Annotated in this window: 51 protein-coding genes, 1 tRNA gene and 2 pseudogenes; 30 read left to right on the top strand and 24 right to left on the bottom strand. The window is 62.0% G+C overall.

Annotated features, from left to right (window positions below):
• Positions 1–245: 245 nt before the first annotated feature.
• A complete protein-coding gene (locus tag YY7_RS0118130) occupies positions 246–914 on the top strand; it encodes an alpha/beta fold hydrolase (protein ID WP_028164482.1) in 669 nt (222 codons plus the stop codon).
• Positions 915–1,164: 250 nt separating this feature from the next.
• Positions 1,165–1,386 (top strand): hypothetical protein, encoded by a 222-nt coding sequence (locus YY7_RS52010; protein ID WP_035690408.1) that lies wholly within the window; start codon positions 1,165–1,167, stop codon positions 1,384–1,386.
• 375 nt (positions 1,387–1,761) lie between these two features.
• On the opposite strand, the gene YY7_RS0118115 is transcribed toward YY7_RS52010, so the two are convergent.
• The 4 genes from YY7_RS0118115 to YY7_RS0118100 all read right to left on the bottom strand — a co-directional run bounded on the left by YY7_RS0118115 (position 1,762) and on the right by YY7_RS0118100 (position 6,142).
• Entirely contained in the window at positions 1,762–2,394 is a 633-nt protein-coding gene (locus YY7_RS0118115; RefSeq protein ID WP_028164481.1) for a hypothetical protein, read from the bottom strand.
• An 8-nt stretch (positions 2,395–2,402) separates the two neighbouring features.
• On the bottom strand, positions 2,403–4,658 hold the full coding sequence (locus tag YY7_RS0118110) for a xanthine dehydrogenase family protein molybdopterin-binding subunit (protein WP_028164480.1): 2,256 nt from the start codon (positions 4,656–4,658) through the stop codon (positions 2,403–2,405).
• A gap of 1 nt (position 4,659) precedes the next feature.
• Positions 4,660–5,124, bottom strand: a complete 465-nt coding sequence (locus YY7_RS0118105; RefSeq protein ID WP_155255225.1) for a (2Fe-2S)-binding protein — start codon at positions 5,122–5,124, stop codon at positions 4,660–4,662.
• 82 nt (positions 5,125–5,206) lie between these two features.
• Positions 5,207–6,142 carry a helix-turn-helix domain-containing protein gene (locus tag YY7_RS0118100; RefSeq protein ID WP_028164478.1) on the bottom strand — a complete coding sequence of 312 codons (936 nt, stop codon included), beginning with the start codon at positions 6,140–6,142 and terminating at the stop codon, positions 5,207–5,209.
• Between the two features lie 339 nt (positions 6,143–6,481).
• Here YY7_RS0118100 and YY7_RS0118095 point away from each other — a divergent pair, with 339 nt between their 5' ends.
• The 5 genes from YY7_RS0118095 to YY7_RS63215 all read left to right on the top strand — a co-directional run bounded on the left by YY7_RS0118095 (position 6,482) and on the right by YY7_RS63215 (position 10,616).
• On the top strand, positions 6,482–7,237 hold the full coding sequence (locus YY7_RS0118095; RefSeq protein WP_028164477.1) for an alpha/beta fold hydrolase: 756 nt from the start codon (positions 6,482–6,484) through the stop codon (positions 7,235–7,237).
• Between the two features lie 55 nt (positions 7,238–7,292).
• Complete coding sequence (locus YY7_RS0118090; protein ID WP_028164476.1) at positions 7,293–8,306, top strand: aldo/keto reductase; 1,014 nt, start codon at positions 7,293–7,295, stop codon at positions 8,304–8,306.
• 84 nt (positions 8,307–8,390) lie between these two features.
• Entirely contained in the window at positions 8,391–9,239 is an 849-nt protein-coding gene (locus YY7_RS0118085; RefSeq protein ID WP_155255224.1) for a VOC family protein, read from the top strand.
• A gap of 76 nt (positions 9,240–9,315) precedes the next feature.
• Positions 9,316–9,735: a putative quinol monooxygenase gene (locus tag YY7_RS0118080; RefSeq protein WP_028164474.1), complete on the top strand. Its 420-nt coding sequence runs from the start codon at positions 9,316–9,318 to the stop codon at positions 9,733–9,735.
• A 200-nt stretch (positions 9,736–9,935) separates the two neighbouring features.
• Entirely contained in the window at positions 9,936–10,616 is a 681-nt protein-coding gene (locus YY7_RS63215; RefSeq protein WP_080663749.1) for a winged helix-turn-helix domain-containing protein, read from the top strand.
• 132 nt (positions 10,617–10,748) lie between these two features.
• Here the strand turns inward: YY7_RS63215 and YY7_RS0118070 are convergent.
• Positions 10,749–10,925 (bottom strand): annotated as a pseudogene (locus tag YY7_RS0118070) (SOS response-associated peptidase); the annotation flags it as partial.
• Positions 10,926–11,016: 91 nt separating this feature from the next.
• Between YY7_RS0118070 and YY7_RS52005 the strand changes: the two are divergent.
• Positions 11,017–11,508 carry a WYL domain-containing protein gene (locus YY7_RS52005; protein ID WP_196237281.1) on the top strand — a complete coding sequence of 164 codons (492 nt, stop codon included), beginning with the start codon at positions 11,017–11,019 and terminating at the stop codon, positions 11,506–11,508.
• Positions 11,509–11,557: 49 nt separating this feature from the next.
• Here the strand turns inward: YY7_RS52005 and YY7_RS0118060 are convergent, their stop codons facing one another.
• The 4 genes from YY7_RS0118060 to YY7_RS64415 all read right to left on the bottom strand — a co-directional run bounded on the left by YY7_RS0118060 (position 11,558) and on the right by YY7_RS64415 (position 18,995).
• Positions 11,558–11,812, bottom strand: coding sequence for a hypothetical protein (locus YY7_RS0118060; RefSeq protein ID WP_028164471.1), 255 nt, complete (start codon positions 11,810–11,812; stop codon positions 11,558–11,560).
• Between the two features lie 956 nt (positions 11,813–12,768).
• A complete protein-coding gene (locus YY7_RS56605; RefSeq protein ID WP_051396779.1) occupies positions 12,769–14,310 on the bottom strand; it encodes an alpha/beta hydrolase in 1,542 nt (513 codons plus the stop codon).
• Between the two features lie 275 nt (positions 14,311–14,585).
• Entirely contained in the window at positions 14,586–17,216 is a 2,631-nt protein-coding gene (locus YY7_RS51995) for a DUF2235 domain-containing protein (protein ID WP_080663746.1), read from the bottom strand.
• A gap of 90 nt (positions 17,217–17,306) precedes the next feature.
• A complete protein-coding gene (locus YY7_RS64415) occupies positions 17,307–18,995 on the bottom strand; it encodes a glycosyl hydrolase 108 family protein (protein ID WP_051396777.1) in 1,689 nt (562 codons plus the stop codon).
• A gap of 881 nt (positions 18,996–19,876) precedes the next feature.
• Between YY7_RS64415 and YY7_RS0118030 the strand changes: the two genes are divergently transcribed.
• On the top strand, positions 19,877–20,491 hold the full coding sequence (locus YY7_RS0118030) for a class I SAM-dependent methyltransferase (RefSeq protein WP_028164468.1): 615 nt from the start codon (positions 19,877–19,879) through the stop codon (positions 20,489–20,491).
• Positions 20,492–20,904: 413 nt separating this feature from the next.
• Positions 20,905–22,884, top strand: a complete 1,980-nt coding sequence (locus YY7_RS0118025; protein ID WP_028164467.1) for a hypothetical protein — start codon at positions 20,905–20,907, stop codon at positions 22,882–22,884.
• 168 nt (positions 22,885–23,052) lie between these two features.
• Here the strand turns inward: YY7_RS0118025 and YY7_RS0118020 are convergent, their stop codons facing one another.
• The gene (locus YY7_RS0118020; protein WP_028164466.1) at positions 23,053–23,352 is read right to left on the bottom strand and encodes a hypothetical protein; all 300 of its coding nucleotides are present in this window, start codon (positions 23,350–23,352) and stop codon (positions 23,053–23,055) included.
• 247 nt (positions 23,353–23,599) lie between these two features.
• Between YY7_RS0118020 and YY7_RS58145 the strand changes: the two genes are divergently transcribed.
• The 4 genes from YY7_RS58145 (at position 23,600) to YY7_RS0118005 (ending at position 28,860) form a co-directional block, all read left to right on the top strand.
• Complete coding sequence (locus YY7_RS58145) at positions 23,600–23,842, top strand: DUF3551 domain-containing protein (protein WP_080663745.1); 243 nt, start codon at positions 23,600–23,602, stop codon at positions 23,840–23,842.
• 697 nt (positions 23,843–24,539) lie between these two features.
• A complete protein-coding gene (locus YY7_RS0118015) occupies positions 24,540–25,238 on the top strand; it encodes a hypothetical protein (RefSeq protein WP_028164465.1) in 699 nt (232 codons plus the stop codon).
• 3 nt (positions 25,239–25,241) lie between these two features.
• Positions 25,242–27,053, top strand: a complete 1,812-nt coding sequence (locus YY7_RS0118010) for a hypothetical protein (protein WP_028164464.1) — start codon at positions 25,242–25,244, stop codon at positions 27,051–27,053.
• Positions 27,054–27,177: 124 nt separating this feature from the next.
• Positions 27,178–28,860, top strand: coding sequence for a Na/Pi cotransporter family protein (locus tag YY7_RS0118005; RefSeq protein WP_028164463.1), 1,683 nt, complete (start codon positions 27,178–27,180; stop codon positions 28,858–28,860).
• 35 nt (positions 28,861–28,895) lie between these two features.
• On the opposite strand, the gene YY7_RS51985 is transcribed toward YY7_RS0118005, so the two are convergent.
• Both YY7_RS51985 and YY7_RS0117995 read right to left on the bottom strand, forming a co-directional pair.
• Positions 28,896–30,029 carry an AI-2E family transporter gene (locus YY7_RS51985; RefSeq protein WP_245287308.1) on the bottom strand — a complete coding sequence of 378 codons (1,134 nt, stop codon included), beginning with the start codon at positions 30,027–30,029 and terminating at the stop codon, positions 28,896–28,898.
• A gap of 194 nt (positions 30,030–30,223) precedes the next feature.
• A complete protein-coding gene (locus tag YY7_RS0117995; protein WP_028164462.1) occupies positions 30,224–30,490 on the bottom strand; it encodes a GlsB/YeaQ/YmgE family stress response membrane protein in 267 nt (88 codons plus the stop codon).
• 376 nt (positions 30,491–30,866) lie between these two features.
• Here YY7_RS0117995 and YY7_RS0117990 point away from each other — a divergent pair, with 376 nt between their 5' ends.
• On the top strand, positions 30,867–31,172 hold the full coding sequence (locus YY7_RS0117990; RefSeq protein ID WP_028164461.1) for a hypothetical protein: 306 nt from the start codon (positions 30,867–30,869) through the stop codon (positions 31,170–31,172).
• 22 nt (positions 31,173–31,194) lie between these two features.
• Here the strand turns inward: YY7_RS0117990 and YY7_RS0117985 are convergent, their stop codons facing one another.
• Positions 31,195–32,274, bottom strand: a complete 1,080-nt coding sequence (locus tag YY7_RS0117985) for a cytochrome P450 (protein WP_245287307.1) — start codon at positions 32,272–32,274, stop codon at positions 31,195–31,197.
• 294 nt (positions 32,275–32,568) lie between these two features.
• Positions 32,569–34,416, bottom strand: coding sequence for a PQQ-binding-like beta-propeller repeat protein (locus YY7_RS0117980; RefSeq protein WP_028164459.1), 1,848 nt, complete (start codon positions 34,414–34,416; stop codon positions 32,569–32,571).
• A gap of 281 nt (positions 34,417–34,697) precedes the next feature.
• Here YY7_RS0117980 and YY7_RS0117975 point away from each other — a divergent pair, with 281 nt between their 5' ends.
• From YY7_RS0117975 to YY7_RS0117960, 4 genes are all read left to right on the top strand, one after another.
• Positions 34,698–34,922: a dodecin gene (locus tag YY7_RS0117975; RefSeq protein WP_028164458.1), complete on the top strand. Its 225-nt coding sequence runs from the start codon at positions 34,698–34,700 to the stop codon at positions 34,920–34,922.
• 121 nt (positions 34,923–35,043) lie between these two features.
• On the top strand, positions 35,044–36,912 hold the full coding sequence (locus YY7_RS0117970) for an AMP-dependent synthetase/ligase (protein ID WP_080663744.1): 1,869 nt from the start codon (positions 35,044–35,046) through the stop codon (positions 36,910–36,912).
• A gap of 111 nt (positions 36,913–37,023) precedes the next feature.
• Positions 37,024–37,578, top strand: a complete 555-nt coding sequence (locus tag YY7_RS51980; protein WP_051396774.1) for a hypothetical protein — start codon at positions 37,024–37,026, stop codon at positions 37,576–37,578.
• 263 nt (positions 37,579–37,841) lie between these two features.
• On the top strand, positions 37,842–39,359 hold the full coding sequence (locus YY7_RS0117960) for an AMP-binding protein (RefSeq protein WP_028164456.1): 1,518 nt from the start codon (positions 37,842–37,844) through the stop codon (positions 39,357–39,359).
• Positions 39,360–39,520: 161 nt separating this feature from the next.
• On the opposite strand, the gene YY7_RS0117955 is transcribed toward YY7_RS0117960, so the two are convergent.
• Entirely contained in the window at positions 39,521–39,940 is a 420-nt protein-coding gene (locus YY7_RS0117955; RefSeq protein ID WP_028164455.1) for a DUF1810 domain-containing protein, read from the bottom strand.
• Positions 39,937–40,428, bottom strand: a complete 492-nt coding sequence (locus YY7_RS0117950; RefSeq protein WP_028164454.1) for an NUDIX domain-containing protein — start codon at positions 40,426–40,428, stop codon at positions 39,937–39,939. Before YY7_RS0117950 ends, YY7_RS0117955 begins: the two co-directional genes overlap by 4 nt.
• 162 nt (positions 40,429–40,590) lie before the next feature.
• Here YY7_RS0117950 and YY7_RS0117945 point away from each other — a divergent pair, with 162 nt between their 5' ends.
• The 3 genes from YY7_RS0117945 (at position 40,591) to YY7_RS0117935 (ending at position 43,858) form a co-directional block, all read left to right on the top strand.
• Positions 40,591–41,652, top strand: coding sequence for a DUF2252 family protein (locus YY7_RS0117945; protein WP_028164453.1), 1,062 nt, complete (start codon positions 40,591–40,593; stop codon positions 41,650–41,652).
• Positions 41,653–41,795: 143 nt separating this feature from the next.
• Positions 41,796–42,767 carry a S1C family serine protease gene (locus YY7_RS0117940; RefSeq protein WP_028164452.1) on the top strand — a complete coding sequence of 324 codons (972 nt, stop codon included), beginning with the start codon at positions 41,796–41,798 and terminating at the stop codon, positions 42,765–42,767.
• A gap of 17 nt (positions 42,768–42,784) precedes the next feature.
• On the top strand, positions 42,785–43,858 hold the full coding sequence (locus YY7_RS0117935) for a dienelactone hydrolase family protein (RefSeq protein ID WP_028164451.1): 1,074 nt from the start codon (positions 42,785–42,787) through the stop codon (positions 43,856–43,858).
• A gap of 73 nt (positions 43,859–43,931) precedes the next feature.
• Here YY7_RS0117935 and YY7_RS0117930 read toward each other — a convergent pair whose 3' ends face one another.
• Positions 43,932–44,672, bottom strand: a complete 741-nt coding sequence (locus tag YY7_RS0117930; protein ID WP_028164450.1) for an SDR family oxidoreductase — start codon at positions 44,670–44,672, stop codon at positions 43,932–43,934.
• A gap of 119 nt (positions 44,673–44,791) precedes the next feature.
• Between YY7_RS0117930 and YY7_RS0117925 the strand changes: the two genes are divergently transcribed.
• On the top strand, positions 44,792–45,679 hold the full coding sequence (locus YY7_RS0117925; protein ID WP_028164449.1) for a LysR family transcriptional regulator: 888 nt from the start codon (positions 44,792–44,794) through the stop codon (positions 45,677–45,679).
• 71 nt (positions 45,680–45,750) lie between these two features.
• On the top strand, positions 45,751–45,957 hold the full coding sequence (locus YY7_RS0117920; protein ID WP_028164448.1) for a hypothetical protein: 207 nt from the start codon (positions 45,751–45,753) through the stop codon (positions 45,955–45,957).
• A 15-nt stretch (positions 45,958–45,972) separates the two neighbouring features.
• Here the strand turns inward: YY7_RS0117920 and YY7_RS0117915 are convergent, their stop codons facing one another.
• A complete protein-coding gene (locus YY7_RS0117915) occupies positions 45,973–46,635 on the bottom strand; it encodes a DsbA family protein (protein ID WP_028164447.1) in 663 nt (220 codons plus the stop codon).
• Between the two features lie 160 nt (positions 46,636–46,795).
• Positions 46,796–47,290: a hypothetical protein gene (locus YY7_RS0117910; protein WP_028164446.1), complete on the bottom strand. Its 495-nt coding sequence runs from the start codon at positions 47,288–47,290 to the stop codon at positions 46,796–46,798.
• A 189-nt stretch (positions 47,291–47,479) separates the two neighbouring features.
• Between YY7_RS0117910 and YY7_RS0117905 the strand changes: the two genes are divergently transcribed.
• From YY7_RS0117905 to YY7_RS0117895, 4 genes are all read left to right on the top strand, one after another.
• Complete coding sequence (locus YY7_RS0117905; RefSeq protein ID WP_028164445.1) at positions 47,480–47,755, top strand: PsiF family protein; 276 nt, start codon at positions 47,480–47,482, stop codon at positions 47,753–47,755.
• 142 nt (positions 47,756–47,897) lie between these two features.
• On the top strand, positions 47,898–48,962 hold the full coding sequence (locus YY7_RS0117900) for an AbrB family transcriptional regulator (RefSeq protein WP_433994508.1): 1,065 nt from the start codon (positions 47,898–47,900) through the stop codon (positions 48,960–48,962).
• A gap of 743 nt (positions 48,963–49,705) precedes the next feature.
• A complete protein-coding gene (locus tag YY7_RS60425) occupies positions 49,706–49,930 on the top strand; it encodes a hypothetical protein (protein WP_155255223.1) in 225 nt (74 codons plus the stop codon).
• A 173-nt stretch (positions 49,931–50,103) separates the two neighbouring features.
• Entirely contained in the window at positions 50,104–50,427 is a 324-nt protein-coding gene (locus YY7_RS0117895) for a YnfA family protein (RefSeq protein ID WP_028164443.1), read from the top strand.
• Positions 50,428–50,469: 42 nt separating this feature from the next.
• Here the strand turns inward: YY7_RS0117895 and YY7_RS0117890 are convergent, their stop codons facing one another.
• Positions 50,470–51,006, bottom strand: a complete 537-nt coding sequence (locus tag YY7_RS0117890) for a disulfide bond formation protein B (RefSeq protein WP_051396773.1) — start codon at positions 51,004–51,006, stop codon at positions 50,470–50,472.
• Between the two features lie 152 nt (positions 51,007–51,158).
• On the opposite strand from YY7_RS0117890, the gene YY7_RS0117885 reads away from it, so the two are divergent.
• Positions 51,159–51,243 (top strand) — tRNA-Leu (locus tag YY7_RS0117885).
• A 248-nt stretch (positions 51,244–51,491) separates the two neighbouring features.
• On the opposite strand, the gene YY7_RS0117880 is transcribed toward YY7_RS0117885, so the two are convergent.
• Together YY7_RS0117880 and YY7_RS0117875 are read right to left on the bottom strand one after the other, a co-directional pair.
• On the bottom strand, positions 51,492–52,490 hold the full coding sequence (locus tag YY7_RS0117880) for a Bug family tripartite tricarboxylate transporter substrate binding protein (protein WP_028164441.1): 999 nt from the start codon (positions 52,488–52,490) through the stop codon (positions 51,492–51,494).
• 136 nt (positions 52,491–52,626) lie between these two features.
• The gene (locus YY7_RS0117875) at positions 52,627–53,847 is read right to left on the bottom strand and encodes an FAD-dependent oxidoreductase (RefSeq protein ID WP_028164440.1); all 1,221 of its coding nucleotides are present in this window, start codon (positions 53,845–53,847) and stop codon (positions 52,627–52,629) included.
• A 352-nt stretch (positions 53,848–54,199) separates the two neighbouring features.
• Here YY7_RS0117875 and YY7_RS51975 point away from each other — a divergent pair, with 352 nt between their 5' ends.
• Positions 54,200–55,177, top strand: a complete 978-nt coding sequence (locus tag YY7_RS51975; protein WP_080663741.1) for a LysR substrate-binding domain-containing protein — start codon at positions 54,200–54,202, stop codon at positions 55,175–55,177.
• A gap of 387 nt (positions 55,178–55,564) precedes the next feature.
• Here the strand turns inward: YY7_RS51975 and YY7_RS0117860 are convergent.
• Both YY7_RS0117860 and YY7_RS51970 read right to left on the bottom strand, forming a co-directional pair.
• Positions 55,565–55,816, bottom strand: a pseudogene (locus YY7_RS0117860) (hypothetical protein); the annotation flags it as partial.
• Positions 55,817–55,926: 110 nt separating this feature from the next.
• Complete coding sequence (locus YY7_RS51970) at positions 55,927–57,660, bottom strand: acetolactate synthase catalytic subunit (protein ID WP_035690406.1); 1,734 nt, start codon at positions 57,658–57,660, stop codon at positions 55,927–55,929.
• Between the last annotated feature and the right edge of the window lie 11 nt (positions 57,661–57,671).

Here is a 57,671-nt window from a genome sequence, read left to right as displayed (position 1 = left end):
ACCAACCGTGATTGCCTTTTGCGGCTGCCTTTTAACCTAGCGATTTTAACTTCTTTTGACCAGCGGTCGAGCGCCTTCGGTGCTTAAATGGAAGAAAGGAGCAGCGAAAGGGCACCTTACAAGTCCGGTCGGAGTGATCTGAAGGATAGGTGGGGCAAGGGGCCGGAAGGCGCACACGAACGACACACCATCGTTCTCGCAAAATAAGAGCTGACACCAAGGATTAGGCACATGGCAATCAATCCATCGTTCTCGTCCATGGCGCTTTTGCCGACGGTTCTTGCTGGGCAAAAATTATTCCACTGCTCACGATTCGTGGTTTAAAGGCAATCGCGGTTCAAAATCCGCTAAGCTCGTTGGCGGACGATGTCACAGCCGCTTACCGGGTCATCGGAATGCAGGAAGGTCCGGTTCTCCTCGTGGGCCACTCATGGGGCGGCGCCGTCATCACGGAAGCCGGCAACCATCCTCAGGTAAAGGGACTTGTTTACATCGCGGCTGGCGCGCCGGACAACGGTCAGTCGTTCTCCGATTGGTGGAAGGATTATCCGGCAGCGCCAGGCGCGGCCGAGATCAAGCCGTACGGCGATGGTTATGTCGCGTTGACACTCGAGGGTGTTCGCAGGCATTTCGTACAGGATGTCCCGTCAGACGAGGCCGACATCGTGTACGCGACGCAGGGCCCACTTGCGGTGAAGTGCTTCGGTGACAAGATCACCGCGGCCGCATGGCACTCCAAACCGAACTGGTACATTGTCGCAGCGCAGGACGAGACAATTCCTCCCGCTGTAGAGCGCGACTCCGCAAAGCGGATGAAGGCCGAGACTCTCGTGTTGGAAAGTTCGCACGTCCCCATGCTTTCTCAGCCGGACGTCGTGGCGGACTTTACTGCGCGGGCGGCATCGTCTCTTTAGGCCGCAAGACGTCTGGGCGGTCGCTGTTTCTTTCGCTCAAATCGCAGTTGGTGCCGATTACATAATCAGTAAAGGCCGGGGCCAAAACAGCCATCCGGTGGCCTTTTATGGGGACGCGGATACACGGGCGCAAGTTCGGTGGTGGCCCAGGCCGTGTGAAAACTCAGCCTCTGCTGTTATTCTCCAATGAATCGGCGGGGACGAGTGATGGCAGGATTCGTGGAAAGGGATTGATCGCGGGCAGAGCACGTTGTTCCCCGCGCTGCTCGACGACTACATGGCCGAGGACAATCCGGTGCGTGCGGTTGATGTGTTCGTCGACGGGCTCGATCTGGATAGCTCGGCTCTCTCGCAGCTCGAGACCGCCGATCGGCGCGGCGATGCAGTGCCAGAGGCGAAAGTTGCGAGGTTGAAGGACAAGATCGAGAAGCTTAAGGAGGAGACCGCCCAATGCGATCAATGCGACCACTGAGATGGCGCTCACCGTGCTCGCCTACAACATGAAGCGCGTGATGACGATCATGGGCGTAGCCGGATTGCTGGAGGCGATGCGGGCGTGAGGCCGGCAGCGCCTATATGAAGCTCCTGGTTGCCATTGAGATGAGAGGTCGATAAAGCGTTTTGGAGGCGAGCCAACCAGCGAAATCGGGGCTGGCCAAGGCAGCCTTTGAACCCACCGCCGACGCATCAGGGGCCGCTCGGAGCGGCTGTCGTTCACCTTCGTTGTCGGCTCCTAAGCTCAGCGGAAATTCACAGGCTCTGTAGCCTACGTTTTCTTCGCGGCAGCCGGTCCGACGCCATTGAAGGTCTCAGTTCCCCCCGTTTGCCCGCGTTGGCATCGCACTGGTCAGTCGGGGCAAGGCTGTCCGGCCGCCCCCCACATCGCCATGTCCTTGACGTGATCCTCGAAGGTGCCCGGCGGCGTCGAGCGGCCGGCTCCGGGCGCCCAGCCGCGCGGGATGAAGCCGCTCAGCGAGGCATCGTGCCGCAAGTGCCCGACGAGACCGGCGGCGTCGCGACCGCCATTGCGCTTGGGATCTTTCATCTGCGCGCAGATCTCGGCACCGCTCTTGCCGAACCAGATGAAAGCCACCGGGGCGAGCTGCCAGTCGATGCCGGCGCGCGGCGGCGCCGGCGCCGGCTCGTTCGCCTGGGTGGAGGTCATGTGACAGGTCGAGCACGGGATCGCTTCCGTGCCAATGCGGCTCTCGCCGCCGTGGATGTTCATGCCATGCGGGCGGGGCTTGGTTTCGCCGGCCGGCGTCCAGATCGGTATGGCTTTGGCATCGACATGGCAGTTGGCACACCGTGGATGTGTCACGACGGCCTCAATCCGCTTCCACGCCTCCAGTCCCTCGGCGCGGCTGACGCTGCCGGGCGGCAGCACGTCCTTGGCGGCCTCGTCCTTGGCCGCGACGATCCCGGTAAGGGCCGCGACAGCTGAAGCTGCCAAGACGAACACGATCAGAGATCTCTGCATGGCGCGTCTCACACGAAATCGATGAACTTGTTGAAGGGCATTTCGCGGATGCGTCTTCCGGTCGCTGCGAAGATCGCATTGGCGAGCGCAGGCGCCGCGGGAGGGACCGGCGGCTCTCCGACGCCCCTCACCTTCGGATCATTCTCGAGCCCGCGAACTTCGATGACCGGGCATTGGTAGATCCGCATCGCCTCATGGTGATTATAGTTGGTCTGCTGCACGGCGCCCTTGGCGTAGGTGAGCTCGCAATTGATGGCATGGCCAAGACCCCAGACGACCCCGCCCTGGACCTGGTTCTCGAAATTGACGGGATCGACGACCTTGCCGACGTCCACCGCGACCCAGACCTTGTCGATCCTGATGCCGCGGTCCGTCGCCGTCACCTCGACGACCTCGGCGACCGGTGTCCCGAACGACTCGACGAAGGCGACGCCGCGGCCCCTGCCGTTGCCGAGCGGCCCCTTCCAGTCCGACATCTCCGCGACGGTCTCTAGCACCTTGCGATAATGCGGCACGGTGCACATCGCGATGCGCGCCTTCATCGGATCAAGACCCGCCGCGTGGATTAATTCGTCGATGAAGCTCTCGGTGAAGAAACCGGATGTCGAAGCGCCGACCGAGCGCCATGTGGTGCTTGGCGACAAGCCCTGCGCCTCGTAGCTGGTGGCCCGGAAGTTGGGGATGTCGTAGTAGACGTTCCACAGGCCGGCAGCCAATTGTCCGTCGGGATCCTTCGAGGGCGTGCCTGAACGCTCGAGCAGCCCCTTGAGCGGCGCCGTCGAGGCCAGTTGCAGGTCGGCAGCGACAATCTTGCTCCTGTCGACGCTGCCGCGGTGCCGCGCGAGTGCGATCTGCCGCGGAATGTCCTGGAGGAAATCCTCTTCGCGCGAGAACACAAGCTTGATCGGCGTGCCCTTCATCTGATTGGCGATCTCGGCGAGCACGCGGACGTTCTCATACTCCAGACGGTGTCCAAAGCTTCCGCCGGTCCACTGATTATGGAAGGTGATCTGTTCCGGCTTGAGGCCGATTGCGGTCGCGGCGACATATTGTACGAAGCGTGGGCTCTGATGGCCAACCCAGATCTCCATGCCCTTGTCGGTGACGAGACCGATCCCGTTCAGCGGCTCGAGCGGCTGATGCGCCACATAGGGTGCGCGATATTCGGCTTGGACGAGCCTGCCGGTCTTCAGACCGGTGTCGATATCGCCGATCTTCCGCCACTCCTTGCCGAGGAACTCAGGCTTGAACGACGATTCCAGAACCTTCCAATGGTCGGCCTGCTCGGCGGGATAGACCGAAGGCGCCCACTCGCAAGCGATGGCGTCGACCGCCTTCATCGCGTACCAGCTGTTCGTGGCGATCACCGCGACGCCGTTGTTGATTTCGAGGATCTTCTTGACCCCCGGCATCGACTGCGCCTTGCTGGCGTCGTACGATTTCAGCGGCTGCCCCTTGCTGGGGTTCAGCTTGACGGAAGCGTAGAGCATGCCGTCCGTTTTCAGGTCGATGCCGAACTTCAGCTCGCCCATCACCTTCGCGCGGACGTCGAGCCGCATCATCGGTTTGCCGAGCATACGCCAGTTAGACGGATCGCGCGGCTGCGCATCGAGCACCGGCGGAATTTTCGATGCCTCCGCCGCGAGTGCGACATAGGCGATCTTGGTCCCGTTGGGCAGGATCACGTGGCCTGATTGAGTCCGAAGGTCGGCCATCGCGACACCCGAACGTTTGGCCGCAGCCGCCTTGAGCGTCTCGCGCGCGACCGCACCGGCAACACGCAGCTTGTGATACGTGTCCGGAATCGTGCTCGATCCACCCGTCATTTGCAGGCCGGACTTGCGCAACCATTCGAGCGTGGCCGCGCGCGCTTCCTCCGCAGCCGGGCTTTGATCCGCGGCCACGAACGGCGCGAACTCGTCGGCGAAACCGGTGTTGAAATAGGCGGGGCTTGGATCAGCGAACCGGATCTCGAACTGGCCGGGGTCGAGGTCCATCTCTTCGGCGATCATGATCGGCTGCACCGAGCCGACACCCTGGCCGATATCGGCGTGTTGCGCGATCAGCGTGATCTTTTCGGGGCTGATCTCGACCCATGGATTGAAGGTCACCGAATTCGGGCCGAGGCCGGCGGCCAGCGGATTGCCATCAGCGCTCGGCGCGGCCGCTTCGGCCCGACTATAGGCACCGAAAGCGATGCCTCCGGCGACGGCGGCAGAGCCGAAAACGAAAGCCCGACGCGAAAAGGCGTGCATGTGGCTCATCTCACTTCTCCGCCATCTTGTTGGCCGCAGCCGCATGGATCGCCGCACGAATCCGCGGATAGGTGCCGCAGCGACAGAGATTGCCGGACATCACCTGATTGATCTGCTCGTCCGTCGGTTGGGGGATCGATGCAAGAAGCGAGATGGCCTGCATGATCTGGCCGGTCTGGCAGTAGCCGCATTGCGGCACCTGATGCGCGATCCAGGCCTGCAGGACTGGATTTTGGTCCTTGTTGTGCAGGCCTTCGAGCGTGACGACCGATTTGCCTGCGACCTCGCCGATATGGGACTGGCAGGACCGCACCGCCTTGCCGTCAATGTGAACGGTGCAGGCACCGCATTGCGCGACCCCGCAGCCGTATTTGGCACTGGTGACGCCGAGCTCGTCACGCAGCACCCACAACAGAGGCATCTCGGGAACGACGTCGACCTGGCGCTTGATCCCGTTCACCGTCAGCTCGATCATGTCGATATATCCTCTCGCCTATCTGGTCGCTGCAACAGCACTGCCCGATGCACGGTGAGCCGTATTCCCGAATCCTGCTGGATCATGCGCAATCCGTGCGGAATGGCTTTTCGACGCGATCGGATTTCAGCTCGGCCTGGCCGCAGCACAATTCGCGATACTGTCCCGGCGTGAGATTTGCGGCCTTGCGGAATACGCGCGTGAAATTGGCCTGCGAGCCGAAACCGAACTCCAGGGCAATCTCGACCAGCGACAGGCGATCACGCGCGAGCTCCTGTCGCGCGGCGTGGACGCGGCGATCGGTGACGTAACGGTGCGGTGACAGTCCGGTCGCTTCGCGAAACAGACGGGAGAAATGATAGGGGCTGAGGCAGGCCTGAGCCGCCAGATCCTCGAGCCTGACATCGTTGCCGAGAGAAGCGTCGATATAGTCCAGCACGCGCTGGAGACGCCGCGGGTCGAGCGCCGGCGACTTGTCGGGCGCGCGCCAACGGTCGATCGTGTAATTCCCCAGAAGATGCGCCGCGAGGGCGACCTGGATCCCCTCGACGAACAGCGAGTCGGTCGGCTGGCGCGGGCGATGGAGCAGATCGCGAAGCGGCGAGCAGATGTGGAAGAGCACCTGGTCGGCCAGACCGTGAGCGTAGGCGATCTCGACCTTTGCCGGATCGATGTCGAAATCCGCAAGTGCGCTGTGATCGAGCAGCGCCGGCGGCAGATAGAGATGAAGACATTCCATCCGGTCGGAAAGCTCGAGATGGCTCTCCTGCGTCCCCACGGGCACGAGATAACTCATCCCCGGCCGGGCGAGGCTTTTCTGGACTTCGCCGTTGCCGACGCGGCACACCATCCCGCCGCCCGACAGCAGCATGACGAGCTCGGTGCAGATGGGAACGGGCGTTGCCTGACGGCCCGCCTCGAACTTGCGATGCTCGATGCTCAGCCCCGGCCAATCATTGGCCTCCGCGAGCTTCTCGCTGTTCTTGTACTTCTGATCTCCATGCGTCGCGAGCGCCATCACGACCTCCGCTTCGTTGCGGCGAATCCCGGCCCCGTATCGCGCGAGCGATCATTCCATCCGGTGGTGAATTGCAGCCCCGGTCGCTGCCACGCCGATTGCGAATTACTCACAAGCTGCGTCAGCGAAGTCCAGAGGCGGCGCGGTTAAAAGAGGTAAAAGCCAGCTAACGCAAAGGCTTACAGCGGTACGCATTCGGCTTCGAAAAGCTGATCTCGTGGCGCCTGAGCAAGATGCGTGCGTCATCGCGCAGGAATCGGAAATACCGCAATGCGGGCACGCGCTAGTGAAAGGCGCGCATCAACGGCAATGTCGCCGTATCGAGGATAGGAGCCTGGTATGAAGCCGCTTGTCGCCGCGCTTGCTACATTGTCGATCGCAACCGCCATCCCCGCGGTCGCGGCCGAGAGGACCGTGTCGATTGTTCTGGTGCACGGCGCCTTCGTCGATGGCTCGGGCTGGAAGGACACCTACGACATCCTCTCGGACGCGGGATATGAGGTGCTCGTCGTCCAGCAACCGACGATCACGCTTCGAGACGACGTCGCGGAGACCGAGCGCGTGATCGCCAAGGCGCGGCATCCGGTCATTCTCGTCGGGCATTCCTATGGTGGAATGGTCATCACGGAAGCCGGCGACAATCCGAAGGTTCGCAGCCTCGTCTATCTCGCGGCATTTGCTCCCGACGCGGGAGAGTCCGTCAGCACGCTGGCGGACGCCCCAGTGCCCGCCGGCGAGCACAAAGCTCCGCTGGTCACCGAGGGCAATTATCTCCTCGTCGACCGCGCAAAATTCCCCACCTCTTTCGCGGCCGATGTCGACGCGGCCACGACCCGCTTCATGAGCGCCAGGCAACTGCCCTGGGGATTGCAGGCGGTGCAGACGAAGGTCGATCGCGTGGCGTGGAAGGCGAAGCCGACCTATTACATGGTGACGAGCGAGGATCACATGATCCCGCCGACGGCACAGCGCACGATGGCCAAGCGCTCGGGCGCGAAGGTGGCGGAGCTGAAAAGCAGCCACGCGGTGATGCCGTCGCATCCGCGCGAAGTCGCGGCGTTCATCAGAAGCGCAGATCCATCCGCGACCGAGTGAGATCGGCCGCGCCGCACACGGACGGACTCGCCTGTCGGAGACAAGGACTCGCAACATGGCCCTCAAGGATATTCTGCCGGGAAAACTGGGGTTCGGCGCAGCGCCGCTCGGAAACATGTTCCGCGACATCCCGGAGCGGGAAGCGCTCGCGACGGTGAATGCAGCCTGGGAGGACGGCATCCGTTATTTCGACACCGCGCCGTTCTATGGCGCAGGGCTTGCCGAGATCCGCATCGGCGCCGCGCTCGCCGGCCGGCCGCGGAGCGACTATGTCGTCAGTACCAAGGTCGGCCGCCTTATCCTGGACGAGATCGAGGATGTCGATGCCCGCGACCTCGGCGAGAAAGGCGGCGTCTTCAGATACGGACGCCCGAACAGGATCGTGAACGACTATTCCCGGGACGGAACGTTGCGCTCGATCGAGGACAGTCTGAAGCGGCTCGCTACCTCCCACATCGACGTCGCTTTCGTGCACGACGTTGCACAGGATTTCTACGGCGACGAGTGGCTCTCGGTGTTCGAAAGCGCCCGCAAGGGCGCCTTTAGAGCGCTCGACCGGCTGCGCGACGAGGGCGTGATCAAGGCGTGGGGACTCGGTGTCAACCGGGTCGAGCCGATCGAGCTGCTGCTCGCGCTGGACGAGCCGCGACCCGACGGCTTCCTGCTCGCGGGCCGATACACGCTGCTCGACCACGCAAGGGCGCTGCAGCGGGTGATGCCGGTGGTCGCGGAGCATGAGCTCGCGATCGTCCTCGGCGGCCCCTACAGTTCTGGCGCGCTCGTTGGCGGTCCGAACTTCGAATATGCGCCGGCGCCTCCCGAAATCCTCAAGAAGGTGGCGCGGATCAAAGCGATCGCAGACCGCTATGGCATCGGCATGAAAGCGGCCGGCCTGCAGTTCGCGCTCGCCAATCCGGTGGTCGCAGCCGTCATCCCCGGCGCGAGCCGCCCGGGCCGCATCGCCGAGGATCGCGCTGCGCTCGAGGAAGCCATCCCGGCGGACTTCTGGCGCGAGCTCCGCTCCGAGGGGCTAGTCAGCCCTGCAGCTCCGCTTCCCGCCGCCGATTGAAAGCCCGAGGGCGCACCCCGGCCGAGCACTGCTCCGGCGGCCAGGACAACGCAGACCATGCACCGAAAGACCAAGGAGAGCGACATGACAGATGAAGCCGACAACGCCACCGACATGGGTCGCCGCGCCTTGCTCCAGACAGCCGGCGCAGCCGTCGTCACGGGCCTCGCCGGCGCGGCAACCGACGCGCGGGCCGCGGCACCGGATGCCGACGGCATGTCGTCAGCGGAGCGCGACGAGGCGCCGCTCGGCGCGCGGCTCCAGGGCGTCCAGCATTTCGGGCTGACGGTCCAGAACATGGAACGGGCTTACCAGTTCTACACGGAGGTGCTTGGCGGCACCGAGGTGTTCCGGCACGGCGACTTCGAGGGCGACGGGGTGCAGAACACGCTGCTGGCAGACCAGGAGATCGAGGCGCACGCACGCGGCGTCAATCCGCGAACCATCGGCGTGCCCGACTTGCGAAGCGGAGCACAGCGGCTCGATGTCCGCTTCATCCAGTTCGACAACATGGTGCTGGAATTGCTGCAATATCGCGAGGCTGATCAGCCCATGGGCAGCGCGAAGAGTTTCGCCGAACCGGTGGAGCACATGAGCCCTGCCTTTCCGCGCATGATGCACATCTGCTTCTATGTTCGCGACGATGTCGACTTCAACAAGTTCATTGTCGATCTCGAAGCGGAATCGGCACGCTGCGGCATGACGCAGGTGAGAGCGAACCGCACCGTCCGCGTCACGACGGAAGCGGATCGCAAGGCCGCGCCCCGCAGCACCAACACGAACCGGGTGACCGCTGAACCCTCGAACGGCTGGGAGCTGATCTACTGCAAGGGACCGGAGGGCGAGCAGCTCGAGTTCGTCAAGGCGCTCGGTCCCGTCAAGAAGCGCTTCAGCGAGGCCTTGGCAAAACGGCAACAGAAGATCGTGCGCTAGACCCTCGTGCAGCGGGGCGGCTGTCAGTGCCTTAGCTGGTCACCCGGCGATACAATCACATGTCAAGGGCGTCACCATGCAAACTCTCGTCCGCAACTCGCTTGCCGCCCTGCTGATCGCCTCTACGGCGCCGGCGACACTTCCGGCCGTGGCTCAGGAAGCGCCGCGCGTGCACTATCAGGAGATTCCGGAGGGTGCATATTCCGTGGTGGCGCAGGTGCGTGCCAAGCCCGGAAAAGAAGACATGCTGCGCGCCGCCACCTTGCCGCTGATCGACCTGGTCCGCAGCGATCCCAAGAACCTGGTCTATTTCCTTCAGGAAGACCGCGCCAAGCCCGGCCACTTCGTCTTTTACGAAATGTTTGCCAGCCAGGCCGATTTCGACGCACACAACGCGATGCCTTATGTGAAGGATTGGTTCGCCAAGCTTCCGGAACTTGCCGACGGCGGCGTCGAAGTCATGCGCATGACCATGCTTGGCAAGCCCCAAAAATAGCCGAACCGTCCCGCGCGAGCGTTTTGTCGCAATCGGCCTGCTCTCTTCAGAAATTTTGCAGTGCATGATAGTTACAGCCGATCGGTTTGATCGATTGGCAATGATCAATGCGGGCTGCCACGGAGACACGACAACGGGGCACAGACCGGCGGGAACTCACGTACTGCCTCGGCCCTTTTCGACTGGTTCTCCGCCGCCAGTTGCTCCTTCTCAAAGAGCGACCCGTCAAGCTGGGTGGACGCGCATTCGAGCTTCTGCAACTGCTGGTGCAGCGCCGCGGCGAGCTGGTCAGCAAGAACGAGCTGATGGCGGCAGCCTGGCCGGGCACCTTTCTCCACGACGGAACGGTACCCAAGACACTCGCACCGAACCTGGCGCTCATACGCGCGCGAATCAGAGAAAAGCCAACCGATACGGTCTTTCTTTCGAAAGAAATGGAGGACACGCTGATCCATTTCTCGCATGCCCGCAAACTGCAACGGAACAAAGCCGCTGAGCCGATGCATGCCGCGAAGCAGATGCGAGAGTATCTGGAGAGTTTGAAGCTGGGAGGCGTTTCTGACGTACACGACTACTACAGTCAGCTCTGTTCAATCACCCACCCGTCGGCGGAGACTGTCATGATTTGGTTCGAGGGCGAGAAAGACGGTGATCAAGTCGTCTGGCGGCGCACGAATGATACGCACCGGGACAGGATCGACCGGTTTCTCCTCGGTTGGAAGCAGACCAACGAACTTGTGGTTGCCGCTGCCTTTATGCCTGCCTTGACGAGCCTGCGCATGCTCCACAAGCTTGATTTCCTTCCCAAGATTCCCAGCCTCAAGTCGCTTCCTTTGGAAATGCCGGTGTGGAAGGAGTTCGAGCGTCATCTAAGACGGTAATAGTTCGGACTTCCGATGCGGGCATCCAGGATCAGGCAGAAGTGCCTGAGGGTCACCAGCGGGAATTCTCAATCGATCAAAGTATGTCAGCTTCGCCCTTAGAAGGCGACGTCGCTTGTTTCGGTTTTTATTCTAGGTGGGTAGGGCAGGATCTTCCTTCACGCCGCGCGCGACGTTTCGGAGCGCTCCGTCAGGCAACGGTCGCTGCAGCTTCAGCGCCTCGTCGGCGGGCGCCGTCATCCAGGCCTCGACCTCGTCGGGTGTCGTTAGGATCACCGGCATCGCCTTGGGGTAGCTGGCGCCGACCTCGACAGCATCGAAAGCCTTCCGCAACCAAAGGTGCGGAGGGGGAAGGTAGCTCGATGATGTCGGAATAGATGCATCCCTATCGATCGAACGGGTGTCGCGACCGCACCATTACGTCGATCCAGACCGGGTCAGGCCGCTCCTTGCGGCGGTGGCGCTCAGGGAATCCTGTAAACTCCATTATCAGTCGATGACAAGTTCATCGGCCGTCGAACGGGTCGTCTGCTCGCACGCGTTGGTCAAGGCGGCGGGACGCTGGCACGTCAGGGCTTTCGACTTTGTCCGGAAGCGGTTCATCGATTTCTCGCTGTCGCGCGTGCTGAGATCCGAGGCCTTACCATCGCAAGCTCCTGTACCAGCGGATCTCGATGACGATTGGCATGCGATTGTCTCCGTGGAGTTCGTTCCACATCCAAAACTTTCAGCCACACAAAGACAAATCATCGGGCACGAATTCCGGATGGACGACGGCCAGCTGATCGTCCAGATCCGGCGAGCCCTACTGTTCTATCTTTTGGACGAAATGCGTTTGCTCGTTGCCATTCGACGGGGGAAAAGGACGCTGCGGACGTCCCGATCTGGGTAAGAAATGTCCGGCACGTGGCATCCGAACTTGCGAAGATGGATGCCGAATACTAGAGTTTCACTTCGCCGCTCCAGCCACCACCACCCAGCGGACTCGTGGTCCGGGCGTCAAGAAGGCCAAAACGGAGCGGCTCGAGATCGAGGCTACCGAGAGGCCCGAACGTCGCCTGATAGACCTTCAGGCGCAGAACAACGAAGCTCGGGCACGAGGCGTTGCCGTTGACAAATTGGTACCCCTCAGCCGTCGGCAACGGATCTTTGGCTATTTCGGGACATTTGGCATGAGACGCATCGAGCGATGGCATGCCTCTCTTGCCGGTATTGAGACGCCTGTCACTCCGATCATCGAGCCGGCTGACAACGCCTGAGCCGTGGCGGCGAAAACGATCGGCGTGTGACGGAATATGCGCTGTGTCCCGTTCTGCTGCGCAGTCAGTTCACATGGCGTTCGCCTTGCTCGCCGGCAACGATCTGGACATAGACGTCAATCCGCGTTCAAATATTGCAGGCCGAATGACAATCCGTCGCCACGCGGCGTTCCTCGGTCGGCGCGCTTCGCGCTTTTCGGCCTTGGGACAGACCCTAATCCTATCGCCGCAGATCCCAAATCCTCGTTTCCATCGGAAAAAGGACTTTGCGCCAAAGCGTTTCAAGTTCAAAAGGGCGAATTCAGACGAATACAGCCCGATTCGATGACTGCCTTTCGCGCCGATGCGGTTTAACGGGCCTCAGAAGCCCGTAGACGCGCCTTCGAAGATCCCGCTGTGGGGGACCTCGATGAATTTCTAACGCGCCAGAGGCCGTCTAAACAGATCGCGTTTCTGCCGCCTATTTTCCTGATTCAAAAGACAATCTTATGAGGTGCAAATGGTAGCGAAGAACCATCGGTCAAATTGCACGTGACCCTCTTATGAAGGGAGACAGTTCGAAATCATTGAGTTTTTTCGCCTCGCGTTGCGCACTTATGAGGTGCGCGACAGAGTTTCAAGAACTCGCTGGGACTCAATTAAACGTCAAAATACCCCAAAAGGGGGAAGCAGGTGCGCCATGTCAGAGACGAGGGAAATCTTTGAACCCATCCGCGACATGGTCCCGGACGTTGCGAAGTGGTGGGCTGAGCGTCCCAAAAGACGTACGGCCATGCATCGACCGGCGGCTTCTTCGCGTTTCATCGGTCAGCCGGAAACTCGTCACTAAGCAATATGAGACTTTTTCGACAGCATCGGCCCATTGAAGCTAGCGTTTGAAGCTAGCGTTCCACCTAAGGAGCGTACCGGAAATAGATGGCTTTTTGGGGAGGCTCAGGATAGCCGCGAATTTCGGCTAGCCTCGGTGGTGGAGCGCCTGTTTCAAGAAGAATTTTGAGATCGTTCAAAACGTTTCGTGTTGTAGCGAACGCGTTATGATTGAGCCCAAACAGCTCATCACCGATAGCGCTTACGTCGATTGTCGAGACCGATGCGACAACGATCGGTCCCGACGCGGGTACATCCCCAGCACGCGGAATATTTCCAGCAACTCGTTTCGAGAGCAGCAGAGCTTTATCTTTTGCGGATGCGTAGAGGGTTAGGCCTTTGGCGACTGTTGCCACCTTCGGGATAGCTTGGACAAACATGTCGCGATCAACATCGGGAGCTGCCATAATGAGTTGAGCGACGTCTGGCCGCGATCGTGTCGCCGCGCTATTGGCTAGCGCGTCCACAGCAATCAAGTTGCCCATGCTGTGAGCGAGAACGTCTATTTGGTCAAATCCAGCTTTCCGTAAGTCGGCTACAACGTGGAGCAACGCGTCACGTGAGCCTAGGGCGCTATCCTTGTCATACAGATAGTCGGCTATTTCCCCGCGAGACGGCCATGAGAACAGAACTGCTGTGTCCTGGTACTGAAGATCCCAGACTATTTGCGCTGTGCGAAATGCGGCATCCCGGAACTTCGTGTTGAATCCATGGACAAATATTAGCGCTCTCTTTTTCTTGGTTGAGGAAAGTGATTTGATCCACTGATCTTCGCTCGTTTTTGCGATGCTGCGTATCGTGAAGTGCATAGATGGATTGGGGCTGTCAGTTCTAAGTGTGAATCCAAAAATTTTGACGCTCGAAGGCAGCTCTAGTTTCCCGATCCGATGCCCCTCCGGCACGCGAACCCTAGCTGCGCCGAAACTGAGGCTCGCATTGCGTTCGCCCGTGTAGTCACCGACGACTGTCCAACCGTTTGCGCCTAGAACGAGAGCCCTATTGCCCTTAGAGTCCGACCTAGGACTTCTTTCTAAAGATACGGGCTGATCCGATTCTTTACGGTTGGTCGCATAGAAAAATTCTACAATGTTCGGTTGGTTCGACGGCGTGTCAATGTCGATGAAACCTATCGTCCCTGTTCGGGGCGCAGGCGGCCGAATTCGGAATGGTTCCTCCCATTCTTCGTCAGCTGCTAAGGTCACCGGTCTGTAATGGCGAACAGAAATTTCGTTGATTGACCTGTCGTCTATAGAAAAGTGCCAGTAGCTCTCGTAACGAGTGTGCTGGATCAAAAACGTCGCGCCCGTTTCGCCACGCCGCAGCTTTGCCTCGGTCGCTGACAAACAACCGTCCAGCCTTTCGGAGAAACTGCTATAGGTCTCGATGAACTTTTTGCTGGCCTCCGGCGTAACAATCGCTGGCATTCGATCGGCCGCTCGATTTGAGAAAGCTTCGCAAATCTGAAGGACGATTTTTTCGTCAATGGCCGGTTGCGCTAAGCAACTCCCGAAGCTCATCGCGAAAGCAAAGGACCAAACAGCAAAGCATATTGACCAACACTGGGGCATGGCACTCCCCCGAAATGTCTTTGAAAAGCTCAGCTTGATACAGGCTGCGTGTTTTGGCAATCCGAAGTTATACAGATCTCTGCATCGGGTAGTGAACCTTACTTCCCGAGCGCACGCCAAGGGCCCGCTCCCACCCCCGACCCAAGCCTATTGCCTTGTGAGGCGATGAGCCATCGACCTAAAGGACGAAGCCCGTCCAAGCCGATGCGGAGTGCGCGCGCGGCTCAGTCCGCTGTGCAAACCTGCGTTTCGCCGGCGAAGACCCTTCCGCATCGTTATTTGTCGGGCGGTGGCAACGGCACGCGTTGCAGCTTCACCTCCGCCGTGCCGCTGTTGTTGCCGTAGAAGAGATTGAATGGCCCCAGGAACGGAAACACCTGGACGGCGTCGTTGACATAGAGGAACAACTCGCCGGATTCGGGCGCCACGAAGTCCGCCACCATCAGGTCCGCTAATCCCTGCGTGCGCCAGACCTCGTGCGCGGCCTGCAGCAAGGCCTGCGGAATCGGCTCGAAAGTTCCGAGCTTCGCGAGGGTGCGCCCCGACTCGTTGTTTTCATCCTTGAACGGCAGCACCTCGTCAAGCCGGATGGGCAGCGTCCTCTTCTCTGCCGCATTGCTGGTGCGCGGGAGGTCATCGGCCGGCACTCCATTGATGGCCTGTAGCGGCAGGTCGTCCGATCCTTCATCGCCGATACGTGCCACCGGCTGGAGCCAGTCCGCGCGGTACAGGCGGCGGATCGGCAGCGCCGAGAGATGACGAAACTCATCGTACCTGAATCCGGTCACACCGGACATGATGGTGCGGTCGAACCACGGATCGCGCGCCTTGATCCAGATGCGATATCGGCGGCCCTTTTCGACCCTAAGCCCGCTCGCCCAGCAGGGATTGCTGATGTCGAACAGCGCGCTCGCGGTCGCTACCTGTTCGCCGACGGAAGCAGGTTTTGCCGTGCCGTCACAAAGCCCGCCGGTACCCACGCGCCAGTTGAAGTAACTGCGGCCGACCGCGAGCAGGGCGATGCTGAAGATAATCAGCAGGAACATGCCCGGGAATATCCCCTTGGTGAACAGCGTACGCACTGGCCCGGCATGCAGCCGCATGAAGCGGCCGATCTTCAGAAGCGGGCTGGCCTTGCCGACGTTCGGCACCGCGCGGTTCGGGTGATCCCATGCCAGCCGCGCGCGCTCCTGAATGCGGTCGCGCAATGACGCGTTCCAGTGCCATGCCGCAAGCACGAGTAGGACCAAGACGGTCGTCGCGAACGGGTAATAGATCGCGATGTTGAGCCAAGGTGCGACATAGGATGGCAGGAAGCCGCTGAGGAGTTTCGCGGTCGATCCGACTACGGCGCCGACGCCATCGTCTATCCAGCGGATGGCCGCGAGCGGAGTGGTGCCGCCGACGCTGACCGCGTCGAACGGCTTCGACAGCATCCCGACAGTCGAGCGTGCCACCCATGGCCAGGTGGCAAGCAGGGCAAGTCCGCCAAGCAGCGAGAAATACGCCACCCGTCGCCACCACACCGTGTCGAGCGCCTGGTCGGCTATCTCCGCATTGGGCGGGGGCATCGTCTCGAATGCGTCCGCGGCAATTTTTACCTGGCCGTTGTGCGCTCGCGCGGTTCTTTCGTAAGCCGATTTCATCGCCTCCCCCGTCTTGGGCGCCGTGAGCGGCTGCGCCTTACCGTTCGTCAGCACCTTGGCGCTGGCAGGCAGCGTCACCGGCGCGTAGTCGTCGCAGCCGTGCAGCATGCGCTCGACGACGCCGAAATGTATGACCGGTGGACCACCGTCGGCTTTCGTTTCGGTGATCGGACGCGGGCCGTAGCGATACATCACCGCGGCGCCGCTGCGCGAATCGTGGATCGGCCCGATCGCCGACTGGTAAGCCCTGAAATGTTCGATCCGGCCCGGCTGGAAACGCAGCCTGTGCTCGATCTGTTCGACCATCCACACGAGCGGCACAAAGGACAGCGTGCCGTCCGGATAGCCGCCGCCGACATCGGAATGCACGCCGGAGAACCACACCTCTCTGATCTGCTCGGCACTCGCCGGCGCGCTCTGGTCGAAGCGGATCGGATGGAAGGTTGCGCGCTCGTCATCCAGTGACAGCGCATGGCGCGCAAGCTTGACCTTGTCGGACAGTTTTCGGTTGCGGAACGAGATCGGCCAGATCGCCCAGTCGATCGCGGTGCGCAACTCCTCGACCGGGACGCCGAACGCCTCCACCGTGTCGAACAGGCCAAGGAATTCGATCTCCACGTTGGTGCGGCCATCCATCGCCTTGCGGACATCGTCATAGGATCGGTGCCGCATGATGCGATGGTAGATGCCTAGCGCGAGATCGCGAACCGCACGCGTGATCCAGATCGTCGGCAGAGTCTTCCGCCACGGCACAGTCTTGCGGCGATACTCGCGCCAAGCCGCCATGGCGTTGCGCTGCATCTCGGCGTGCGTCACGGTCTCGCCCCCGATCGCCGCCGGCACCAAGCCTTGCGAGGCGATCAGGGCCGCAAGCGTGCGTGCGGTGAAGGCGCCCCGGCTGAAGCCGAAAATGTAGATCTCGTCGCCCGGCTCCCAATTCCAGCATAGGAAGCGATAGAGCTTGCGGACGTTGGACGGCACGCCGATGCCGGTGGCGCCGTCGATCGCCGCCAGCGGTGCCCAGCCCGCGGTACCAACGCCCTTGATGTAATGGGCGACCTGGTCGGGCCTGGTACGGTCGAGCGCCTCATAGAGGCGCCACACGTTGGATTCCTGCTTTGTGAATGCGTTGCCGGTGCCGTCCGCGAACAGCACCAGTTTGCGCTTTGGCCGCGGCACGATCGTCGTTGCTTGCGTTGCGCTGCGCTCATTGCTCCCTCTCACGGGAGCAGCAGTTGCATCTTGATCGTTGCCGAGCATTTTTCGCTCCACGCTAAGGGCGCACGTGGCGGCGGTGCGGTGTGGCGCTTGACCGCCTGCCGCGGTCCCGGCTGCTCCCGCTTCACGCAGTCAAGCGGTCTTCGGCGCTTGCGCCTGGGCGGCGACCCTCCACTTGTCGAATTTGCCGAGCGCGCCCCACGCCGCGAGACCGAGCATGATCGGTTGCAGATAGGGGACCGCAACGCCAAGCGTGGAGAGGATACCCATGAGGCCACCCGCCGCTCCGGCGGCTCCGGACGTCGCCGCAGCAGGCGCCACCGCGCCAAGCAGCGCGGTCAGCACGCTGCCGATGATTCCAATCGCGCTCTTCTTGCCGTCGAGCAGATTGCCGATTGTCTGCCCGAGCGCGCCGTTGACCGGCGTCAGGGGCCTCGTGGTAGCGGCGCCCGGGGTGGTGGGGACCGGAGCAACGCCAAGGCCAAGTTGGCGCAGCACGTCGACGATCTGGCCGATCCGGGACAACGTGTCGTTCGCAGCCAGATGCGTGGTGCTGGCGATCGGCGGGTTTGGCTTCTGACCGAACAGTTCGAGCAACTCTTCGATCTTCGTGAGAACTTCGGCCACGTACGGCTGGGCCTTCGGCTGTTCCGACACCGTTGTTCCTCCGGTTGCGACGACTATGGGCTCGGCAGGGAGCGTGGCGATGAAACTCCGCATATCGTTGAGCCGGTTGAGCCAACCCTTGCCGAACACTGGAAATTCGGGAAGCGCTCGAAAATAGGCGTCCTCGATGTCGAGGAACACCTTGCAGAGCCGCGGCACCTCGACCACGCCTACCGCGCCGAGCGTCTCGGGGCCGATGATGCGGTCGACGCTCACCTGCGCGCCGCAACTCACGAGCGAGTTCTGCAGGAACTCGGCGGATCGCCCGGTGCCATGTAACACCGCGGCATTATAGACGGCCGCGGCGACCTGCAGCGGCAGGTCGTCGCCGCGCACCACGTCATAATAACGCGCCTTGAAGATGCGCCGGGCTTCGTCGCGGCTCAGTTGCTTGACGTCTTCCGCGGTCAGGCTGTCGTTCTGGCGCCAGGTCCGCAGCGTCGCGAGCGTGATCCCCATATTGGTCGGCCCGCCCCGGTCGCTGGGATGGTTGCTGTAGCCGCCTTCCCATTTCTCGATAAAAGGCTGAATTCGCGCGAAGTTGTTGGAAGTCATGACTGTGCTCGCAGAACTGGCGGGACGGTCGACGTCGGATGGCGCCGCTGTCGCCGTGACCGCGGCGCCCGGCGCGAGCGCGGGTCGCGAAACGGCCATCGGCGCAGGCGGCGGCTGCGGCGATCCACTCCATCCGGCAATGGCCGCTTCGAGATTTTCGGCCCAATCGGCGTCGCCGCCGGGCGGCAAATGTCCGGCGTGAAGGTTCTCGACGCGCAAGCCCGCCATTTGCAGGTGCGGGGTCTCGAAATTCAGCGGCTCCATTCCATGCGCGCGGCCGATTTTATGAAGCTGTTTCCACGCCACGGCGTTAGCGCGGCCGTCGCTCCAGTCCCAATTGCCATTGGTCTTGAGCACGAAATCGACTGCCAGCCCGTATTGGTGATACGACGTCCATGGCCGCGCATAGGTGACAATGTTGCCCGGCCGGGTGCGGCCTTGCGCATAGAGATAGGCCTGGCGTTGCGGCGACCGGAAGGCCTCAAAGATGTGGAAGTTGAAGCCTGCGCCGTTCAGTTCGTGCTGGATGGCTTGCACGCGTTCTCGAATGGCAGGGTGCAGAAAAGCAAGCTCGACGGATCGTCGGTCCTCACCGGCCATGAAATACTCCCAGCGAAAAAGAATAAATTACAAGGCAAGCTGGAATTACAGAGCACTCGCTGTCGCTGTACAAAAGCGGAATAAATCCTTGTACTAGAATTGCTCATTGACAAGTGACGTGGCTCACATGCCTGCGGAGCGTGTCAATTTGTCACGGCTTCGTAGACGAGACAGCCGACAAGGCGGTCGCGGCGCTCACCTTGGCGCTCTCGGGCTCGATCGCAAAGGCCGAGCCGGCGGCACAGGGGCGCAGCGCTGGCAAGACATTCGGCGACAGGGGGGCAATGGATCATGCGCGTGCATGCCATGAGCCCCTGTCATCCGGACTTGGCGGCGGCCGGATGGCGATTAGCGCGAAATCCAAAAACTTTCCGTGTTCACAATCGGCGGAAAGAGTCTGCGCGCTTGTCCTTATCCAACGACCAATGGTTCTAATGTCATTGTAATAGCGGGCGTAGGATCGCAGGATCCGGCGGAGATGTGCCTCGCCCAAGACAATGATGTGGTCGATACACTCACGCCGGATTGATCCGATCAGCCGTTCGGCACGCCATTCTCCCACGGCGAGACTGGGGTGGTCGGCTTTGTCCCGGATGCCGCTCGAGACATTCAGTGGCTAATTATAGCGTGTACATAACCCCGCCGCGCAGTCAGGGCGCGTCGCCGCCTTCACGGCACCGGCTTTGCCCTACTCCGGATTTTTGCCCTCCTGGGACATTCCTGGCAGCAGCTAAAAGTTCGGCTTCCGCTTGTAAGGCTGACCACCTGGGCGCCCGATCCACTGGATTGTCCTGCAACCGGCGATCGGCGCCTATTGCGTCGCCGCAAATCCGTTACGTGAGTCCCAGCACAGAGTCTGAAGAACTTCCCACTTCCTATGCATGAGTGACCTCGCCAGCCAGATTATCCCTCACTACGAAAAGCACGCAGCAGCGTGGGACCGCGACCGTCGGAACGCCTGTTGGAACGACAAGGTCTGGCACGACCGTTTCATCGGCCGACTAGCCAAGGACGCCACGGTGCTTGATCTCGGCTGCGGTCCAGGGCAACCGGTTGCGCAGCAGATGATTGAACGAGGACTGCGCGTGACCGGCGTCGATTCCTCACCGACGATGATCTCGTTCTGCCGTGATCGCCTGCCCGATCAAGAATGGATTGTTGCGGATATGCGGCGATTGTCGCTCGGTCGGCGGTTCGACGGCATTCTCGCGTGGGACAGCTTCTTTCATCTTAATCACGACGACCAGCGAAGAATGTTTGCGGTTTTTGCCGACCACGCCTCTGTCGGAACGATATTGATGTTCAATACCGGACCGCAGCACTGTGAGAGCGTCGGCGAATACAGGGGCGATCCGCTGTATCACGCGAGCCTATCACCTGCCGAATACGAGATGTTTACCGCGCGTTTTGGGTTCGGCGTGCTGGAACACGCGACGAACGATGCGCAGGCGGGCGGACGAACGGTGTACCTCTGTCAACGGAATGACTTCGGGTAATGTCGCCTGCTGGGCCCCTGAGCTGAACCGCGCTTCCGCTTTCATCATGTCGGCTGTCAGAACCAGGGCGGATGTCGCCGTGCGCCTGCCCCGACCGCCGCTTCTGAACCCAAAGGGACATCCTGCATTGGTCAGCATCACTGACCTCTGCGTGGCGGCGCGGCAACAACCACTTCACAAAATCGCGCCGTGCCGGTTTTCGCCATATCTACGGCGTTTCGCGTGACAATCGTGGTCCTCGGTTATTCGCATGCTCGGCTTCTGCTTTGAAAAACTACGCCGGCTGGAGTGGCAACTGACCTCGGCCGGGACAGTGAAGGCGCGTGAAGGTAGCGGCGGCTGAGCCATGGACGTCCGAGTGGGGATCGGCAGGACCGAATGTGGTTCCGGCCTCCTCCAGAAAGGTTGTCAAAATGCATCTCGCCAGCCGGTTTGCTGCTGCAACAGCCGCGTTCATTTTCGCAACAGTTGGATCGCCGGCCCACGCGGCGTCGGGCCCGTGCGGGGAGATGGCCGGGATATCGGTCTTGCCCTCGCCGTTCGCTCCTTGGAAGGGGGCGCCGCTGCGCGTCATGATCGTCAGCGAAAAGCCGCTCGAGGGTGTGATGGCGCTGGTCGCGCCCGATGGAAGCGTCGCGGCCAAATCGTCTGATCGGCACGGCGGTGCGCCATACTCCTGGTTTGCCGAGGTCGCCGCGCCGGCCGCGGGGACGTGGCACGCCACGCTCGCGCTCGACCACCCGACGGCGGATTGCAGCACGATCACACACGATATCTCCGTGAGCGCGCGCAAGCCGGACCCTGTGGCTATTCCGGCCGGCCGCTTCTGGAAGGTGCGCAACAGCTGGAATCACGAGACGGAAGCCTTGTTCTCGGCGTGGATCGAGAAACTGTTCGACGCGCCGCCCGATCAGGATCTGTCCTGGAAAGCCTGGCATGAAGTCCTGCGCGATCGGTCACGCAACTTCCTGTTCAACTATCTTGGTCGCGGCGAAGACAACGTGAAGACCGGCCTTCGCCCCGACTGCGCCGACTTCGTGTACTTCCTGCGCGCCTATTTTGCCTACAAGGTCGGGCTGCCGTTCGGCTATTCCAACTGCTCACGCGGCACCGGCGGCAGGGCGCCCAAATGCTACCAGTGGTTCGACATGGAGCATCCGGAGATGACACGTCCGCCGGCGCCGCCCGAGCAGGAGATCGCGCCGGCGACGATCGCCGACGCCACACTGCCTGGGCAAACGCCGAGGATCCTGAACATGTTCGGCGGCGCCCCGTCGGCCCAGACACCAGCTCCCGTTGCGGCTCCGCCGAAGCCGCAGCCAAAGCCGCCGACGACGTTCAGTGAATATCTGCGGGACGTCGGCGACGTCGTGCATACGGGCGCCGTGCGGGTCGCCGCGAGCGACGAAAACACCGATTTCTACACCGTTCCGCTGGCGCAAGAGACGCTCCGCCCGGGCACGGTGTACGCCGATCCCTATGGACACGTGTTGATGCTCGTTCATCGCGTGCCGGAGATGGACGGCAAGCCGGGCGTCTTCCTCGCCGTCGATGCCGAGCCGGACGGGTCGATCACGCGAAAGCGCTTCTGGCGTGGCAATTTCCTGTTCGTGCACGATCCCGCGCTCGGCAGCCCGGGTTTCAAGCACTTCCGGCCGATCGCGCGCGACAAAGGCGGTTCGTTGCGGCGGTTGGCCAACGCCGAAATCACCAGCAATCCGCAGTACGCCGATTTTTCGCTCGATCAGTCAAAGATGAGTGCCGACGACTTTTACGATCGCATGGATGACGTGATGTCGCCCGAGCCGCTCGATCCCGTGAAAGCGATGACGGACGCCATCGCGAGTTTGAACGAGCAGGTGAAGACGCGTGTGACCTCGGTCGAAAACGGACGAAAATATCAGGAGAAGCAGGCTGGCGACGTGGCCATGCCTAACGGCCCCTCGATCTTCGAGACGTCAGGAGCCTGGGAGGATTACTCCACACCGGCGCGCGATTTCCGCCTGTTGATCGCGATGGACGTCGTGCGGGGCTATCCTGATCGCGTCGTGCGGCGGGGGGCGCGCTACGCGATGCCGAACGGCAGGGACATCGCGGATGTGAAGAACGAGCTGCAAGGGGTGCTAGCGTCCGAACTCGCCTCGCGAAAAATATCCTACACCCGCAGCGACGGCTCGCAGTGGACGCTGTCGCTCAAGGAGGTCCTCGATCGGGCCCCGAGCTTCGAGATGGCCTATAACCCGAACGACTGCGTCGAGGTGAGGTGGGGCGCGCCTGACAACAGCGAGGAGGCATCCACGTGCAAGCGGCATGCGCCGCAGGCACAGCGCGCAAAGATGTCGTCGGAATATCGCAACTGGTTCCGCGAGCGGCACTGGCCGACGCACACCTGAATCGCGGTACAGGGCATATCAAGGCCAACCGCTTTCGTGGCGCAAGCAGAACGCAAGACCCGCGCTTGTATCCCTACACCGAAGAAGGTTTTTTGGTTACTTCATGAGTCCCGGCACATGTCGTGCTGGGACTCATGACAAACGCACGTGTCACGTTTTCCGCCTTCACTAATCTCGACCATAGACGCACTTGGCCATCGACCGCAGCGGAACGCCGAACCTGTTGTGAAGGTCATACTCTACGAACGCCTCGAGGCGGCTGTGCGGCTGCTGCGGAGGCCAGGCAAAATAGGGCGTGAAGAAGACCGGCTGCTGCCATTCGATGAGGTTGACCCGGCGATACGCCGAGGGCGGCAGCATCCGCTGTTTCACCGCCCGCTCGCACCAATGACCGAACGTGGATGCCTGTGCGCCGCAAGCCGGGGCAAGCGAAAGCACCAATGCTGCGAGCGCTGACGTGGCCTTCATTTGACTGCTCCTCGTGAGCATGACAACGCAGGAGATTGCGCCAGTCTTTCATGGACGTCTACCAAGATGTCGTGGCGGCTGTATCGCACCAGTCTGCAATCACCTTGGCCGCCGGTCCACAAAAAGGCTGTAACGCATCTGCGCAGTTAATCTCGAAAATTTTAATCCAGTGATGTGAGCCAGTTCACGTCGAACCCACACGTTTGGTCCCAGCGTCGCGTGGGGCACTTCAACGTGGGAGAGAAAGATGCGTAGCTTCCTTCTTGCTCTCGCGACGTCCGCGACCGTCCTCGCAACTGGCGTAACCCCGGTCGCAGCTAGCGAGTACCGGTATTGCCTCCAAGGCGAAGAGTTTGCCGGCACCGGCGATTGTAGCTTCACCAACTACCAGCAATGTCAGGCTACCGCATCAGGCCGCATGGCCTATTGCGCTGCCAATCCCGACTTTGCGACCGTCCCGACAATTCGTGTCAGGCCGCACCACCGCTGACGCCGCATGCGTCGCAAGCAAATCAGATGGCTTGGTCCGCTGTGCATCATAAGGCGAGATCGATCATGTGATCGCAGCGGCCAAGTCTGGTATTGGGCCGGTAGCCGACGTGCTGGTAGGCAGCCCGAATGTGCAGGCAACCGGGACGAACCCGGCTCGGTGAAGACAACCACTCATCCAATGGTTGTCGCTTCTGGCTCCGCCCACTGCTGTGGTGCCCGCCACAATACGGGGATCCACCCTTTGACGGCCGGATGTCAGGAAGCGACTGTCGGGCAAGCTGGACCAGGCAAGCGCTCCGCAGGTGTGCCTAATGTTGCAGTTTCGCGACGAGCCCAGCTGCGATCTCAGCTGCCGTCCCATCAGGACGACTTCTTCGGGAGCCCACGGTGTCGCAGGCCAACACCGTCGCCTCGTGATCGCCTGCGATGGCATCTCGGCGGCGCCGCACCGTTCGGATGAATCATGCTCATCCTAGATGCTCTTTTGAGTCCCACGCGACCGTTTCATGTGTCGCACCGGCTGCGGAATCATTGAGGTTTTTTCGGCTTCCGGCGCTCCGGGACACGAAGTTTCGATAGATCCGGGAATGGATACTGCAAGTGCAAACAACTTGTAGTAGTCTCATGCTACCTGAAAACTCGCGCTAGCTGGATTCGAGTACGGCACAGCACCAAGAATTGGGAGCCTCGCGATCATGGCTGAACCGTTAAGGACTCTGCTTGAAGCTCTATCCGCGGAGCCAGGGTCGAAGAACTTTTCCGGTGAAATCCGCTCTGCCGAGGACCTTTTGAGTTCAGAAGCGCTGGCGAAGCTGGAAGCGCGTCACGCCGGCATTTTCGCGATCGTTTTGGTGGACGAGAAGATCGATGTCTCGGTATTTCAATACTTGAAGAGCAATTCCATCGCCAACGACACCGGACCAAATGTCTTCGCCCTTTACGAAGGGACGCCTAAGTCCCGCGTCGTTCGCGACATCAAAATCGATGGACTAGGAGCAATTCGCACCGAGAGTCCGGTTGTTGCTTTCGCACGAAGCCTTTTTCCCAACAATCAAATCATCTTTCCCGGCGTGGTGATTGCTGAGCGCCTTACGGGCAAGGAGGCCGTGTTCGTCCCGCTCAATTCCGGGGTACAGGCTGATGCGGCCGACCGTCTCAGAAAACTCTGGGGCCTCATCAATGACTCCTGGAAAGGCCGCAGCAAGGACAAGCCATTTACTCAGGCGTTAGGCGAACTCCTGGCCCTAAGAGGCATCCCCTATTCTCGAAGCGAAGGCATTTCGGTTCGGGAGCATCTCACAATCCTCCTTCGGGCGCTCTGGGACATACGCCGGGACCTGCTCGCATTGATTCCGGTTGTCGGAAAGGCATTCGGGAAGAAAGCGAAGGAATAAGCGATGGTGCAACTTCGCGGCTCGCCTATCCTGCACATAGCTCAGAGCCTCTTTGGGCAAATGAGGGCTTTCGGAATCCTCGCCAATCACTCCACAAGAGCATCTGAGGTTCTCAATTCGGCAATCCTTCCGCGACTGGCATTCCTCAAGATGCTGCTCGCAGCGTTGGATCACATTGATCCGGAAGCATCGCGCGAGCCGATCGCATCAGGTGATCCCATCATCTACAATACTTTGGACTGGCCGCCGACTGCCCCACCCGCTGGCGTGTTTGAACCGTCGGGAAACGTCCCGCTCGAACGGCACCTGAACTCATGGTACCTGAGTTGGAATCTTCAGTTGGGAGAAAGTCCGCAATCGGCGATGATTCTGAAGGTCGTCAGAGCCGCCCTGTGGCTCGTGAACAGCCCTGGCGGAATAGATGCGGCAATTCAATACGTCATCAACCTTCAGGTCAAAGGCGTGATCGTCGACCGGCTGGTGGCCATACAGGCGATGATCTTTTTACTCAAGGCTCGCCGCTGCGTTGACGATGACTCCGAACTGGCTGACTTCTTCCTCGAGAGCGCGCCGTCGACTGCGGCGGAATGGACGCGCGCGCAGTTCAAGGAATTCGATCTCGACAAACCCGCGGTTCGACCCGAGTTGACGGACGATCTTTCGCTGCTTCTCGACCTAGCGGAAAGTGAAATTGACCAAGTGTTGAGTGCCGATTCCTACGATGCGTGGTTGCTCGGGCAAATGGCCCTTCATCCAATGCTCAGCACCGTCGTTTCGGTCTTTCAGGAATTCCAGGTTCAGGACGAACTGCAGTTCGTTACGAAATTGACGCGCCTTGAAGAGATCAGGGCCGATGCAGGTGGATTCGGAAGGCTCTTTCGAATATGGAGTGGCCAATTCCTCACGTTCAAATATACGTCAGATTTCACGATGTGCGCGACCGCTTGCTGCCTTTTGAGCGGTAAGACGGCGGATTGGAAAGACCGCATGCTCGATGAACGGGCACTGGTGCCTACATGCCTGCAGCATCTCGTCACGGAATTCGGAATCAGAGAGCATCCCTTGCCGGATGGATGGGCGCGAATTTCAGAAGCTCTGGCTCCCATTGCTGGGCCAACGCTGCTTCACGACGACACTTATATGTATAGCCGCGTCGAGCTATTTCAGCCGAACGAGATCGAAAACGCTTCCGGCCTTGCAGAGTTCATGGAGTCTATCGGCTCTTCCGGAAATCTCGCGATGAAGAACGCGGTGATCCAGTTGCTCTGCAAGCAAGCTCCGTCGCTGAATGAGCAGATCACTTTCTCCGAAGGTTCGTCGGAAGAGACCGGCGATATTGAGCGTTTGGAGGCGATCTCTGCTCAGTACAATCAGAAGTATTCACAGGTGGGATCTGAGGATATGTCACGGGAGGCGGTCGATTTATTTCGCGCCGTCGGTAAATTTGATCCAGACGAAGCCGAGTCTGCGCTGCGCGATTTGTATCGCAGCATTTGCGCTGACGAGATCGACGACTTCATCAATCGGGCCTTCAAACAAGGCAAGGCCGGTTCGGCGCGCGAGTGCTTCGACAGATTGTGCTATCTATACCCTTACTTTCATCCCGGACAGGCAGAACGCGCCGTTCGCTTGGACGAAGATGGCCAAACTCATGCCGCCCTGAATTGCATGTTGAAGGCGATTGTCCTCGAGCCGCGGGAGGCGACGCGCTGGCACTCGCTCGGTGTTATCCTGAAAAAGTTAGGAAGAAACGACGATGCAATGCTGGCCTACGGTCTGGCCAAAATTGTTCACACCGAAGAAGGGAAGCGCTGAACCCCCTCCCGAGCGCCACAGCGAATAACCGGCCCCTCTCCCGACCTGCGCCGCAATGCGCGCCGGTTGAACATTGCGGGCCTTGACGGCTGCCTTCGTCCGGCAACTGCGCTAGAGTGCCCGCATGTCGATGGTGATCTCAACACTCGGCGGCGTCGGCCTCTTCCTGCTTGGCATGACCGTGATGACGGACGGCCTGAAGGCGCTGGCCGGGTCCGCCCTGCGCACGGTGCTAGCCAGGGCGGCGGCGACGCCGCTGCACGGCTCGTTCTGGGGCGCTATCGTCACGCTTCTGGTGCAGTCCTCCAGCGCAACGACCATGACGACGATCGGTCTCGTCAGCGCAGGTCTGCTCACGTTCCAGCAGGGGCTGGGCCTCGTCTTCGGGGCGAATGTCGGCACCACAGGGACCGGCTGGCTGGTCGCGCTCATCGGCGTCCGCGTCTCGCTCACGGCTGCGGCACTGCCGATGATCTTTGTTGGCGCGTTGACCAAGCTTCTGGCCCGCGGGCGAATATCCGGGATGGGCGCCGCCCTCGCCGGGTTCGGGCTTGTGCTTTTTGGGTTGACGACCCTGCAGCAGGGCATGGGCGGGCTCGCCGAACGATTGCACCCGGCGGACCTGCCTGCCGTTCTCGGCAATCCCGAGGCCGGGTGGTGGTCGGGCCTGTTCGGCGTGCTGGTGCTGGTCGTGGTCGGGCTGGTGATGACTGCGCTGATGCAGTCGTCAACGGCCGCCGTCGCGGTCACACTGTCCGCCTACTTCGCCGGCGCGGTCGGGCTGGACCAGGCCTGTGCGCTGATCATCGGCCAGAACATCGGAACAGCGACGAGTTCCGCCCTGGCCGCGATTGGCGCCAGCACCACCGCCAAGCGGCTGGCCATCGCTTATGTCCTTTTCAAGCTTATCGCCGCCGTTATCGCGCTGGCGCTTTTCCCCGTCGTCATCCCTCTGCTCGTGCGCGCCTCGAGCACCGTCGATGGCGTCACGCTGCTGGCCTTGTATCACACGGCATACAATGTTGTCGGCGTGGTGGTCCTGCTGCCGCTGATCAACTGGTTCACGCGACTGGTCGAGCGTATTCTGCCCGAGCGTGGCTCGCCGCTCACGCGGTGCCTCGACCCTTCCGCACTTGAGACCCCGATCGTGGCGGTGGAAGCGGTGCGGCGAACGATTGCACGCGCGCTCGTAACGGTATGCAGTTCGATCGAGGCGGCACTGGCCGGCCGTGCTGAACCAATCCGACTGGGGAAGGACACCGCATCGGTGCAGGATGCTGCAGACGCCTTGCGTCAGGCACAGATATTCCTGTCTGATGTGACCGGACCGCCTGAGAGCGACGACGAGCAACAGCGTCTCACGAGCACACTGCACGCACTCGACCATGCGTCTCGGCTGACGGAGATGGCGAATAGCGAAATCAATTTCGGTTCGGTGAGTGGCGGACCGGAGGACATCCGCGCCGGAGAGCTATGCGCAGAAGCGATGCGAAGCGCGGCCGCGATTGCGCGCGGGGTGGCGGCGCCAGCCCGCGCCGACGGATCGCCGCAGGTCACAGCCTCGCATGGCGACGTCATGGCCGGTCCGCGCGCGGTCTCCACTGACGAGGCCATGCCCGAGCTCGAGCGTTGCGCGACGCAACTTGGCGAAATGCTGCGCACCCACCGCAGCGCGACGCTGGGCGCGGTCGCCAATGGAACGCTGACCGCCGACGCGGCGCTCGTTCGCGTCGAAACGGTTCGAAGCCTCGAAGCGCTGTCGCGTCACGCCTGGCGCTCCGCAGCCCATCTCGTCGGTCGCGGCTAAACCCGAGCGATGGCCTCCGGCGGCTGGTCGCGCGCCTAGGGCTCAGTCTCCGTCGCTGTGGTGGCGCTCGAGGCATACAACGAGCTCGCATAGTAAGTGCGGAATGAAAACCGGGTCAGCACGCCAATGGCGGAAGCGAGCGGTACCGCGACCAACAGGCCCACGAACCCGAACAAATAGCCGAAGGCGAACAGCGCGAACATCACCCAAACCGGATTCAGATGCACACGACGGCCCACCAGATTTGGCGCCAGGACGTAGTCGGCCAGCGCTTGTCCGACAATGAAAATGGCCAACACGAGCCAAATCGGCTTCCAGTCCGGAGAGAATTGAGCAATCGCGATGCACACAGATACCACCAGGCCCGAAAGCGCACCGAGATACGGGATGAAGCTGATCAAGCCGGCCACGACGCCTACCAGGATCCCGTGCTCGAGACCGATCAGTTTCAATGCCGCTGCGTAGTACACCGCGAGCACGAGGCAGAGGAAGCTCTGCCCGCGGACAAATCCGCTGATCGTCTTATCGACCTCGCGTGCAAGCATCCGAACCGTTTCACGATGTGCCGGCGGAACCCAATTGTCGACCGTCGCAATCATTTTGTCCCAATCGTAGAGCAGGTAGCAGGCAACGATCGGCGTGACGATGCCAAGCGAGACTATCGAGATCAGAGCCCGTCCCCCGGACCACAGCGACCTGAGGATGGTATCGAACCAACTGGTAGCCATTCTCGTCAGCTCGCCGATCGAGCGTTCGGTGTGGTTCAGTCCCTCTCCGACGATCCTGCTTACCCACGGTCGGTCTGGATCGGTTGCCAACGTATGCACCCGTCGGACATAGAGCGGCAGGTGTTCTGCGAAATACCAGAGCTCACGGACGATGACGGGCACTGTCAGAACCATCGCGATGCTGATCAGCGTAACGACGAACGCGATAATGGCAAGCGTGGCCACCAGCCGGTTCACCCCCAGGCGCTCGATACGAGAAGCCAGGGGATTGAACAGATACGCAAGCGCCATGCCGGCGACGAATGGCAGCAGAACTTCGCGCAACAAGATCACGACCGCGGTGATTGCCGCGAAAGTCGCAATCCAAAACACGAGGGGCCGGGTGCGGCGGACGCCGATCGAGCCCATTGCGATTGGTCGTTTCGACAATTCGCCGGTCATGTGTTGAACACGGTCCGTTGGCGATTTCTTAAACTTGCACGTTTGGCCGACCGCTTACGTGCTTGCGATGGATCCGGATGGCAACCGGATCAGGCAGGACGTGGATATGGTCACGTAGCGCGGCATTCTCGGCCGATGGTCGTCTTGCAGCGCTGCCCGCACCGATAGGTCAGAGGCGCTGTCACTCCTCGACATCAGGTCGCGCGGCCTTGGCGGCCTGCGAACAGGCCGTAGACAAAGAGTACGACGACTGCGCCCACCACGCCACCAAGGAAACCTGCAGATTCACCGGGCTGATACCATCCAACGGACTGGCCCAGGTAAGTCGCGACGAATGCGCCGACGATCCCCAAGATGGTCGTCAGAATAAAGCCCTTCGGCTCCGTCTTGTCGCCAGGCATGATGAATTTGGCAATCACTCCAACGATAAAGCCAATGATGATCGTCCAAAGGATGCTCATCTCATTGCCCCTGTGTTGAAACCGCCGATCGACAAATCTGCATTCCGGCGGCCCCCACGCCAGTTTCTTTGATACAGATCAACGGACCGACTTCATTTTCCCAGCGACCGCCTCTTCGAGGAGATCGAGCAAAGCGCGCGCGGCCGACAGCAATCTCGCGATTGCATCAAATTTTAGAGATAGATCGAAGCGACTTTTCAAGGATTTGCGTTAGGTATCGGGTCATGAGCACCCCGACCTACACACTCTGCTCGCGAGCGCTGACGCTGCGGGCTGACTGAACCAACACGTAACTCCCTTCCCAATCCCGCGAAGCAATGGCCGCAGGCGTCCTCGTCTGCGAACGGCGGAACTTTGCCCGTGAACAGGACCGACGATGACCGTCTCTTACTTGAGCTTCCGCGTGCCCTACTCGGCCAACCGGGACTGCGTGATCGTCATCAAGCCCCAGAGGGAGGCTTATCAAGCAGTCTGCGTCGACGCAGCGACCAGGCGGACCATCGGCAGTCCATCTGTTCAGCGTGACTCCAGCGGCGCCCGGCCACAGGTCTCGCCCGCCGATGTCATCGGCCGGATCGGCAGCTATCGCCTGGCCTCCGCCGCTGTCGACCTGGAGGCGGACGAATTGGCCGACCGCAGCCGCCGGATCTCCAGCCAATTGCGCTCGCGCCGGCGTCTGTAGCGCAGGAATTTGCCGGACCGTCTTACGGCTTCCAGGAGAGCCGCATGGTGTCGGCGCGGCGGATTCCGAAATGGCCGCTGATTTTCGGCGGCACGTCCAGGCTGAGCTGCGGTATGCGGCCAGCGATTGCGCTGAGGCTTTCCTCCAATTCGGCGCGGGCAATCGCCTCGCCGATGCACCGATGCGCGCCATAGCCAAAGATCGGATGCAGCCGTGGCTGGTTGGTGCGATGAATATCGAAGATATCAGGGCGATCGTAGGTCATCTCGTCACGCATGGCCGACATGGTCGATAACGTAACAAGCCGGCCGGCCGGGATGACAGTCCCGCCAACATCGACATCCTCGCTTGTGACCCTCGCGGTCCCCCCGACGCTCGGCTCGAAGCGCATCGCCTCGGCGACCGCGCCTGAAACCAGATCCGGATCGCGACACACCTGCTCCCATTGCTCGCGATGCTGAAGCAGAAGAGCGACCTGTACTGCGATCGCGACCCTGGTGGTATCGGTGCCACCGACGATCAGTTGGAAAATCTGGTAAAGCATCTCCTCGGGGGACATTTCACCCCCTTCGGTCGCGGCAGCCAGGAACGCGGACAGAAAATCCCCTCGCGGGCTGCGGCGACGTTCATCGAGGACTTTGTCGACATACTCGCGTAGCCGCTGCCCTGCCTTTTCCACCTCGACGATTTCGTCCGGGCTCAGCCCGAGAAAGAAGACCTTGGACACCACATAGACCAGCAGCATAAACTCCGGGATGTCCTCGCGCGGGAGTCCCAAAAGATCGGCAATGATGCGGGCGGGCAGTTTGGCTGCGAACTCATCGAAGAAATTGACCTCGCCATCCCCGTACCACTCCTCGATGAGGTCCGAGGCCGCACGGCGAATGCTTGGACGCATCTCATTGATCGCGCGGGCAGCGAATAATCGTGAGAACGGCGCACGGCGGCGCCGATGGACATCGCCGTCGGCCGTCAGCATGCCATAGTCGAATGCATCGAATATCGTTCCATTGCTGAAGCCCTGCATCTCGGGAAAGCTCGTTCCGCTGGGAAGAAAGCGCGGATCCTTGCTCAGACGGTCAACATCGGAGAAGCGCAGCACGAAATATCCGCCGGTCTCGTGCAGCACCACTGGATATTCCTTGCGGTGGGTGCGGAACACACCGTGAGTATCCGCTTCAAGCTCCTCCACGGTAAGTGTCGGGATTTCGCCGCTAGCAGGTTCAATGGAAAAATTCTTGGCGCTGGTCTCTGCCCTCATCGTACAGTCTCCGCCTTTCCAACATGCCCCGGTCTACGAAAGGGGTATGTTGGTCGCGCGGAGTTTCAGCTCGATTTCGCAGGATCATTAGTCTGTTACGCTCGTAACGCGCCCGATCGGTCGCCGCGTCCCATTTCACGGAGGGCTCACCTCGAACGCGAGCAGCACGTTGCCGGGCACGCCGCTCCATTGCGCGTAGCCTGAATTGACATAGAGCATGCCGTCCACAATCACCGGACCGGGCCCGTCAATGGCGCCGCCGTGTGCCGGGACGCCGTTCACCGTCTCATAGTCGCGCGCGGTGTCGAATTCCCAGAGCAGACGCGCATCGTCGGTCGCGTAGGCGCGCAGATAGCCGCTCACGCCGCCGGAGAAGACAACACCAGGAAGGGCGCTAACGGCCGCGGAGAGGGCTGGACTGCATCGCTCGCGCTCACCACAGGAGACCGGCGCCACCTGCATGGTGACCTTGCCATCAGCCAGATTCAGCCCAAACAGACCGCCGCCGGCGTTCGGATCGAGACGCCTTGTGCCATCGCGAAGAAACCGCACGTCGGAGTTCGCGACATAGATCCGCTGCTGATCAGCGGCGGAGCCCCACTCGCTGCCGCCCAACGGCCCTCCCTTACCGACCCGCGTTTGCCAGATGATCTTGCCCTCGTCATCGGGATCGAAAGCGTGGACTATTCCTGACTTCTGCCCGATCACCAGCATGCGGCGCCCGTCCGGCAAGCTCACCAGGATTGGCGATTGGCCGAAATCGTGGTCCGGACCGGGATCCTCCGGACAGTTGGTCTTGTCGTACCCGTAGCAGGCGACGACATAGCTGTCCTTGGGGGTTGCCTGCCGATGCCACAACATCCGGCCGGACTTCAGGTCGAATGCGACGATAGCGTCGCTCGTATCCGCCGGCGGGTTCGAATAGGAGTTGCTTGTCGCGACGTACAGCGCCTCGCGCTTCACATCGATCGTCGGCGCGGACCACACCGAGGCGCCGGACGGACCGTAAAGCTGCACCCCCGTGGCATTCCTGGTCGTCGGACGTGGCGCATCCGGAATCGTGTACGACTTCCAGATCGGCGCGCCGGTCGCCGCGTCCAGGGCCACCACGCTGCCGCGAAACGTGCAGCATTCGTAAGCGGGCCGCGATCCCGTCGCTTCCTCGATGGAGGAGACCGGAACATAGAGGACGCCGGAAAACAGAGCCGGCGTTCCGGTAATCCGGGCGGCGGGATGGTCTTCCACCTTCTGCTTCCAGATCAGTGCGCCCGTTGTTGCGTTGACGGCGTAGGCATTGGCACGGATATCGCCGAAGAAAATCGCGAACTCATTCTTCCCCGGCAGCGGACCGAAGCTGATCGCGGTGCGTACTGGCGCGTCCGTCGCAAACGTCCAGAACGTGCAGCCGCTCCTGGCGTCGAGCGCGTGCACCTTGCTATCGGCGCCGCCGACAAACAGCACGCCGCCGATCACGGCGGGCTGGGCATTGGCAGTGGAGACGCCCGGAAAGCCGAACGCCCATTTCAGGCGCAACCGAGGCACCTCGTCCGCCGTCAGGCCCGCCATCTCGGCGGCCTGAAACCGGCTGTTGTTGATATCAGCGCCCCAACCGGTCCATCGCGGCCGGTCGAACGCCCCGTCGAAGCCGTGGGCGGCTTCAACGCAGTGCCCCGCTGCGTCGGCCTTGGCGGCAGGAGCGCTGTCGCCAACCTGTCTCCCCGTGACGAAGGAGGCGATCGCTTTGCGCTCATCATCGGTGCGGTCCTTGACCATGGGAGCCATGCTCCCCGACGTGATGGCTCTGAGCACATGCTCGAACGCCATCGACTGCAATGCGGCGCGGTTGGGAATGCGGCTCTGCGGGTCGCCGGCATCGTGGCATTGGGCGCAGTGCTGCGCGTAAAGCTCGGCGCCACTCTGCGCGGCGGTGGCGGGAAGACAAGACCAGATCAAGAGGCCAACGGCCGCAGCGCTCGATCTCATGAGGCTCCCCCCTGGGCGCGACGATCTGAACTTACCGTCTCGGAAAGATCTGCAACCTGGGGATGATAGCGTGATCGGGACATCTCGACCAGTCAGAACCGGCGCTGGGGCCATGACCACCGGCGCATGTCGTTGGGCGAGCAGCGAGGCGAGCGGAACTCCAGGTGCAGTGAACTCGTTCAGACTGGACGCCGCGCCGCTGCCGACTGATCCTGGGTGGACGGAGCAACAATCCGGATACGCCGCGAATGACCTGAAACCACTTGCAAAGGAGGTTTGCCATGCCGACGACAGCCGAGAAAGACCACGTCTACAAGATCCTGGACCTCGTCGGATCGTCCGAGAAGAGCATCGAGGATGCGATCCAGAATGCCATTGCCCGCGCTGCCAAGACCATTCGCGAGATGAAGTGGTTCGAAGTCGTGCAGACGCGAGGCCATATCGAGAATGGCGCCGTCCGCCACTACCAGGTCACGCTGCGAGTTGGATTCACACTGGAGGAGTGAGTCCGAACATCCGGCGCGCCACATAATCATTCTTGCGCCAAGTCAAAGATGTGAGGTAGCCCCCGTGCGACAGATTCATGTTTTCGTTTGACGCTCAACGTCGTCGGGAGGCTAAGTGCAGATGGAAGAACGGTCCGGCGCCCCTTTGATCCCGCAAACCGGCGCGCCGGATACGCTTGCGCAGGTCCGCACGCTGCCCGAGCTGCTGCGTTGGCGCGTCCGGGCAACGCCTGATACGGAAGCCTACCGGCATTTCGATGCAGCGGCCGGGCGCTGGGTCAGCCATTCCTGGCACCAGATCGACCTGGAGTTCGACCGCTGGCGGCGCGCACTCGCCGCCGAGGGGTTCGCAGCCGGCGAGCGCGTCGCCATCCTGATGCCCAATGGCATCGAGCATATCGCGATGGACCAGGCCGCATTGTCGCGCGGCATGGTGCCGGTGCCGATGCACGCGATCGATAATCCCGAAAGCATCGTCTACATCCTGAAGGATTCCGCGGCGTCGCTGCTCTTGGTCGACACCATCGACCGCTGGCGGATTCTTGCGAGCGCCGGCGCGCCGACGGACACGCTCAAACGTGTCGTCTGCGCCGATCTGCAAGATACGGAAGACCCGGCAGCAACCGATCGTCGCGTGGAGGCGCTGAAATCGTGGCTTGGGCCCGGACGGACGGCCGAGGCCGCCATGAACGACGCGGCGTTGCAGCCGGATGATCTTGCCGCGATCGTCTACACCTCCGGCACGACCGGCCGCCCCAAGGGCGTCATGCTCTCGCACGGCAACATCGTGGCAAACGTCAAGGCGGTCCACGCGCGCATCGTCGCCAGCCCAAATGATGTCTTCCTGTCCTTCCTGCCGCTGTCGCATACGTTCGAGCGTACCGGCGGCTACTACTATCCGATCGCCGCCGGCGCCTGCGTCGCCTATGCGCGATCAGTGCAGCAGCTCTCCGATGATTTGAAGCAGGTGCAGCCTACCGTGCTGATCTCCGTGCCGCGGATCTATGAGCGCATCTATGCCCTGATCATGCAGCACAGCGAGGCGGCCGGCCGCTTCGAACGCGAACTGCTCGATCTTACCATTGCCGTCGGCGGACGGCGCTTTGATGCGAGGCAGCAAGGTGGCAAGCTGTCGCTGTTCGATCGGATGATCTGGCCGCTGCTCAGGCGCCTGGTCGCCGACAAGGTGCTGGCTCAGTTCGGCGGGCGGCTGCGGGTGGCCGTCAGCGGCGGCGCGGCGATCGGCGAGCGGGTGATCCGGCTGTTCCTGGCGCTCGGACTGGACATCCTGCAGGGCTATGGCATGACCGAGACCTCACCCGTTGTCTCCGTCAACACCGCTGATGACAACGATCCCCGCTCGGTCGGCCGGCCGCTCGACGGTATCGAAGTCAGCATCAGTGAGGATCAGGAGCTATTGGTGCGGGGGCCGAACGTGATGCTCGGCTATTGGCACCAGCCGGACGAGACGCGCCGGATCAAGCAAGCCGACGGATGGCTGCACACCGGCGATCAAGCCCGCATCGAAGGCGGCCGCATCAGCATCACCGGCCGCATCAAGGACATCCTGGTGACCTCGACCGGCGAGAAGATCGCGCCCGTCGATCTCGAAACCGCGATCCTCGCCGATCCCTTGTTCGAGCAGGCCATGGTGATCGGCGAGAATCGTCCTTTCCTCGCCGCGCTCGTGGTGCTGAATGCGAAGGCCTGGGAGCGGGAGAAGGCCAGGCTCGCGAGCAGCGGCGCGGACGCAGAAACCGCATTCCTCGTCAAACGGATCGCCGAGGCCGTCAAAGCCTACCCGGCCTATGCGACACCGCGCGCGGTATGGTGGACGCTGGAGCCATGGACCATTGCTGCCGGCCTGCTAACGCCGACGCTGAAGAACAAGCGCCCGGCGCTCGAGCATCGCTTCGCGGCCGAGATCGAACAAATCTACACGCGCAAGCCACAGGGTGGATCGCGTCCTGCAGCGTCCGCGCGCTCGTGAAGGACATCGTGGCGTCGGAATTCAATTGTTAATTGAGCTAAGAGACCGTAAGAGAAACTACGCTTTGCTCGAACGTTGGGACGTCCTCACAATCCTACCGGAGAACGAGCCTTGACCTTCCGCCGCCTGATTGCGCCGTTGACGGCAGCCACCATTGTTGCGTTCATTGGAGATGGTGCGCGGGCGCAGGGTACGTTTCCGGCACCGCTGCCAGGCCAGGCCGCGCCGGGCCAGCCGGTGGAGAATGGCAACGCGCCCCCGGCAAATTTCGTGAGCCCGTTCCCATTCGGCGGCGCGCCACTCGTCGCCGTAGCTCCGCAAGAGGCAATCCCCGACCAATGCAAGCAAGAATTTAGTTCGCTGCGGGCAGAAGTCGAGGAGCGAGGTCGGTTGATCAGGGCTGCCGCCGCCCGGCGCGCGTCGTCGGGCGAAGCCTGCAAGCTGATCGACAATTACAACCGGGCCGAAAGCAAGTTGATCGACTATGTCGAGTCGCGTGCGGCGAAATGCCGGTTTCCGACTGATATGGGAGATCGGCTGAAGAACGGCCACAAAACCACCGAGGCCATCCAGAAGAAGACCTGTACCGCGGAGCAGATGCAGAAGCTGCGGCCGGCTGGTCCGACCGGCGATTTCTGGCCCGAGCCCACCAAACCACTCATGTAACACGAGCGCTGTGTTCGGCGGCACAGATCGCAATATCCCGTAGGATGGGTAGAGCGAAGCGAAACCCATCAACTTCGGAGCAAGCGGCACGAATGGTGGGTTTCGCTTCGCTCTACCCACCCTACGATTCCGATTCGATCGTCAAGCAATGACTCTCACCCGCGGCTTGACTCGCCTCGACTCCTGTTGATGAAGTGCGCCACGCCACACGATCAAGACACAGACACGGCTGCGAGCAGCCCACTAAAAATGGAAACGCCTTCATGCTGATCCCGATCGCCGACGTACCGCGCTGGTATGCTGAACGCCAGCCGGCGGATACGATCGCCATTCGTCATGGACAGGATACTCTGACGTGGGAGCAACTCGAGCGCGGTGCCAATGCCCGCGCGCGGGCGTTTGCGGCCAAGGGCGTCAAGCCCGGCGACTTCGTCGCGATCGGGCTGCCCAACAGCAACGCATTCTTCGAGACCACCTTTGCGGTATGGAAGTGTGGCGCGACACCGACCTCGCTGTCCTGGCGATTGCCGCGCGGCGAAGCGGCCGCGGTGCTCGATATCCTCAAGCCCGCGCTGGTGGTGGGCGGCGAACCCGATTGGAATGCGCCGAACTCGCTGCCAATCGGCTTCGTGCCCGAAGGATTTTCCGACGAGCCGCTTGCGGCTCCCGTCTCGCGCTATTGGAAGGCGATGACGAGCGGCGGCTCGACCGGCCGGCCGAAAGTGATCCTCGATCATCTGCCCGCCGTGGTCGATACCACCATGGCGCCACCGCTCAGCATCCCGCTCGGCGCCTCGCTGCTCAATCCGGGGCCGCTCTATCACAACGCGCCATTCATCGTTTCGCATTTTGCCTTGTTCGGCGGCGGACGCCTCACCGGCCTGACCAAGTTCGATGCCGAGGAGACGCTGCGCCAGATCGAGGCCGAGCGCGTGCAATGGGTCAATTTCGTGCCGACCATGATGCACCGGATCTGGTCGCTGCCGGACGAGGTGCGCAACCGCTACGATCTCTCCAGCCTGCAGGTCGTGTTCCACATGGCGGCGCCGATGCCGCCATGGCTGAAGGAGAAGTGGATCGAGTGGCTCGGGCCGGAGCGGATCTGGGAGCTCTATGGCGGCACCGAACGGCAGGGCTCCTGCATCATCTCCGGCGTCGAATGGCTCGCGCACAAGGGCTCGGTCGGCAAGATCGGCGAGACGGCGCGCCTGCGCATCATTGGCGAGGACGGCAATGACGTCGCTCCCGGCAAGACCGGCGAGATCTATTTCCTGCCCAATGATGGCGCCGGCACCACCTATCACTATCTCGGCGCCGAACCGAAGCGCCGCGCCGACGGCTGGGAGTCGCTTGGCGACATCGGCCGGCTGGATGAAGATGGCTATCTCTATCTCGGCGACCGGCTCGCCGACATGATCCTGCGCGGCGGCGCCAACATCTATCCGGCGGAGGTCGAGGCTGCGGTGTGTGCGCATCCCGACGTGCGCTCCTGCGTGGTGGTCGGCCTGCCCGACCCCGAATTCGGCCAGCGTATCCATGCGATCATCGAGTGCGATCCGGCCGTCAACGCGCACGCGATCGCCGATGGCATGGGCGATTTCCTCGCCGACAGGCTGAGCCGCTACAAGCATCCGGAGAGCTTTGAAATCGTGGACGCGCAGGTGCGCGACGATTCCGGCAAGGTCCGCCGCACGCTGTTGCGCGACGAGCGCGCCGCATGGCTGAAGGAGAATCGCCCATTCCGGATCATGCCATCGCGCGTGCACGCGAAGGCGGAGTGACTTCGAGTCGATTTCTGCATGCCTCGCGTACAATACGCGCCGTCATTCCGGGGCGCGCGTCAGCGCGAGCCCGGAATCCATTTCTCCACCTGCGCATGCGGCCTGATGGATTTCCGGGCTCGCGACTTCGTCGCGCCCCGGAATGACAGCGAATGGACTGGCTAACCGAGCAACTCCAGCGTTCTCGGGTCGGCTTCGCCGCCATAATATTTCTTCAGCGCAGCGGGAAATTCCGGAGCGACCGACACGGCGGCGAACAAGGTCATCGAGGAGCGGAACTTCAGATCATCGGGGCTGCCGAGAATGTCCCGGATGGTCTTGCCTTCGACCGCGTTGACCAGACGCGTGCACTCCAGGAGCCGCGGTCCCAGGATATCATGCTGGAGATAGGCGATCGCCTCGTCGCGGGAAGCGATCGCAAAACGCTGCGCCATCGCGCTGAACCCGAGGCCGGCAAGCTGTGGGAAGATGAACCACATCCAGTGGCTTTGCTTGCGGCCGCGGCTGAGCTCCGCCACAACCTGCCGATAAACCGGAGCCTGTGCATCGACAAAGCGCGCGAGATCAAAGCGGTCGCTCATAAACTCCTCCCTGATGGGCCGACAAGCTCGGCGAGACGATCGAGCAGCGGCCGCTGGCCTTCGAGGATCTTCGCATGCGCGGCCGCGAGATCGAACCATTCGGCGCGGTCGATCTCAGGGAATGCCTGCATCTTCCCGCTTCTCGGTGGCCACTCGATCTCGAAGATATTACTCCTGATAGCATGCACATCGAGATCGCCTTCGACGGCGAAGGCGATCACGCGCTTTCCGGCACGCTGGCGGATCTCGCCCAGCGGCTCAAACGGCTGATCAAGGACGACGCCGGTCTCCTCGGCAAATTCACGACGCGCCACGGCGATTGCATCCTCTTCCCCGTCCATCTCGCCCTTCGGGATCGACCACGCGCCCTCGTCCTTGCGGCGCCAGTAAGGCCCGCCGGGATGCACGAGCAGAACTTCCAGCCGCGCCCCTGAACGGCGATACATCAGGATGCCCGCACTTGCGGGCGCGCGACGTGCCGCCTTCAACGATCTTTGCTCCCGCGATGCATTTTCGGCTCCGTCGGCCAGGACCGGATTGGTCGGCATGTATGCGACGTTTCGCGTCGGCTCAAGAAGCTACATGCGAGGTTCGCAGCGGAACCCTTAAGGTAGAATCTATCCCACCGATCCAACCCTGTGAGGTCTCCCATGTCTTTCCGCGATGATAACAGGGAATACGAAAAGTGGCTGGCCACGCGGTGCAATATCGTCAAGAGCGACGTCGACTACAAGCATGAGCGAATGAAGGAGAGCGCCTTCATCTTCCTGCGCGCGACCTATTTCCGCTGGGCGAGGAAGATCAGCGACTGGTGTCCGGAGTTGATGGACGCGCCCAAGGTGCTCGCGGTCGGCGATCTGCATCTGGAAAATTTCGGAACCTGGCGCGACGCCGACGGCCGCCTGGTCTGGGGCGTCAACGATTTCGACGAAGCCGCCGAGATGCCCTATGTGCTCGATCTCGTCCGCCTGGCAACCAGCATCCAGCTCGCGCCGCGTTCGGCTGTCGACGATGAAGATGCCGCCAGCGCCCTGTTGAAGGGATATCGCGAGGGTCTGGAACGCCCGCGACCGGCGCTGTTGTTCGAGAACCGAACCTGGCTCAGGCCCTACGCCGAGCCGGACGACCGAGAAACGGAGGAATTCTGGGAGGACATCGAAAAATATCGCAAGCCCCGCCCGCGACAGAAGGAAGTCGAGAAGGTGCTGGAGGCAAGCCTGCCAAAGGACGCTAGCCACATCCGGTTATGCCAGGTTTTCAAGAAGGGCGGCGGCAGCCTGGGGCGGCCGCGTTACGCCGTGATCGCGAAATGGCGTGAAGGCCTGGTCGTTCGCGAGGCAAAGGCGCTGGTGCCCTCGGCATGGACCTGGGCTCACAACCCGACAGGACACGGAAAATCGAACTTCCTCAAATCGGCCAACGGCAGGTACCGTTCGCCGGATCCCTTTCTGACCGTACACAATAAGTTCATCTTCCGCCGCATCTCCGCCGATTCCAAGAAAATCGAACTCGGGAAGAGCGCCGGGAGAAAGCTGCACCTGAAGCTGCTTCACGCCATGGCATTCGATGTTGCGTCCATCCACGCCGCCAGCCCGGCCGGACGCCGGGCCATCGAAGCCGACCTGCGAAAGCGCCCACGCGGCTGGCTGCAAGCAGCGGCAACCGTCGCGAACGGGAAGGTTCGGCGCGACTATCGGCAATGGCGGGGCTGACGCATTTGTAGTCGTTCCAAACGATGAAGCCCGCTCGCGCTGGGCTCATTTCGTTGTTATATTGCCTCCGGGACGATCCACCGGACATTGAATATTGGGTGCGGCGTTAGTCGAAGGAAACGCGATTCTTACGGAGATCCTTCATGTCTTCCTTGACCGAATGGAAAGTGCCACCGGCGCACCAGCCCAGTTCCGGCAATTACAAATTCGATCTCGACCGCACGCTTACCGCCGTGGTGGGACTGCACTCCATCATCCCGTCCGATGCGTTCAGCGCGGAGACGCTGGGCACTGAGCGCGCCGGCAACGGTGTCCTGATCGACGACGGGCTGGTGCTGACGATCGGCTATCTCATCACTGAAGCGGAAACCGTGTGGCTGCATCTCGGCGACGGTCGTGTGATCGAGGGCCATCCGCTCGGCTTCGATTTCGAATCCGGCTTCGGCCTGGTGCAGGCGCTGGGACGGCCGGGCATCGAGCCAATGCCGATCGGCTCCTCCGCCGCGACGAAGGTCGGCGACAATGTCGTGGTCGGTGGCGCCGGCGGCCGCACCCGCTCGCTGGCGAGCCAGATCGTGGCGAAGCAGGAATTCGCAGGTTATTGGGAATATCTGCTCGATGAAGCGATGTTCACCTATCCCGCGCATCCGAATTGGGGCGGCACCGCGCTGATCTCCGGCAAAGGCGAATTGATCGGCATCGGCTCGCTGCAGCTCGAACGCGAGCGCAACGCCCGCGCCGAGCATGTCAACATGATGGTGCCGATCGACCTCTTGATGCCGGTGTTCGACGACCTGCGCAAATATGGCCGCGTCAACCGGCCATCGCGGCCCTGGCTCGGCATGTACACGACCGAGATCGACAACCGCATTGTCGTGGTCGGCATCGCCGGCAAGGGGCCGGCGGCGCGCGCCGAGCTGAAGACCGGCGACGTCATCCTCGCCGTTGACGGCGAAAAGGTGATGAGCCAGGCGAGCTTCTATCGCAAGCTCTGGTCGCTCGGCACAGCCGGCGTCGACGTGCCGCTCACCGTCTATCACGAAGGCGTCACCTTCGACGTCACGCTGGCCTCGATCGATCGCACGAAACTGTTGAAGGGGCCGCGGCTGCATTGAGCACCGGGAGCGTCGCAATGAGCGAGGCCGTGGTGGACGACATCGTGGCCGTGCTGCCGCCGCTGTTGCAGACGCTCGAATCGCTCGGCTTCATCGCGCGCCATTTGCACCCGCCGGAGTTCGGCCACGTGATGCAGATCGCGGGCGAGCCGGACGAAGCGCTGCGCGCGGTCCGCCCGCGGCTCGCCGACTGGCCGGAGCAATTTGCCGCGATCAGGGCGCAGCTCGAAACCGCGAGCGATGCGGCGCTGGCCGCCTGGCACGGCCTGCGCGCGGTACAGGACGGCAATGGCGATCTGATGAGCGTGTTTCGCGCGCTGCGCTACACGCCGCGCGCGCTGGAGGCGCTCTATCCGCTCGCCGCGCGATTGCCGCCGGTGAACGAGTTCTTCACCGATCCCGCCTTGCGCGGGGATGCCGAACTGCTGGCGCGGCTGGCCGAGCCTGCCGGTGAAACCACCGGCATCCTGCACGACAGCAACGAGCCGGGCAGCCGCGGCGGCTTTTCGCTCTACGTGCCGGAATATTACACACCCGAGCGCACCTGGCCGCTGGTGATGGCGCTGCATGGCGGCAGCGGCAATGGCCGCGGCTTTTTGTGGAGCTGGCTGCGCGATGCCCGCAGCCGCGGCGCCATCCTGGTCTCGCCGACCGCGCGCGGAAGCACCTGGGCCTTGATGGGCGACGATATCGACACGCCGAATTTGGTCCGCATTCTCGATTTCGTGCGGGCGCGCTGGACTATCGACGAGAAGCGAATACTGATGACGGGAATGAGCGACGGCGGCACGTTCTGCTATGTTTCAGGCTTGGACGGCGCCTCGCCCTTCACCCATCTTGCGCCTGTCGCCGCGACCTTCCATCCGTTGATGGCGCAGATGGCGGATGCGGATCGGTTGCGTGGCCTGCCGATCCATATCGTGCATGGAAAGCTCGACTGGATGTTCCCGGTACAGGTCGCGCGCCAGACACAGCAAGCGCTGAGCGCAGCCGGCGCTGCCGTCACCTATCGCGAGCTCGACGATCTCAGCCACACCTATCCGCGCGAGTTGAACGCGGCGATCCTGGAATGGCTGAATGAAGTGCCGTAGCCCGGGTGGAGCGCCAGCGTAACCCGGGAATGCTAGTTACGCTGGCGCAAGAGCCCTCGTCGACGTCGAAGTCTCAGACCAGACCGCCATTGGCGCGCAGCGTCTGGCCGTTGACCCAGGAGCCATCCGGGCCGGCGAGGAAGGACACGACAGAGGCGATGTCCCCGGGCGCGCCGAGCCGCTCCAGCGGAACCATCTTGGCAAAGCGGTCGATCAATTCGGGCGACTTGCCTTGCAGGAACAGATCGGTCGTTGTCGGACCGGGCGCGACCGCGTTCACCGTGATCGAGCGTCCGCGCAATTCCTTGGACAGGATCGCGGTCAAGGTCTCGATTGCCGCCTTGGTCGCGGTGTAAACCCCGTAGGTCTCGAGCTTGGTGCCGACGACGCTGGTCGAGAAATTGATGATGCGCCCGCCATCACGCAGCCGGCGCGCGGCCTCACGCATCGCATTGAAGCTGCCCTTTAGGTTGACCGCGATGTGCTGGTCGAACAGTGCGTCATCGCTCTCGGCGATCCTGGCGAGCTTCATGATGCCGGCATTGTTGACGAGCACGTCGACGCCGCCGAAGGCAGCCTCCGCCGCATCGAACATGCCGCGCACCGCGTTGGGATCGCTGACGTCAGCCTTGGCCGTGAGCGCCCGGCCGCCGGCCGCCTCGATCCGGCTCGCTACCGCCTCGGCGGATTTGGCGTTGCCGGCGTAATTGATCACGACGGTGAAGCCGTCCCTGGCGAGGCGTTCGGCCACCGCGGCGCCAATCCCACGCGACGCGCCCGTCACCAAGGCTACTTTGTTGGTTTCGTTCGACATTTTCGTCTCCTGCAAGTTGGCGGCTTGGCCGCTGGCTGATGGGAGTAACGTAATCACTTCCTTTGTCCGAATAATCATGCATTATCTGGAAACACTGTTCGGAATTTGCGGATAATCGCATGGACCGGTTCGATGCGATGCGGGTGTTCACCCGCGTGGCGGAGCGGCGCAGCTTCTCGTTGGCGGCGGAGGATCTCGGGCTGCCGCGCTCGACGGTGACGGACGCCGTCAAATCGCTGGAGGCGCGGCTCGGCGTGCGGCTGATCGAACGCACGACACGGCATGTCCGCCCGACCCTCGATGGCGAAGCGTATTATCGCCGCTGCCTGTCGCTGATCGCCGACCTCGAGGATGCCGAAGGTGCATTCGGCGGCGGCAAGCCGAAGGGGCTGTTGCGGCTGGAAGTGCAGGGCACGCTGGCGCGTCACTTCTTGTTGCCGAACCTGCCGGGCTTCTTCGCGGAATATCCCGACATCGAGATCAATATGAGTGAGAGCGACCGCTGGATCGACCTGATCGAGGAAGGCGTCGATTGCGTGTTGCGCTTCGGCCATCTGCCCGACAGCGACATGATCGCAAGGCAGGTGGTGATGCTGGAGCGCCTCACCTGCGCGGCGCCTCCTTATTTCGAGCGCTTCGGCACGCCGTCTGGTCCCGATGTGCTCGAAGGCCACCGCATGATCGGGATACGCTCGCTGACAACGGGACGGCTGCGGCCGATGGAGTTTGTGGTCGACGGCGCAGTTCGCGAAGTGATGCTGCCGGCGATCATGTCGGTGACGGGACCGGAGAGCTACCTCGCTACCGCGCGGCTCGGCCTTGGCCTGGTCCAGGTGCCGCGCTTCCACGCCGAAGCCGATCTCGGGCGCGGGGCCCTCGTTGAGGTGCTCACGGAATGTCCGCCGCCCTCGGTCCCGGTATCCCTGCTCTACCCACGCAATCGCCAGCTCTCGCCGCGCGTGCGCGTGTTCATCGATTACGTGATGCACGCCTTCGGGCGGGCGTGAGTGCGGTTCCGGCCCGACCCGGAACCATCCGCCGGCCATCCCCGTTATCTGCGGTCACCGGAGGTTTCGTCATGCGAACGTTTTTCGGAATGATCTTGGGTGCGCTGCTGCTGATTGCGGGCGTTTATCTCTATGATTCGATGCGAACGTCGAGCGTGGCGGGCGGCCAACTCGCGCAGAGCGGCCGTACCATCGTCAACTGGGACGTTGCCGCCGATGACCTGAAGGCGCTGAAGGCTCGCGCCCATGAAGATTGGCAGAGGATTTCGTCGCGCTAGCGAGCACGACAGCCACTAGCGGCTCATGTTCGCCTTGCGCGCATCGGCAATGGCCTGCACGAACTGCTCCTTGGTTAGGATGCCGGGCACGCGGAATTTACCGACGATGAAGGACGGCGTGCCCTGAAAACCAAACGCCTCGGCCTGCGCGTTGTTGCGCGTAAGAATGGTATCGATTGATGTGGCATTGGCCGCAAGATCGCGCTTCAAGCGATCCATATCGATGCTCGCGCCTGCGAGCACCTCCTGTATCCGCGGCTCGGTCAGCTTCGTGGTGAGGCCCATCATCGCCTCATGCGCGGCCTGAAACTTGTCCTGATACTTCGCCGCCAACGCCATGCGCGATGCAACCTTCGACACATCGCCCAGGATCGGCCAGTCCTTCCACACCAGGCGCACCTTGCCATCGTCCTGCGCAATTTGCTGCAGTTCAGGTGCGATCTTGCGGCAATAGGGACATTGATAGTCGAACCACTCGACGATGCTGATGTCGCCCTTGGCGTTGCCGGCGACAGGGATCTCCGGATCGCGCAGCACGGCCGCTTCGGTCAACACCTTCTCTTCGTCCTGCGCGGCGGCAGCGCGGCTGAGCAGCGTAACGCCGACAGCCATCAGGCCGAGCGCGGCGCGGCGCGTGGGTTCCGGATTGATCCCGGCACGATCGGTCGATGGGCTCATGTCAAATCTCGCGGCTGCCTGCGCTGTCTACGCTCGGCGGGCCGAGATGTCACGCCGCTTTGCCGAGCCCGCACAGCCCATCGCAATGTCGGCCGAAACACGGCACCATGAAGGCTGGTGCGGCCAGTGTCGTACTCCGGCCGCGCCAACCGCTTCGAGGTCAGGCAGCGCCCTTCAACCGCTTGGTGCATTCGCTGTAGTAGCCGCCGCCCTTCTGGATCCACTTCAGGCCGCCATTGGCATTGCTGGCCTTGTTGGCATTGTACTGGTCGACGCAAGTGTGCATGCGGGCCTTGCCCTCGGTCTCCTTGGCGTATTTCGGATCGACCGCGTTCGGGAATACCGCCGGTCCTGCCGGCGACGTGGGCGCTGCGGCTGGAGCGGCTTCCTTCTTGGCCTCCTTGGCGGCCGGGGCCGGCGCGGGCGCGGCGGCTGTCGGTGCAGCGGGCGCGGCAGCGGCTGGCGTTGCGTTTGCGCCGCACTCGGTTTTGCGGAAGTCGTTCCACTTCTGGCCGCCCAGTGTCCCGGCTGCCTTGGCTGCCTGGTACTTGGCGCTGCATTCCTGCGCGGTGAGGGCCTGCGCCGGCGCCGACATCACGAATGCGGCCAGACCCGAGGCGGCCATCGCACAAAGCAGTTTGGCTTGAATTGTCATGGTTGTTCTCCCTTTCCGTCAAACCTCAGCGCGTTGACGAGGGCCGCATCCTAACGCAACCGGAACTTGCGACAACGCATTGGCGAACCGCCCGCTCAAAATATTGTGGCGCCCGATACGCGCGATATTCATCGGCGGTTCAGCATCGGGCGACGACGGTTTCGCGTCCACTCATTCGAGGTGCGCCCCATGCCGAAGTTTTCCTCCCTCGCCACCACAACCGCCCTCGCCGCGTTCCTGCTGACGGGCACCGCCTTTGCGCAAACCACCACGCCCGCACCGAAGGACACGGCCAAGACCGAGACCAAGGCGGCGCCGACGCCGGAAGAGAGGAAGGCGCGCAGCGCCGCCTCGCTGGAATGCTCCAAGCAGGCCGATGCGAAAAGTCTGCACGGCAAGGAGCGCAAGAAATTCCGCCGGGAGTGCCTGAAGGAAGCCGCCGACAAAAGCGCGGGCACGAAGTAAGGGTGTCGCCCCGCCCTCCCGAACACGGGGATGGCGAGCAGCGACGCTCTAAAAATCCGGCGCATTGCTGCAATCGCGAGATGCATTTGTCGCGGGCCTGCGGATTTGGCATAACGCCAGCGTGAACCAGCTTCCCGCATCGATGGCGCTTGCCATTCCCAGCCGCGCGAACATCCTCAATACGACCGAGACGCTCGTCATCGGCGCCGCGGGCGGCCTGCTGTTTTTGTGGGCTAACCTGCCGGGCGGGCTGATTTCCGGCGCGATGATCGCGGTCGGCATCGCCGCACTCGCCGGCCGGCCGCTCACCGTGCCGCCGGTGGTGACCCAGACCGTGCTGATTCTGCTCGGCATCTCGCTGGGCTCCCTGGTATCGCGGCAACTGATCCAGCATGTGAGCGCCTATCCGCTCACCATCGCGCTGCTCTCGCTCGCCACCGTCTGCTCGATCTTCGGCAGCAGCTTCTATCTGCAGCGCGTACATGGCTGGGACCAGACCTCGGCTTTCCTCGCCGGCAGCCCCGGCGCGCTGTCGCAAATCACGATGCTCGCGATCGAGAAAGGCGCCGATGTCGCCGCGATCGCCGTGGTGCAGACCATGCGCGTGATCATCCTGACCGCCGCTTTACCACTGATGCTGGCGGTGCTCGGCATAGCACCGGCGGCGCCGCCGACGATTGCCTCCGCCAGCGCCTCACCGATCGAGCTCGTGGCGCTGATCGCAGCCTCGATCGGCGCGGCGCTCGTGCTGCGCTGGGCGAAATTTCCGGCAAGCTGGATGTTCGGCGCGATGCTCGCGTCCAGCCTGTTGCACGGCGTCGGCGCGATCGAGGGCGGCTTGCCGCCGTGGGTGCGCGGCGTCGCGCTGGTCGGCATCGGCGCCCTGATCGGCTCGCGTTTTGCACGGATGAAGCTCTCGACCCTGCGCAGCCACATCAATGCCGGGCTGGGCTCGTTCGCGGTCGCGATCGTGATCTCCGCGATCTTCGTTGCCGCGATCACGCTGACCACGCAGGTCCATCTCTCCGACGTCGTCGTCGCCTTTGCCCCCGGTGCGATGGACGCCATGCTGGCGCTGGCGCTGACGCTGCACATCGACCCGATCTTCGTCGGCGCGCACCACCTCTCGCGCTTCGTGTTCGTGACGCTGGCGACGCCCGGCATCGTGCACCTGTTCGGCCGCCCGCAGGAGGATGTGGACGATTAGTGAGGCCGTTCCGCGTGTGACCTCGTTACCCCCGGTGTCGTCCCCGCGAAAGCGGGGACCCATAACCACAGGGAGGCGTTGTGGCGCGAAACAAGTGGTGATAGCGGAGCAGATCACAAACGCCTGTGGTTATGGGTCCTGGCCTTCGCCAGGACGACGCGGAGTGGGTTCTGATTCAACTATCAAACAGCTTTCTCCTGTCATCGTCCGCCGCCGGGTCGGCCGAACGGCCGCCCGATGACAGGCTCCGGCGGACGATCCAGTATTCCAGAGGCAGCAGTGCTTGAGCCGAGAAGCCGCCGGTTACTGGATGCCCGCCTTCGCGGGCATGACGGTGGAGTATGGTGAGGGATGTGAGTTCGCGTTCTCGCGGCGCTTCGCGCCCGAGCTTTGCATCTACTTTCCGCCCTCCTCGATATCAGAGGGCGCAGGGAAAGCCGGGTGCCGGTTGCACCCATGGGTCCCGTGCAACAAAAAGCACGGGGGTAGGACCACAGGTTCAACCGAAGCATTCCGGCTTTCCCTGCGCAGTGGTTTACGGCTTACTTCGTGCTCTTCCCGGTGACCGGGCTTTCTTGCCACCGTCACTTCGCAAGAGATCATCCTGCGAAACTTAGCGCCAGCGTCGGGGCGCCAGAACCACACGACTTCGCCGTCCGCGCATAGCCGCGTTCGTCGTTCGCAGCACCCGCGTCCACCGCATCTCACCGCAACGTTCGTGACGATCGCGATCCGCCCCTCTCTTGGGTGAGACGCGCGGAGTTAAATCACTGATTTGCCCGACGGCGAAAGCGGAATGTTTTTTGCGCGAGGACTGGACGACCCAAATCACCTTGGAAACACTGGCGAAATTTTTCTCCTCTGTCATTCCGGGACATCGTGCAGCGATGAGCCCGGAATCCATTTCTCCACTCGCGCAAGCGGCCCAATGGATTCCGGGCCTGCGCCGTCGGCGCATCCCGGAATGACGAAGAGGGGTTGGCGGTCACCCTGGCGCTGTGGTGACGGCGACGGTGGTATTGACGATCGCCGTATTATGGCCGCTGCACGAGAAGCCCCTTATTCGAGCGCCGCGGGTTTGACGGCGACGATTTGACCCGCCGCCTTGAACAGCAGCGGGAGCCGTGAGAGATGATCCTTTATGAGAACTGCCGTCGTCTATGTTGGCGCCGCGATCGCTGAAATCGCCGGCTGCTTCGCGTTCTGGGGCTGGTTGCGTCTTGGCAAGCCGATCTGGTGGCTGCTTCCGGGGCTGCTCTCGCTGACCATGTTCGCGTACCTGTTGACGCTGGTCGAGAGCGAGGCGGCGGGACGCGCCTACGCGACCTATGGCGGCATCTATATTGTCGCCTCGCTTGTGTGGCTCTGGGCAGTCGAGAACGCACGTCCCGATCGCTGGGATATTACGGGCGCTTCCATATGTCTGATCGGCGCAGCCGTCATTCTATGGGGACCACGTGGGTAGGTCATAAGGGTCGCCTTCTCACGCCGAAGGGCCGGCGATTTCTCAGGCCTTCGCCGTCCGCGCAAAGCCCCAGGCGGCGATGGCAGCCATCAGCAGCGAGATCAGCACGTTGTAGCCGGCGAGCGAGAGGCCGAGGAAGCGCCACTGCACCTCGTCGCAGCGGATGACCTTCACCGTATCCAGCCGCTGCAGCAGGGTGCCGGCGCTGCCGAGATTGCCGACCGGCCCGGTGCAATCGGTCGGCCCCTGCCAAAAGCCCCATTCGACGCCGGCGTGGTAGGCGCCGAGCCCGGCATTGACGAGCGCCGCGAGCGCGAGGACCGCCAGCCCTGCAAGCAGCAACGGCCGCGGCGCCCCCTTCGCGGCGACGAACGCCACTAGCGCCCCGAGCGGGACCGCGAGATAATAGGCATAGCGCTGTTCGAGGCAGAGCGGACAGGGCAGGATCTCCAGCACGAGCTGGAAGAACCAGGCCCCCGCCAGCGTCGCCGCAGCGATAACAGCCACGGCCGCCGACGCCGTCAGCGCCGGATTGGCCGATCTATGTGTGGACAGCGGATTGGCGGTCGCGAGCGTCACGGCTAAAGCTCCTGCAATACCAACGTGGTATCCCCTAGGCCCACCGCTGTCGAGCCGCGTCCGGATCAAAACCGCGCGGGTTGACCCCACCACCCCGCCCGCTATATTCCGCCCGCTTCGCGACGCCAGCCCTCCGGGCTGATGGGGCGAATGCCCCTGTGGCGGAACTGGTAGACGCGCTCGACTCAAAATCGAGTTCCGCAAGGAGTGCTGGTTCGATTCCGGCCAGGGGCACCATCTCGTCGCCATTCGAGCGTGCGACCAGAGGCCGCCTTTGATGACAGCTCTCACCACCCGCACAAGGGTCGTCCCCATTCGCTTCAAGCACCCATAGCTTTGGGCAGAGGCACCCAAAGCGGTTTGCGCACATACACGTTTCTGTGGGCGAGAGGCGGGTTGCAGGCGTTGGTGCTGTAGCGGCGGCCTACGTCTTCGTGCTGCAAGTGCTTCTCAGCGCGATCATCGGTGCCCTCTGATCGACAGCGTCAGTTGAAAACCTTTGCTTTTGCACGCTTCACAATATTTTCCATCCGCGCAGAATCCCTTGCGATGGTTTCTCCGAACTTGGCGGGCTCATCGGCGATCACGGTCAAACCAAGGCTTTCCAGACGAGCTGAGACGGTCGAATCTCGCAAGGCCTCCACGATGCACTTGTTGAGCTTCTCGATCACGTCCTTTGGGGTCGCCGATGGAGCAACAAAGCCGTACCAGTTGCCTGCGAGGAGATCAGGTGATCCTGCTTCCGGGGACGTCGGCACATCGGTTAGCTGCTTGCTTCGTTCAAGCGCGGTCACGACAATCGGCCTCAGCGCTCCGCTCTGCACCTGCTGGACGACATTCGACAGGTTGTCGCACATCATAGAAACCTGACCACCGACAACATCCTGGAGTGCCGGAGCTGCTCCCTGGTACGGTATGTGAACGGCATCAATGCCTTCGAGCACCTTCAACGTCTCCCCACACAGGTGGCTCGTGCTCCCATTGCCGGCCGAAGCAAATGTCAGCTTGCCCGGCTCAGCTTTGGCCAGCGCCACCAACTCCTTCAGCGAGCTTGCCTTGACCGACGGATTGACGACGATGATGTTCGGCGTCGAAGCGCCATTGGTGATCGGCGTGAAATCCTTTTCAGGATTGTACGTCGGCTTTTCATAGATCCATTGGTTGATTGTAAGCATGCCAGTCGTCGCAAGCAGAATGGTGTGGCCATCCGCTGGTGACGAAGCGACGCGAACCGCCCCGATCGAGCCGTTTGCGCCGCCGCGATTTTCGATGATCACCGGAACACCGAGCGACTTGGACATCAACGGGCCCACCAATCGTGGAATCGCGTCGGCGGTGCTTCCGGCAGGATACGGGACGACAATCGTAATCATCTTTTCAGGGAATCCAGCCGCTGCCGCGCCGGGCACCCCGAAGGATGCTGGCGATAGCAGTGCCGCCAACATAAACGTCGCCCACTTCATCAGTAGATTATTGCTTCGCATTCTGAACATCCTGCATGACATCCTGGGAACCGTGGCATTGATTCCTCCAAGTTCACTGGCGCCTCCACTGACGTGGTTCTTACTGGCCGGCCGATAAGCCGGTTACCGTCGACATCGTCCAAGAGAGAATTGGTGATCACCCCTGGTCGGCCGCGGCGACATGCAGCGAAGCTGCCCGCTCGAGCGAATCCAGCATTGCAATTCGGCGCAGGAGCGCTCGTCCCTTTTCCGGATCGGCGGCCGCGGCGCGAATGTCGTCGCGGAAACGCGCGCGGTCAGCTTCATCTTTCGCCTCGAGATTCTTCTTGTTGCGAATGGTATCGCCCTGAATGGCCTGCATCGTGACCGTACGACGCTGCAGATCGTAGTCGGCGAGAACGCGCTCATTGGCCGTACCGTTGATGACCGAACCCAACTTCGCCGTCAGGTTCAATGCGTCGTGAATGCCGCCATTCATGCCCATGCCGCCGAGCGGATTGTTGATATGGGCGGCGTCGCCAACCAGGAAGGTGCGACCTTTCCGGAAGTTCGCGGCGACGCGCTGATGCACACGGTACAACGTCGTGTGGAGGATGGGGGCGTCCATCTCGGCGGGAACGATCCGCCGGATCGACGCCGTCACATAGTCTTCGGAGAGCGCCTCGGCATCGGAGATTTCCGCAGCCACCGGCATCATCACGCGCCACGCTCCGAGGATACGGAGAAGGAAGTACCAGCGCTCGGGGTCGGCGACGTAGCTGACCGACGACACACCCGGGCGAAGCACCGTGAAATCGACCGGAGTTGTCATCACCAGAAAGCGCTCGGGCCAGGTGAAGCCCTCGAATTCGATGTCCTGGCTGCGGCGTACGATGCTGTTCGCGCCATCGGCGCCGATCAGCCAGGCACATTCACGTATGGTGTCGCGTCCCTGGGCCCCGACCACGACCTTGACGGCATCGCTCGTCTGCTCGACGGATTTGACCTCGCTGCCGAACGCGATCGAGAACAGTGGGTTGCCGGACAAAGCATCCAAAATGATGCGCGTCAGCTTGAACTGCTCGGCCTGCAGGCGGAACGGGTGCCGCACCAGATCGGAAATCGCCGCGAAGTCGAACGTCCCGAGCAGGCCGTCTTCGGACGAACTGTATTGAACAGTCGGCGCCTTCAGGCCCTGCGCAATCAGGGTGCTGGCGAAACCGAGATCATCGAGCATGTCCAGCGTGGGCGGATGGAACGTCGATGCGCGCGACTCGCTGCTCAGTTGGTCGTTCTTCTCCAGCACCAGAACCGGGATGTTCTGTCGCACCATATCTGCCGCTGCCACCATGCCTACCGGCCCTGCCCCAGCGATGATGACGGGCTTCGCATTACTCATTGTATCAAGACCTCTTGCAGAAATTTTCGAGCGTATCCAGCAAACGGCGTGCCGCCTTGCCCGTTCACGTCATTGCCAATGATCAGATCGCCGACCAGCCTCTTTCCATGTCGAGCGCGTGGAACTCGTGATGCAATTTGTTGACCGCCACGGATATGCGCCTTGGAGTTGATCGTTGAAGCGCCTGCAGGGTGGCTGGCGCTGCAGTCTGAGATTCCCAACGCCATTGAGGGGCGCGGCCTGATGAAGGCCGCCGCTCAATAGACTTTAATCATCCGGACCAGTTTGTTGCCTTACGTTTAGGCATGCAAACAATTTAATCTGCGGATATCTTGCGTTTTTGGAATGAACTATGCGTCGCAGAATACCTAGCCTCGGCGCGCTGATGGCCTTCAGCGCGGCTGCCAAGCACCTCAGCGTCACGCGTGCCGCCAGCGAACTCGCGCTGAGCGAAAGTGCGGTCTCGCGCCAGATCGCGCAACTGGAGGCGCAACTCGGCGTCAGACTCTTCCACCGGATCAAGAAGCGGATCACCCTGACGCGTGCCGGAACAGCTTACAGCACCCGTGTAGCGCAGACGATCGAGCGGATCGAGCGCGATACACTCGAGATCATGGGCTACGAGGCCGACGGCACGGTTCTGGACATCGCGGCGCTGCCCACCGTCGGCACCGAATGGCTCATTCCGCGCCTGCCGGACTTCTATGCTCGGAATCCCGGCATTGCCGTCAACGTGAGTGCGCGCAACACGCGCTTCTTCTTCAGCGAGACCGCTCTCGATGGTGCGCTATACTTCGGTGAGCCCGACTGGCCCGGCACGCAAGCGGACTATCTGTTCGACGAAGTTCTTCTGCCGGTTGGATCGCCGAAGCTTATCGGCAAGCGCGCCGAACTGCGAGCGAGTGAGATTGCCGAACTGCGGCTTCTGCATCTGGTGTCGCGACCCGATGCATGGCGTCGCTGGTTCGATGCTGCGGAACTTGGCGGCACGAATGTGATCCGCGGGCCACGCTTCGATATTCAATCCACTTTGATCAGCGCAGCGAACTCCGGTCTTGGCGTGGCGCTGCTTCCTGAATTCCTGATTTCCGACCAGTTGGCCTCCGGCAAGCTGAAGGTGCTGTCGAGCCTCACGTTGAGAAGCGCCGGCTCGTACTATTTCGCCTGCCCGGAAGAGAAAGCCGACAATCCCCTGCTCTCGGCATTTCGTGCGTGGCTCCTGACGCAAGCAGGCACGTCAGCGCCACCGGCACTTCGAACGGCCGGTAGGCAAACTGGTCCTAACGCAAGCCGACGCTCAACCGTATCTCGCTCTGGGAAGCAGTTTTGACGCCGTCGCAACCTCGCTCGAACGCCTTATGCCTAAGACGCGACGTGTGCAAGTGACCAAATGAGGGCCTGACGGAGAGCGCCTGCAAAAATTTAGTCGCTTCGCCTGAGCTTGGTGCGCCCTAAACCAGTCGCCTCGCATGCCCAAAGCGCGATGAAATGAGGATGAATCATCATCGCGCTCCAGCTTATTGTTTGAGCACGATCTTTTCGGAAGACCGGTTTACACTTTTCTGGATCATGCTCTCGTCAATCGAGCAGGCGAGCGGGGTGGGCGTATTCCACTCCATTTTTCCTTCGTCGCCTGTATCTCACGAAGAGTCCTGATCGCAAAGAGTTCGACGGAGCGAGTCGCGCGGCCGCATCGGGATGACCTTCGCCGCGGTATTCATGCGGGCACCACCACTGGCCGGGTGGACGGCGGCGGTTCGGGATTTCCGCCGGATTGCATCCGATGCAGCATGGCGTAACGCCCGCCGGTGCGGATCAGTTCGTCGTGCGAGCCATCCTCGACAATCCGGCCCTTCTCGATGGTGATGATGCGATCCGCCATCCGCACGGTGGACAGGCGGTGCGCAATGATGAGCACGGTGCGCCCCGCACAAATGCGGCGCATGTTGGCCTGGATGATCTGCTCGCTGAACGGGCATCTGCTCGAAATCATCCCGCGCCCATACGGCAGTGGCGGCTGGAATCCTTAGGCCATAACGCCGGAGGTAGGACGCGGAGGGTGACAGCGCGATGTCACAACTACGGCACGGGATCCTGAACGATCCGATCACCTTCCATACGGTCAAGCGTGCCTTCATACAGCGATACTGGCGGATGCGCGCCGGGATCGGTGATGATGTCCAGCAGGTTGAGCATCGGCGCCTTGGCCGCTTCGGCCAGTGCGGCGTCGAGATCGCGCGGGTCCATGACACGACGGCCTTGGGCGCCGACCGCGCGTGCGATGAGAGCGTGATCCACCTGCCGCAAATGGGCGGATGAAGTATAGCGACCGAACTTCACCTTCTCGGCATCCTTTTGATAGCCGAGGACGCCATTGTTGAGTACGACGACGGTAACTGGCAGGTCGCTGCGCACGGCGGTCTCCATTTCTGCCCAGGCATGACCGAAACCGCCATCGCCGACGACGGCGATGACTTCGCTCGCAGGTCGCGCGAGCTTTGCGCCAAGTGCAAGGGGCAGTCCCCAGCCCAATCCTGCCAGACCACGCGGAGAGATGATGCGCGTTCTCGGATGCGATGTGCGAAGCTGGCCCACGATCCAGTTCGAAGCGTAGCTTGCGTCGGACACGACGATGGTGTCTGGACCAAGGCGACGCTGAATGGCAGCAAGAGTCCGCTCCGGGCGGATCGGTGAGGCGTCGGTCAGCCAGGGCGCACGATCGCGTTCGAAAGCCTCCCATGCTCCGGCGATGAACCGCTCGAGCTCGTCCTGGCTGCGGGAAGGATTCAGCGCCCTGCCTGCAAGTGCATCGGTCAATGCATTCAGTGTCTCCCGCGCGTCGCCTAACAGTCGCACGGATTGATAGTTGCGGCCGATCTCCTCTGGCGAAATATCGATATGCAGGACTTGGGCATCCCTGGGGATCAGGCGCCAACCGTCTGTGCCATCTTCATTGGTGCGGGTGCCTATCAGCAGGACCAGATCAGCATTGGTCACAAGCGACCGGGTGCGTCGGCCGAGCGATCCCGGACCGGTCAGGGAAGCAATCGGTCCGGCCGCAAGCGGATGAGTCTCGGTGATTGCGCCCTTGCCCATGTTGGTGGTGGTCACCGGAATGCCTGCAGCATCGGCAAAACGAAGCAGCGCGGCGCCCGCATCGGAAGCATGAATGCCACCACCGGCAATCACGACAGGGACCGATGCGTTGGCGATCAGATCCGCGGCATCGCGGATCGCAGCGTCCGCCGGGCGCGGCCGATCGATCGGCCAGGAAGCAAGTCTCGCCGTGCGGTGCGCGGACTTGTTCGCTGGCGCCCTGTGCAGGTCCGCAGGAATCATCAGGACCGCCGGACCAGGCTTGCCGCTCGCGGCGGCAATGAAGGCCTGATCAAGATGATCCTCGATTCCATCGACACTTTCCAGGAGACGAAACCACTTGGTGACGGGTTGGAACAACGCTTTGTGGTCGTATTCCTGAAACGCGTTCCGACCGATGTGTTCGCGGGAGACCTCCTGCATGAGCGCCACGATCGGAATGCCCGCTTTCATCGCCTCGGCGAACGGCGCCACCGCGAGCGCAGCAGCGGGGCCGTTCTGGCAGATCATTACCGGCACGCGGTTCGATGCGCGAGCAAAGCCATCGGCAATTGCGCCGCCCGCATTCTCTTCGCGATAGGTGATCTGGCGAATGCCGCGATCCTCACAGGCGAGCACGAGTGCGGATGGAACGCTCTGGCCCAGAATGAAATCGATGCCATGGCGGACAAGGCTGTCCGCGACGACATCAACGACGGTTTGTGATGATTTGCTCATGCTGCTACTCC

The sequence above is a fragment of the Bradyrhizobium elkanii WSM2783 genome (genome assembly GCF_000472865.1).
GTDB classification, from domain to species: Bacteria; Pseudomonadota; Alphaproteobacteria; order Rhizobiales; family Xanthobacteraceae; genus Bradyrhizobium; species Bradyrhizobium elkanii_A.
The sequence above is the reverse complement of the archived record's forward strand: the minus strand, read 5'-3'. Positions and strand labels throughout refer to the sequence as shown.

Coding starts and splice junctions, on each gene's coding strand:
- YY7_RS0117995 (WP_028164462.1), bottom strand. CDS start 30,490: ATGAGCATCCTTTGGACGATCATCATTGGCTTTATCGTTGGAGTGATT.
- YY7_RS0118020 (WP_028164466.1), bottom strand. CDS start 23,352: ATGAAGGCCACGTCAGCGCTCGCAGCATTGGTGCTTTCGCTTGCCCCG.
- YY7_RS0118085 (WP_155255224.1), top strand. CDS start 8,391: ATGACAGATGAAGCCGACAACGCCACCGACATGGGTCGCCGCGCCTTG.
- YY7_RS0118090 (WP_028164476.1), top strand. CDS start 7,293: ATGGCCCTCAAGGATATTCTGCCGGGAAAACTGGGGTTCGGCGCAGCG.
- YY7_RS0117915 (WP_028164447.1), bottom strand. CDS start 46,635: ATGAGCCCATCGACCGATCGTGCCGGGATCAATCCGGAACCCACGCGC.
- YY7_RS51985 (WP_245287308.1), bottom strand. CDS start 30,029: ATGACCGGCGAATTGTCGAAACGACCAATCGCAATGGGCTCGATCGGC.
- YY7_RS0118105 (WP_155255225.1), bottom strand. CDS start 5,124: ATGATCGAGCTGACGGTGAACGGGATCAAGCGCCAGGTCGACGTCGTT.
- YY7_RS0118015 (WP_028164465.1), top strand. CDS start 24,540: ATGGCTGAACCGTTAAGGACTCTGCTTGAAGCTCTATCCGCGGAGCCA.
- YY7_RS64415 (WP_051396777.1), bottom strand. CDS start 18,995: ATGGCCGGTGAGGACCGACGATCCGTCGAGCTTGCTTTTCTGCACCCT.
- YY7_RS56605 (WP_051396779.1), bottom strand. CDS start 14,310: ATGCCCCAGTGTTGGTCAATATGCTTTGCTGTTTGGTCCTTTGCTTTC.
- YY7_RS0118025 (WP_028164467.1), top strand. CDS start 20,905: ATGCATCTCGCCAGCCGGTTTGCTGCTGCAACAGCCGCGTTCATTTTC.
- YY7_RS0117895 (WP_028164443.1), top strand. CDS start 50,104: ATGAGAACTGCCGTCGTCTATGTTGGCGCCGCGATCGCTGAAATCGCC.
- YY7_RS0117920 (WP_028164448.1), top strand. CDS start 45,751: ATGCGAACGTTTTTCGGAATGATCTTGGGTGCGCTGCTGCTGATTGCG.
- YY7_RS0118100 (WP_028164478.1), bottom strand. CDS start 6,142: ATGGCGCTCGCGACGCATGGAGATCAGAAGTACAAGAACAGCGAGAAG.
- YY7_RS0117875 (WP_028164440.1), bottom strand. CDS start 53,847: ATGAGTAATGCGAAGCCCGTCATCATCGCTGGGGCAGGGCCGGTAGGC.
- YY7_RS58145 (WP_080663745.1), top strand. CDS start 23,600: ATGCGTAGCTTCCTTCTTGCTCTCGCGACGTCCGCGACCGTCCTCGCA.
- YY7_RS0117930 (WP_028164450.1), bottom strand. CDS start 44,672: ATGTCGAACGAAACCAACAAAGTAGCCTTGGTGACGGGCGCGTCGCGT.
- YY7_RS0117905 (WP_028164445.1), top strand. CDS start 47,480: ATGCCGAAGTTTTCCTCCCTCGCCACCACAACCGCCCTCGCCGCGTTC.
- YY7_RS0117945 (WP_028164453.1), top strand. CDS start 40,591: ATGTCTTTCCGCGATGATAACAGGGAATACGAAAAGTGGCTGGCCACG.
- YY7_RS0118010 (WP_028164464.1), top strand. CDS start 25,242: ATGGTGCAACTTCGCGGCTCGCCTATCCTGCACATAGCTCAGAGCCTC.
- YY7_RS0117880 (WP_028164441.1), bottom strand. CDS start 52,490: ATGCGAAGCAATAATCTACTGATGAAGTGGGCGACGTTTATGTTGGCG.
- YY7_RS51970 (WP_035690406.1), bottom strand. CDS start 57,660: ATGAGCAAATCATCACAAACCGTCGTTGATGTCGTCGCGGACAGCCTT.
- YY7_RS0118110 (WP_028164480.1), bottom strand. CDS start 4,658: ATGAGCCACATGCACGCCTTTTCGCGTCGGGCTTTCGTTTTCGGCTCT.
- YY7_RS0117990 (WP_028164461.1), top strand. CDS start 30,867: ATGACCGTCTCTTACTTGAGCTTCCGCGTGCCCTACTCGGCCAACCGG.
- YY7_RS0118060 (WP_028164471.1), bottom strand. CDS start 11,812: ATGCCATCGCTCGATGCGTCTCATGCCAAATGTCCCGAAATAGCCAAA.
- YY7_RS0117940 (WP_028164452.1), top strand. CDS start 41,796: ATGTCTTCCTTGACCGAATGGAAAGTGCCACCGGCGCACCAGCCCAGT.
- YY7_RS0117975 (WP_028164458.1), top strand. CDS start 34,698: ATGCCGACGACAGCCGAGAAAGACCACGTCTACAAGATCCTGGACCTC.
- YY7_RS0117970 (WP_080663744.1), top strand. CDS start 35,044: ATGGAAGAACGGTCCGGCGCCCCTTTGATCCCGCAAACCGGCGCGCCG.
- YY7_RS0117960 (WP_028164456.1), top strand. CDS start 37,842: ATGCTGATCCCGATCGCCGACGTACCGCGCTGGTATGCTGAACGCCAG.
- YY7_RS0117900 (WP_433994508.1), top strand. CDS start 47,898: ATGGCGCTTGCCATTCCCAGCCGCGCGAACATCCTCAATACGACCGAG.
- YY7_RS0118115 (WP_028164481.1), bottom strand. CDS start 2,394: ATGCAGAGATCTCTGATCGTGTTCGTCTTGGCAGCTTCAGCTGTCGCG.
- YY7_RS0117925 (WP_028164449.1), top strand. CDS start 44,792: ATGGACCGGTTCGATGCGATGCGGGTGTTCACCCGCGTGGCGGAGCGG.
- YY7_RS0118005 (WP_028164463.1), top strand. CDS start 27,178: ATGTCGATGGTGATCTCAACACTCGGCGGCGTCGGCCTCTTCCTGCTT.
- YY7_RS0117910 (WP_028164446.1), bottom strand. CDS start 47,290: ATGACAATTCAAGCCAAACTGCTTTGTGCGATGGCCGCCTCGGGTCTG.
- YY7_RS0118030 (WP_028164468.1), top strand. CDS start 19,877: ATGAGTGACCTCGCCAGCCAGATTATCCCTCACTACGAAAAGCACGCA.
- YY7_RS0117955 (WP_028164455.1), bottom strand. CDS start 39,940: ATGAGCGACCGCTTTGATCTCGCGCGCTTTGTCGATGCACAGGCTCCG.
- YY7_RS0117980 (WP_028164459.1), bottom strand. CDS start 34,416: ATGAGATCGAGCGCTGCGGCCGTTGGCCTCTTGATCTGGTCTTGTCTT.
- YY7_RS51975 (WP_080663741.1), top strand. CDS start 54,200: ATGCGTCGCAGAATACCTAGCCTCGGCGCGCTGATGGCCTTCAGCGCG.
- YY7_RS51995 (WP_080663746.1), bottom strand. CDS start 17,216: ATGCTCGGCAACGATCAAGATGCAACTGCTGCTCCCGTGAGAGGGAGC.
- YY7_RS0117935 (WP_028164451.1), top strand. CDS start 42,785: ATGAGCGAGGCCGTGGTGGACGACATCGTGGCCGTGCTGCCGCCGCTG.
- YY7_RS0118095 (WP_028164477.1), top strand. CDS start 6,482: ATGAAGCCGCTTGTCGCCGCGCTTGCTACATTGTCGATCGCAACCGCC.
- YY7_RS0118080 (WP_028164474.1), top strand. CDS start 9,316: ATGCAAACTCTCGTCCGCAACTCGCTTGCCGCCCTGCTGATCGCCTCT.